The organism is Hanstruepera ponticola (assembly GCF_012931685.1).
Classification (GTDB): Bacteria; Bacteroidota; Bacteroidia; order Flavobacteriales; family Flavobacteriaceae; genus Hanstruepera; species Hanstruepera ponticola.
The window spans coordinates 173,015-217,180 of the sequence record NZ_JABANC010000005.1 but is presented as its reverse complement, the minus strand read 5'-3'; the positions used below and the strand labels follow the sequence as shown (position 1 = coordinate 217,180).

Below are 44,166 nucleotides of genomic sequence, written 5' to 3'. Positions count from 1 at the left end.
TCAATTACGAAATAGCAGGTGCTTGTGGCGATGATATAGATCAAACAGTTACAGTTTTAACGGCAGCAGATCCGAGCTTCACAATGACAGCGACTTGTGATGGCGGAACAGCAACCATAACAGGTGATGCAGGCGGTACATTTGCCTTTAATCCTGCTCCAGGAGATGGAGCTTCGATAGATCCAACGTCAGGAACAGTAACTGGCGGAACTCCAGGAACAACTTATACGGTTGAATATTCTATAGGTGGAGCATGCCCAGCAAGTGAAACACAACCAGTTACAGTACTGACAGCAGCCGATGCGAGTTTTACAATGACAGCGACTTGTGATGGCGGCACAGCAACCATAACAGGTGATGCAGGTGGAACATTTACTTTTAATCCAGTTCCAACAGATGGTGCTTCGATAAATCCAACATCTGGAACAGTAACAGGCGGAACTCCAGGAACAACTTACACGATTCAGTATGAAATAAGCGGTACCTGTGGTGATTTAACTACACAACCAGTAACGGTATTACCAGAGGATGATGCGAGTTTTACGATGACAGCGACTTGTGATGGCGGTACAGCAACCATAACAGGTGATGCAGGCGGAACATTTACTTTTAACCCAGTTCCAACAGATGGTGCCTCGATAGATCCAACGACTGGAACTATAACAGGTGGAACAGCAGGAGCAACCTATACGGTACAATATGATACAGCAGGTACATGTCCAGATTCAAGTACACAACCAGTAACGGTATTACCCGAAGACGATGCGAGTTTTACGATGACAGCGACTTGTGATGGAGGTACTGCGACTATAACAGGTGATGCAGGCGGAACATTTACTTTTAACCCAGTTCCAACAGATGGTGCTTCCATAGATCCAACAACTGGAACTATAACAGGTGGAACAACAGGAGCAACCTATACGGTACAATATGATACAGCAGGTACATGTCCAGATTCAAGTACACAACCAGTTACAGTCCTGACAGCAGCCGATGCGAGTTTTACGATGACAGCGACTTGTGATGGAGGTACTGCGACTATAACAGGTGATGCAGGCGGAACATTTACTTTTAATCCAGTTCCAACAGATAGTGCCTCGATAGATCCAACATCTGGAACAGTAATAGGTGGTACTCAAGGAACAACTTACACGATTCAATATGAAATAAGCGGTACCTGTGGTGATTTAACTACACAACCAGTAACGGTATTACCAGAGGATGATGCGAGTTTTACGATGACAGCGACTTGTGATGGCGGTACAGCAACCATAACAGGTGATGCAGGCGGAACATTTACTTTTAATCCAGTTCCAGGAGATGGAGCTTCCATAGATCCAACATCAGGAACTATAACAGGTGGAACAGCAGGAGCAACCTATACGGTACAATATGATACAGCAGGCACATGTCCAGATTCAAGCACGCAACCAGTAACGGTATTACCAGAGGATGATGCGAGTTTTATGATGACAGCTACTTGTGATGGAGGTACTGCGACTATAACAGGTGATGCAGGTGGAACATTTACTTTTAATCCCGTTCCAACAGATAGTGCCTCGATAGATTCAACATCTGGAACAGTAACAGGCGGAACTCCAGGGGCAACATATACAATAGAGTATACAACTAATGGAACTTGTTCAAATTCAAGTACTCAATCAATTACCGTACTCACAACGGCTGATGCGAGTTTTACGATGACAGCGACTTGTGATGGAGGTACTGCGACTATAACAGGTGATGCAGGTGGAACATTTACTTTTAACCCAGTTCCAACAGATGGAGCTTCCATAGACCCAACATCTGGAACAGTAACAGGTGGTGTAGCAGGAACAACTTACACTGTAGAGTATGCAATCACTGGAACATGTAGTGGCAGTTCTACACAAGATGTAACCGTTTTACCAACGCCTTCAATTGTTGATCCTTCGCCATTAGTAGTTTGCGATGATGATGTATCAGATGGCATGACAGAAATGGATTTAACTGTTAAAAATGATGAAATAACGTCAAGTAATTCAGATTATGTAGTTACTTACCACAATAACTTGATTGATGCTCAAAATGGATCTCCTGAAGTATCACCTTCAGATACGGCTTACATAGGAACAGATGGTGAAACTTTAGTTGTTAGAGTTGAAGATGTTAATACAGGTTGCTATGGTACTACCACATTAGTCCTAAACGTAACCAATGGACCAACGGTGAATCCATTAACACCACTTACGTATTGCGACCCTGATAATGATAATTTGGGTGATTTTGATTTATCCACCACTAGAGATGAAATTCTAGCAAGTGATGCGACGTTAGATGTGTCGTTCCATCTAACACTTCAGAATGCTCAAGATGATGTTAATCCACAAGGAGACAACTTGTCGAATGTCGCTGGTCAAATAATTTATGTTCGTGTTGATTATGGTACGAATGATGACTGTCCTACAATTGTAGAATTACAGCTCATAGTTGAGCCGACGCCTGAAATGCCAACGTCAATTGATCCTTATGTTATTTGCGATGATGATTTTGATGGTATGGCTTCTTTTAATTTAAATACCATGGATGCTGAAATTTATGGAACACAGAATCCATCAGATTTTATATTGACTTACCATGAAACGCAAGCTGATGCAGAAGCTACTCCAGGTGTGAACCCTATAATTGAACCACAATTATCAAATTATATTTCTGGCGATACCACTATTTTTGTGAGGTTAGAGGGACTTAATGGCTGTATTAAAGTTGGTCAATTTGATTTGATTGTAAATCCTTTGCCGGTTATTCCATCTGAGGCTCAAGATAGTATCTATGAGATTTGTGATGATTCAAATAATAATGATGGATTTGCTATTTTTGATTTAACAGTTCAAAATGATAATTACACTGGAGGCGATGTAACTTTAAATGTTGATTATTTCGAAACCATGGCAGATATTCCAAATAACCCAATTTCAAATTATACGTCTTATCAAAATACATCAATAGGAGGATTACCACATAATCCGCAAACAATTTTTGTTACTCTTACCGAAACTACCAGTGGAGGTAATTGTTCTTCGATGACCACTTTGACATTAGTAGTTAATACACTGCCAACACCTAATGATGTTTTACCAAATATGATTACTTGTGATGATAATAATCCAGGTGATTTGCAAGAAGAATTTGATTTAACTCAAAATGAAGGGTTGATGCTGAATGATTTTGATGAAACTGTTACTTACCATGAATCTATGGCCGATGCAGAGTCTGGTGAAAACGCGATTTCAAATACAACAGCCTATACCAATTCAACAACGCCTCAAACAATTTATGTTCGTGTAACTAATACAGGTGATCCTTCAGACCCTAATGATGATGGTACAGGTTGTTATACTATTGTAACTTTTGATTTAATTGTTAATCCTGTTCCAATGTTTACGCCAGATGAGCTTTATACAATATGTGTAAATACTAATGGCACTGAGGTTGTTGGCTCACCAACCATTGATACTGGTTTGAGCACTAGTGATTATACTTTTGAATGGCAAGACCCAAATGGTACAGTGGTTAGTATTGACTCTAGTTACACGGCTACTCAAGCAGGAATCCATACGGTGACTATTACGGATATTGATACCATGTGTTTTAATGTAATTCCTGTTACTGTAGAGGAAAGTTCTCCTCCAATTGTTGATGCAGTTGTGACTACGGAAGCATTTGCTGACAATAATGTCATTCAGGTAACCGCTACTGGAAATGGTGCTGCTCAATACGAATTTAGTATTGATAATGGTCCATGGGTAAGCAATGATCCTAATACGAATACTTATACCTTTACAAATGTTACTCCTGGTGAACATTTTATACAAGTAAGAGATATTTATGGTTGCGGTATTGCTAGTGATATTGTCCTAGTAATGGATTATCCACTATTTTTTACACCTAATAACGATGGTGACAATGATACATGGCAAATTTCAGGTATTAGTGGACAAATGGATGCTAAAATTTACATCTTTGACAGATATGGTAAGTTGTTAAAGCAATTGAGTCCATCAAGTCCGGGTTGGGATGGAACCCTTAATGGATACCCTTTACCATCAAGTGATTATTGGTTTACGGTTGATTATAGAGAGCCGTCAGATGACGCTATGAAACAATTTCAAGCACATTTCACATTAAAAAGATAACTTTTAGAGCATTCAGTTTATAAATGAAACCAAAAAAACCAGAACATGATTGTTCTGGTTTTTTTCTTAAAATATCTTTTAATACAATTTACATATTAAAGCTTAATGTAAAAGTTAAATTTGAATTTCTAGCATCAATATTAGCGGCATCAGTTAAACCAACATTGTATAGCTGGGTGTTATTTGATTGATTGGCTTGGTCAAAAGTAACGTCTAGTTTTATTACATTACCAAAATTATATCCAAGACCAATTGAGTAACCTGTTAAATCGCCTACTGTAGTTCCATCCTTATAAGGGCTTTCTTCAAAACGATAGCCACCTCTTATACTAAACTGATTTATTTTTGCTTCACCACCTATTCTAAATGTAGAAGCACTTGTTAGGTTGTTATTTATAATATCATTCTGTTCTCTGAAATATAAGTCAGAAGTTGGTTTGAATTTTGTGTTGCTATAATCTTTCAACGAATAGTCAAAACTGATAAGACCGTATTTTCCAATAACATAAGCCAGACTACCAGATATTCTTCCAGGAGTTTGTAATCTATAAGTTGGATAGATGTTTATCACTCTCGGGTTAATAGTTATTGAAGCGTTATCGCCATTATCATCAACAATGGTTCTTAAATATTGAGAGGTCTCTTCATTGATATTAAACCAAGTTGGTGAATTGAAAGCAAATCCTGCTCGCAATTGCTCGGTTATTTTTACAATAGTCCCGAGTTGAAAGGAAAAACCTGAACCAGTTGTAAATAAATTGTTTTCAAATTGAACTTGACTTACTGTTGATCCTTGATTGTTATTTCTTTCAAAAAGAAAAGTGGATTTTTCAAAGTTGATAAAATGAGAATTTAAATTTAGCCCCATATACACATGGTCTCCAAATTGTGTTGCAGCGTTTACAGTGAACTTGCCATTGTAACCCGTTGATGCATAACTATATTCTTGGTAATAATCACCACTACCAATGTTTGATGTATATTGTGTGTTGTCATCAGTATTATCTACGGGTTCTAAAATAAAAGATTCATATCCTAAAAAACCTTGTTGATTTCCATAACCATATAAGCTACCTATTTCTGAATAAGCTTCCGAATAAGTTTCGCCAGGTAAAGCTGAAATTTCATCTAGTCTCAAACCGTTAGCATAACGCAAAAAATATTGATCAATTGAATTATTTGGGTTGGTGCCAATAGCATACCAATTATTGTCATAATCTTGGATTTTGTCATAGGCGACACTAATTGCAAATTTTTTCCAAGAGGAATTAGTGTTTCGATTGTTGAAAATAAAAGCAGCTCCAGTTTGATTTAAGTCAATGTTTGAGTTTTTTGAACTGTTTAGACCGTTATAGAATTGTGTTTCATTCTTGGTTTGCATGTTTGAAAGTGACAAGGAAATATGACTGGTGTTAAAAACTGCTGACCCTGCAGGATTAATATTAACGGCACTCATATCACCTCCTAAAGCTCCAAAGGCACCACTTAAGCCTCTAAATCTTGCTGTACCTTGAATCTCGTCACTTGAATACCTTAAGGCATCAGTAATGTCTTGAGCATTAGCTACAGCCATAGATAACAAGCATATAGCTAGCAAATATTCTTTTTTCATAAACATTTTTTTTAATTAAAAACCTCCTCTTCCGCCTCGGCCACCAGAGCTTCTGCCTCCTCCGCCTGAACTTCCTCTAGAAGGGGAAGAATAGCTTCTTGAAGGTGAGGAATAACTTCTAGATGGAGAGGAATTATTATTTCTTGTTGTTGGTCTTGTAGTTCTTACCCTTGGTGTACTGTTGTTAGAACGTGTTCTTGTTCTAGTCGATTTTGTTGTGGTTCGAGTTCTTGGTTTACCTACTGAATTGCCTGTAGCATCTGCATTAGGTCTTGTAGTGGAACGAACCCTTGGTTTACCAGTTGAATTGTAATCACCTCGTGGTCTTCCAGAGTTATAGCTAGTTGTATTACTGCGTCTTCCCACATTATATCGTCCATAATAAGAGTTGTTATTATTTGCATATCTACCAGCTCTTCCTAAATAAGCACTTCCGCGTCTGCCATTGGTATATGATATGTTATTTCTATAGTAAGGATTGTAGTAACCACCACCATAATAGGGTGGGCAATAGGCCCAACCGTATCCAGGGTATCCCCAACCCCAACCAGCATTCCAGCCCCAGCCATAGCCAGGATATCCCCAGCCCCAGCCAATACTCCAACCCCAACCAGCATTCCAGCCCCAGCCATAGCCAGGATATCCCCAGCCCCAACCAGCGTTCCAACCCCAGCCAGTATCGTAGACATTAACCGTTACATTGCTATTTTCTTGACCCCAACCAGCATATTGATTATAATCCACTTGAGTTGAGTCGTTTTCTGTAACGTATTCGTTTCCATATTCATCAACATCAGTAAAAACCTCCTCTTCAGTTATGTAATCATAATCATCAGATTTTTCACTAAAATAATTTTTATAGTATGAGCTACTTGAATTTGAATTGGATGCAACTGCATAATCTTGAGTTTGTTCAACAGAGGTGTCAGTAGTTCCGTAGATGCCGTCATTATCGGGAACGTTTTGATAGGTACCACAAGATGTCAATATAAGGAGAATCCCTAATAACATTAATGGCATTTTTTGAGAAAAGTAGTTTTTATAATACATAACCAGCGAATTTTATTGTTGAACATACCAAAAATAGTTAGTTTTGCTGAACTATTTTTATATTTAACATAGTCACAATATTTATGCCAAAACCCTGTATATGAGCAAAAAACTTACAAGTAGAGCGGATGATTACTCAAAATGGTACAACGAATTGGTCGTTAAAGCTGATTTAGCGGAAAATTCTGCAGTTAGAGGATGTATGGTTATCAAGCCATACGGCTTTGCAATTTGGGAAAAGATTCAAGCCGAATTAGATAGAATGTTTAAGGAAACTGGTCATCAAAATGCCTATTTCCCACTTTTTGTTCCTAAAAGTTTATTTGAAGCAGAAGAAAAGAATGCTGAAGGTTTTGCGAAAGAATGTGCTATTGTTACGCATTATAGACTCCAAAATGATCCAGATAGAGCAGGTAAATTGAGGGTTGATCCAGAAGCTAAACTAGAAGAGGAGTTAATTGTTAGACCTACTAGTGAAGCTATTATATGGAACACTTACAAGGGGTGGATTCAATCTTATAGAGATTTGCCAATATTGGTAAATCAATGGGCAAATGTAGTTAGATGGGAAATGCGTACGAGATTGTTTTTGAGAACAGCCGAATTTTTATGGCAAGAAGGACATACAGCACATGAAACTAAATCTGAAGCTATTAAAGAAGCTGAACTTATGAATAATGTTTATGCTACTTTTGTTGAGAATTTTATGGCTATTCCAGTTATAAAGGGTTTGAAAACAGAAAGTGAACGATTTGCCGGAGCGGTTGAAACTTATTGTATTGAAGCTTTAATGCAGGATGGTAAAGCACTTCAGGCTGGTACATCACATTTTTTAGGTCAGAATTTTGCTAAAGCTTTTGATGTTAAATTTGCTAATAAGGAAGGTACGCAAGAATACGTTTGGGCAACATCATGGGGTGTTTCAACCAGATTAATGGGAGCACTAATAATGACTCATAGTGACGACCACGGTTTAGTGCTTCCTCCAAATTTAGCTCCAAACCAAGTTGTTATTGTACCTATTTATAAGTCCGAAGAGCAACTTGAGGCCATTACAAGTTTGGTAAACGTAATAGTTGAAGAATTACGATCAAAGGGTATAAGCGTTAAATATGATGATAGAGACACGTTGCGTCCTGGTGCTAAATTTGCTCAACATGAATTACAAGGTGTACCATTGAGAATAGCAATAGGCCCAAAAGACCTTGAAAATGGTACTGTAGAACTGGCAAGGAGAGATACTTTAACTAAAGAAGTCATAGCAATTGATGGGTTGACTTCTAAAGTAATAGGCTTAATGAGTGAAATTCAAAATACGCTTTATAAAAAAGCACTTAATTTTAGAGATGAGCACATAACTGAAGTTGATGATTTTGATACTTTTAAAGAAGTTTTGGGAACTAAAGGTGGTTTTATTTCAGCGCATTGGGATGGTACTGAAGCTACGGAAACTAAAATAAAAGAATTGACTAAAGCTACAATTCGTTGTATTCCAATGGATAATAAGCTAGAATCTGGAACCTGTGTTTATTCAGGAAATCCTTCAAAACAGCGAGTTTTGTTTGCAAAAGCGTATTAATTTAAATTTTTTTAAAAAAAGATTATATAGTTATTGCAACATTTAAAAATAGTTGTATTTTTGCATCCGCAATGGAAACATTGAGAGTTATTTGAAAAGTATTGCAAGTTTAGATTTTTAAATTTATATTTGCGCACTCAAAACCAAATGGCCCGTTCGTCTATCGGCTAGGACGCCAGGTTTTCATCCTGGTAAGAGGGGTTCGATTCCCCTACGGGCTACAATTTTTAATAAGAAAAGAAACAAATGGCAAATCATAAGTCAGCTTTAAAGAGAATTAGAAGTAACGAAGCAAAGCGCTTAAGAAACAGATATAAGCACAAAACTACTCGTAATGCAATTAAAAAATTGCGTGAAACTACGAATAAGAAAGAAGCTGAAGAATTATTAGTTTCTGTATCTTCTATGATTGATAAATTAGCGAAGAAAAATATCATTCATGATAATAAAGCTGCTAACCTTAAATCTGGTTTAGCAAAGCATGTAGCTGCACTTTAATAAGTAAAGCCAATAACATTATATAATTAAGCTTCTCAATTGAGAGGCTTTTTTGTTTATAATGTTGTTACTATTTTTTAGTCATAAAAAAAGCCTTGACATTTGTCAAGGCTCTTAATTTTTATAATAATATGATTGGATTTTTTACCCATTCATAGAAATTAAAAACTCTTCATTATTTCTAGTTTGTTTGAAGCGATCATTTATAAATTCCATGGCTTCAACAGGATTCATATCTGCTAAATATTTACGCATAACCCACATACGTTGAATCGTGTTTTCATCTAATAATAGATCATCACGACGTGTACTTGAGGATGTTAAATCAATAGCTGGGAATATTCTACGATTAGAAATCTTACGATCCAATTGTAATTCCATATTACCAGTTCCTTTAAATTCCTCGAAAATCACTTCATCCATTTTAGAGCCTGTTTCTGTTAAAGCAGTAGCAATAATGGTTAACGAACCTCCATTTTCAATGTTACGAGCTGCTCCAAAGAATCGTTTAGGTTTGTGTAAAGCATTAGCATCAACACCACCAGATAATATTTTTCCTGAAGCTGGTTGAACTGTATTATAAGCTCTCGCTAAACGGGTTATAGAATCTAGTAGAATAACGACATCGTGGCCACATTCAACAAGTCGTTTTGCTTTTTCTAAAACAATATTAGCAATTTTAACGTGCTCATGTGCCTCCTTATCAAAAGTTGAAGCAATAACTTCACCACGAACATTTCGCTGCATATCGGTTACTTCTTCAGGACGTTCATCAATTAATAGAATCATTTGATAAACTTCTGGATGATTTGCGGCAATAGCATTTGCTACATCTTTTAGTAGCATAGTTTTACCAGTTTTAGGTTGTGAAACAATCATACCACGTTGTCCTTTTCCTATAGGTGAGAACAAATCCATGATTCTAGTTGAAATAGTACTTTGTCTTTCGGCAAGGTTAAACTTTTCTTTTGGGAATAATGGAGTTAAGTGTTCAAATGAAACACGGTCTCTAACAACTTCTGGTTTTTGACCATTTATTTTACTCACTTTAATTAAAGGGAAATATTTCTCGCCTTCTTTAGGAGGTCTTACTTGTCCTAATACAGTATCACCTGTTTTTAATCCAAACAAACGGATTTGTGATTGCGATACATAAATATCATCAGGAGACGATAAGTAATTGTAGTCTGAAGATCTTAAAAATCCATAGCCATCTTGCATGATGTCTAATACACCTTCACTTTGAATAATAGCATCAAACTCAAAATCAGGTTCACGATAGCGATTTCGAGTGTCCTTATTTCCGTTGTTGCCTTGTGAATTATTCTTGTTTTTATTATTATCTCTTTTGGAGCGTGTTTGGTTATTATCTTTCTTTCTATCGTCTTTTCTGTCGTCTTTAGGATTGTTTTTTACAGATTCTTTTTTTGGAGCCACATGTTGTTTTGAATGTGGTTTATTTGAATCTTGATTTGATTTTTCCTTTGCTTCAGGATTATTTTCAGGTTTTGAATTAGTATCCTGATTTTCCTTTTGAACACGTTGTCTAGGACGTTTTTGAACAGGCTTTTTATTCGAATTGTCACTTGAATTATCAGAAGATTTTTCGGAAGCTACAACCTCTTTTACAGCTTTAGGATTAGCTGCTTGATGATCTAGAATTTGATATACTAAATCTAATTTTTTTAAAGAACGGTATTTTGAAACGTTCAGTTTTTTAGCAATTTCCTGTAATTCAGGAAGCTTCATGTCTTTTAATTGTGCTATTTCAAACATTGATGTTTAATTGAATGTTTTGATTAATTATTTTAAGTTGAATTATTCCGAAGAAAAATTGATCTTATTTTGAAGAATTAACAACTTGCAACTGTGAACTTTGCAAATCATTACTGCAATTATACAACTTTATTTTTATTTTTTTCGGCTTATTTTAAAAAAGAAACTATTATTTTTGTGCTCGATAAATCAAAAAATTAATGCTTCAAAGGATTCAAACACTATATTTATTAATGGCTGCTGCAGTTTCAGCAGGATTAATTTATGTGTTTGAATTATGGACCAACCCAGAAGGTGAAAAAGTGTTTGCTGATGATATTAATTATGTATTTGCCTTATTTTTGGTTTCAGCATTTTTTTCGATTTTGTCAATATCAAGATTTAAAAATAGGAAGTCGCAGTTTATGTTGGGACGACTTAACATCATATTAAACTTTATTTTACTAGGATTATTTGTGTATCAATCTCTAAATTTATCTGGAGAAACAGTAGTTTCTGAGAAAGGTATTGGGATTTTTCTTCCTATCGTTTCTATCGTGTTTTTGGCATTAGCCAATAAAGCCATTAAGAAGGATGAAGATCTCGTAAAATCTGTAGATCGATTACGGTAAACCTATCATCTTAGTATATTAGTGCGTAAGCCCAAGGTGAAGATCTTGGGCTTTTTTATTTTTTAAACTCAATAACCTCTAAATTTTCAATTTTTCCATTTTCAAGGGTGAAACGCAGCATGGTTCGTGCCTTATGAAAGCCATGTTTGCCAATAGCTCCCGGATTCATATGCAGTAGGTTTAGTTTTTTGTCAGGCATGACTTTTAAAATATGGGAGTGACCTGAAATAAATAATTGCGGTGGATTTTCTTTAATACTTTCACGAATGCGTACATTGTATCTATTTGGATATCCACCAATATGGGTTATCCAGACATCAACGCCTTCACAAACAAAGCGGTTGTCTAAAGGAAACTCCAATCGTACCTTTTCATCATCAATATTTCCATAAACAGCTCTTAAAGGTTTTAATGACTTAATACTATCGGTTACTTTTAAATCACCTATATCACCTGCATGCCAGACTTCATCAGCTTGTTTTACATGTTTTAGAATGGTGTCATCCATGTAGCTATGTGTGTCAGACATTAAAAGGATTTTTTTCATAGTTATTTTCAATGAATTTGGAAACCTAATTTTTATTAACGTTTTATTGAAATTTAAAGTAGGATAAAGTTTTATCTTTGTCGTTTACAAAAATAGACTTTCTTGCGGTATTTTTTAGAACTTTCATATAACGGTAAAGCTTATCATGGTTGGCAAAACCAGCCTAACGCAATTTCAGTGCAGGAAGTTATTGAAAACATTATTAGTAAATTGCTTAATACAGAAATAAAGATTGTTGGAGCAGGTAGAACCGATGCTGGTGTTCATGCTAAACAAATGTTTGCGCATTTTGATTTAGATGAAAAAATAGAAAGAGAAGATTTAAAGTATAAGCTGAATGCGTTTTTGCCAAAGGATATTGCTGTTCATGCTATTTTTGAAGTAAAGCCTGACGCTCATGCACGATTTAATGCTACAAGCCGATCATATTTATATCGTTTATCGCTGGAGAAAGATGCTTTTAACTTTGATTCAGCTTATTATTTGAAAAAGCATTTAAATATTAATCTAATGAATCAAGCGGCAAAAGAGCTATTGGGTCATAAAGATTTTCAATGCTTTTCAAAAACCCATACTGATGTAAAAACGTATTATTGCGATATTCAAAATGCAAATTGGCAACAAATTGGTAATGAGTTACATTTTACTATTACAGCCGATCGGTTTTTACGAAATATGGTTCGTGCTATAGTTGGCACATTGATTAACGTAGGTTTAGAAAAAATAACTGTTGAAGATTTACAAGCTATAATAGCCTCAAAAAATAGAAGTGAAGCAGGTTATTCTGTGCCTGCGCATGGTTTGTATCTTACTAAAATTGAATATCCAGAAGCGATAACTAATGACAGATAAACAACAAAATAAAATTCTTGATACCAAACTGTTTAATAAGTTATTACAGTTCATAAAGCCATACAAATTAGTATTTGTGGCTGTATTATTCGCTGTAATTTTATTGGCAATTTTGAGTGCAGCAAGACCTTATATTCTTCAACTGGCTATTGACAATAACATAGCCACCAAAACTTTTGAAGGGTTTTTGACATATATAATGTTAATGGGTGGTATGCTTTTGGCTGAAGTCATCTGTCAACTACTATTTATTTATTATGCTGGATGGTTGGGGCAAACTGTAGTTAAGGATATACGTATTAAGCTATTCAATCACATGTTAGGCTTTAAAATGAAATATTATAACAACTCATCCGTTGGAGTCTTAATTACTCGAGCTGTGACCGATATGGAACGTATAGCTGATATCTTTGGCCAAGGCTTGTTTATGATATTTCGTGATTTGCTTACCATGTTGGTGGTTTCTGGCGTTATGATTTATATGAATTGGGAGTTGAGTATTATTGTATTTCTTATGCTGCCTTTGGTTCTATATGCAACGAGATTATTTCAAAAGTATATGAAGAAAGCTTTTGAAGAAGTTAGGACTGAAGTATCTAATCTTAATTCTTTTGTTCAAGAGCGCGTAACTGGCATGAAGATTTTACAATTGTTTACAAGAGAACAAACTGAATACAAAAAGTTTAAAGAAATAAATGAAAGACATAAACAAGGTTGGTTAAAAACGGTTTGGTATAACTCCATATTTTTTCCAATTGCTGAATTATCATCTTCAATAACAATTGGTCTTATTGCGTGGTATGGAGGACTTAATACGGTTATAGGTCAAACAGCATCATTAGGAGATTTAACGGCTTTCATCATGATGATTCCAATGTTGTTCAGACCATTACGCCAAATTGCCGATAAATTTAACACGTTACAAATGGGTATGGTTGCTGCCACTAGAGTATTTAAAGTACTTGAAACTACATCACAAATTGATGATACTGGAAAAAAGGTTGCAACAAATTTTAAAGGGAATATTATATTTAATAATGTACATTTTAGTTATGTTTTAGATGAAGAAGTTCTTAAAGGGGTTTCTTTACAGGTTAAAGCTGGAGAAACTATAGCCATAGTAGGTGCAACAGGTGCTGGAAAATCTACGATAATTAATTTGTTGAACCGTTTTTATGATATCAATGAAGGGGCTATTTTAATTGATAATACTAATATAAAAGACATGACTTTGGCTTCCCTTCGAAGTCAAATTGCTGTAGTTCTTCAAGATGTCTTTTTATTTGCAGATACTATTTTAAATAATATTACTCTTAATGATTCTAGCATAACAGAAAAAGAAGTTATTCAAGCAGCTAAAGATATTGGAATACATAATTTTATTATGAGTTTACCTAATGGGTATCACTACAATGTAAAAGAACGTGGTGTTATGCTTTCTTCAGGTCAACGTCAATTAATATCATTTTTGAGAGCTTATGTGACCAACCCAAGTATATTGGTATTAGATGAAGCCACATCTTCTGTTGATTCTTATTCAGAACAGCTTATTCAAAATGCTACAGATAAGATTACAAAAGGAAGAACGTCAATCATTATTGCACATAGATTAGCAACCGTAAAAAAAGCCGACAAGATTGTGGTTATGGATGCTGGAATGATTGTAGAAGAAGGTACACATGAAGAATTACTTCAAAAACAAAACGGGTACTATAAGAATTTATACGAAGTACAGTTTGTTAAAGAAGAAGTTGCTTAATTTTTAACTTCTTGACCTGCTTTTTGTGCTTCAATAATGGATTGCATGAAGTCTGAATCTTTAAACATAATTGCTAATACGGCAACTGTAACCATTATTAATATAAAGCCCACTACAATAATACCGAAAAACAATAGAGTTCTTAAGATTAGGCCTTTTATACTCAGCTTATAAAGTCTTTTTAAACAGTACATTGAATATAAAACTTGTATTGGACTTAAAATCATAGATGAGTGTGCTAGTGATAGTCCAAAAAATGCTGATGTAATTGAAATAAATGTACCAACAAATGTGAGTTGGGATAGTACATACATAAAAATAACCAAATGCTCTGTATAGTTGTATTTCTTTAAAGTATAAAAAACAAAATAAGAAACCAGAGCATACATAGGTACATTCACCATCATAAGTAGTGATTGATACTCCCGAATAAAACTCATCATTTCATTGCTATCTGGACCTGCATTACTTGTAGCCATTGCTGAAAGATCCATAGTTTCGGGAAAAAACTTATCAAGTATCAATAATTGTAAACCAGAAACGGTTAGTGCTATTGCGAAATAACTAATAACATTTACATACTTCTTTCTAACACCATTGATATAGCCGTCAATGACATCATCAGGTTTTGTGAATAGGCTGACGAATGTTTGTAAAAATCTATTGTCATAATTTAAAAACTGTTCACTAAAATGCTGAAACAAGTTCTTTAATGTCAATCGGTTTCGTATAATTTTACCACCACATGATTTGCAGAAATCATCGGTTGGCTCCAATTTGGTTTGGCAATTTTTACATAGCATTTAAGCTAAATCTTTTTTAATGATGTTAATCAAATCTTCAGTGTCCTTAAACATAATAAACTCGCCATCTTTAAAGTAAGATATCTGTCCAGTTTCTTCGCTAACTACTAAAGCCAATGCATCGGTTTTTTCAGTTATTCCAACCGCTGCTCGGTGTCTTAACCCAAAACGTTGAGGCAGTGTTTTTTCGTTATTTACTGGTAGTATGACGCGTGTGGCTTTTACAATATTATTTTCAATAATTATGGCGCCATCATGCAATGGGCTATTCTTAAAAAAGATACTTTCAATTATGGGTTGAGTTACCTTTATATTCATTTCATCACCAGTGGTGGTTAAAAAATCAAGGTTGTTATTGTGTTCAAATACAATGAGTGCGCCAGTTCTAGAAGAACCCATTTTATTGCAGGCATTTACAATGGCGGTAATATCAGTTTCAGTCTCAACTTCAGTTTTAAGAAATTTTAGCTGTTTGAAGAATTTTCCACGCTTACTAAAATTTGTAGAACCTACCATCAATAAAAATTTTCGAATTTCTTGCTGGAAAACAACAATCAGAGCAATTAATCCCACGCTCATAAAACCTCCTAGGATTTTGCTTAACATTTTCATTTGAAGCGTTTCAGTAATGAGGTAAATGAAATAGATTATAACAATACCAATAAAAATATTTATAGCTACAGTACCTTTAACAAGTTTGTAAACATAATATAATAGGAGAGCCACTAAAATGACATCAATAACGTCTACAACGGTGAATTTTAATAGGTCATCAAAAATTTCCAAAGGCTAGGTGTTTTGGTAAATTTAACAAAATAAGCTTAATAAATAAATTCGTTAGTGTCAACAAGAATTTTGGAGTTATCCAATTCTTCTAATTTAGATTTTATTGTAATATACTGCTGGAACGTCATTGACTTTTTAAAGGAAAGTGTAACAGATATAGTTTCATGTGGATAAATTGATGCCAAATCTTTTTCAAGAGTTTTAAAATTAGTCTTAAAAAATATATCAACATCGTTATTTTTTTTAATAGTTATTTTATCTAGGGCTTCAATAATAATTTCTATTTCAGCATTTGGTTTTTCATCCAGATAGTAATGAACATCTGTAAATTCTATAAAACCTAGATTGTTTTGACTTAAGTCGTGGCAAGTGAAATAATTTTTTGCAGCCTCATTTTTATGACTTGAATTACGCTTTTTCTCTTGTATAAATTTGATTTTAGGAACAGCTTGGTTTAAGGTCAAACGTTTGTCCACATTCACTAACCAATTTGTAGTGCTGATTAAGTTTTTACGGTTGAGTTCTATACTGTCAGGCTTGGTTTCATCATAAAACAGATATGCAGCAGATACATCAATGACTTCAGTAATTGTAGCCTGTTTTATTTCTGGTAACTCAATTGTTTTTTCAGAACTACAAGACATGAAAACAACCAAAAGAAAAAAAAGTAAAATTCGCATATTAATTTTGTAAGTGATTTAAAAGTTCAACACATTCTACAGCTTCTTTTACATCATGTACACGTAGAATTTGGGCATTTTTTTGAAGTGCTATGGTGTTTAGAACACTGGTGCCATTGAGAGCTTCGTTGGGTGTTGAGTTCAATGTTTTGTATATCATTGATTTTCGTGATAAACCAACAAGCAAAGGTCTCTCTAGGCTATAAAATAATTCCAAATGATTTAGTAGGTTGAAATTTTGCTCTCTGGTTTTTGCAAATCCAAACCCTGGATCAATAATTATATCAATTATACCATGTTTTCTGGCTTCGGCTAAACGTTCTGAAAAGTAAAATAAAATATCTTCAATGAGATTATCATATTGTGTTTCTGATGTCATAGTTTGTGGTGTTCCTTTCATGTGCATCATGATGTAAGGAACGTGAAGTTTGGCAATTAAGGACATCATCTTACCATCTAATTTACCAGCACTTATATCGTTTATTATTGCTGCGCCTGCTTCAATACATAACTTAGCTACTTGACTTCTAAAGGTATCAATAGACAGTAAAGCCTCTGGGAATTCCCTAATTATTAATTCAACGATTGGTAAAAGTCGGTTTTGTTCCTCATCAATTGAAATGTCAACAGCACCTGGTCTTGAGCTGTACGCACCAACATCAATGAATGTAGCTCCGTTTTTTAACATCATATAAACTTGAGATAGAATTTCGCTACTGTTTTTGTATTTACCACCGTCATAAAAGGAATCTGGTGTAAGATTTAAAATACCCATAACTTTTGGGATGGATAGGTCAATAAGTTTGCCTTTGCAATTTATGGTCATTGATACCGTATTTGTGGTTGTTGGTTTAACTATTGAAAACTTTAAACCTGAAACTTTGAACTTTAAATTTATTTATGCGAAATTTACGCAAAATTCATATTAATTCATGCAAGATACCTCAAAACAATACGATGCCGTAATTGAAACCTGTAGAAGTTTGTTTATCAAAAAAATGTCGGATTATGGTAGTGCTTGGCGTATTTTACGCTTACCATCACTTACAGATCAAATTTTTATAAAAGCACAACGCATTAGAAGTTTGCAGCAAAACGAGGTTAGAAAAGTTGATGAAGATGAGGTAAGTGAGTTTATTGGTATTATTAATTATTGTATCATGGCACTTATTCAATTAGAAAAAGGTGTTGTTGAACAACCGGACTTATCTACCGATGAAGCCACGCAACTTTATGATGACAAAATTACCCTTACCAAACAGTTGATGTTAGATAAAAATCATGACTATGGCGAAGCATGGCGAGATATGCGTGTTAGTTCTCTAACCGATTTAATTTTACAAAAATTATTACGTGTAAAACAAATCGAGGATAATAAAGGGAAGACATTAGTTAGTGAAGGCATTGATGCTAATTATCAGGATATGATAAATTATGCTGTTTTTGCAATGATTCATCTTAATAATGAATAGATTGAAAAATTAAAAATAAGAGTAGTTATTCCTGCGAAGGTGGGAACCCAAATAAAAAAGTTAATTAAAAATAGATTCCTGCCTTCGCAGGAATGACAGAATATTATGAAATTTATAGTACAAATCTGTAGAATTTTAGTAGGTGTTTTATTTATTATTTCAGGACTTATAAAGCTGAACGATCCTTTAGGGTTTTCATATAAATTGCAAGAGTATTTCAGTGCTGAAGTATTGAATATCCCTTTTTTAGAACCTTATGCACTCATCATATCTGTTTTTGTAGTAGTATTTGAAGTTGTTCTTGGTGTTTTTCTACTTATTGGTTATAAACCTAAATTTACTATTTGGAGTTTACTAGGTATGATAGTCTTTTTTACATTTCTAACGTTTTATTCAGCATATTTTGATAAAGTAAAAGACTGTGGCTGTTTTGGAGATGCACTTAAGCTCACACCTTGGGAGAGCTTTACTAAAGATATTGTTCTGCTCGCACTTATTTTAATAATATTTTTTGGTATAAAATATATTAAGCCAATCTTTAGCTCACTTGGAGCAACAGTTGTTGCGCTTTTGAGTTTTATTGGCAGTTTATGGTTTGGTTATCATGTTTTAATGCATTTACCTGCAAAAGATTTCAGGGCTTATAAGGTTGGTGCTAACATTCAGGAAGGGATGATTATTCCTGAAGATGCACCCAAACCTGTTATTGAATATTATTGGAAGTTTAATGTAGATGGTGAAGAAAAGGTCATAACTACTAATGGTTCATACCCTACAGTTGATGGCGAATACGTTGGTGTTGATACAAAAGTTATTGATGAAGGTTATGATCCACCTGTAAAGGATTTTTCAATAGAAACAGATACTGAAGATTTAACTGATAAGTTTTTAAATGAAGAAAAACTTATTATGATAATTATGTATAATCTAGCAACTGCAGAACCTGATGGTGTTGCTAAATTAAAAACATTTTCAGAAAAGGCTATGAAAGAAGGTTATACCGTAATTGGTTTGACAGCTTCAGGAACTGACGAGAAATTGCAGTTCAAATCTACTTACAATTTGAATTTTGATTTTTACTTATGTGATGAAAAAGCATTAAAAACGGTTGTTAGGGCTAGTCCAGGAATTGTAAAATTACACAAAGGGACAGTCAAGCAAAAAGTACATTGGAATGATATAGATGATATAGAATTATAAATATTTGATAAGCTATTTTCTAAATAAACTATTTTATGCTTTACTCACATTACTTGGAGTAATCACAGTTATTTTTCTGTTATTTAATGTCTTGCCTGGTGATCCTGCTAAAATGATGTTGGGTCAAAATCAATCTGCTGAACAGGTTGAAGCTGTGCGTAAAAAGTATGGCTTTGATAAGCCAAAACTGACGCAGTACTTTTATTATTTAAATGATTTATCACCATTATCATTTCATAACACAAATCCTGAATCTTATACGCATTTAACGAATGATAAATATACTTTTTCAAAACTATTTACTGTTGGTAAAACCACTACAGCTATAAAGTATCCGTATTTAAGAGAGTCATTTACAAAACAAGGTAAAAAAGTTTCTGAAGTCATTGGCGAAACGCTTCCTAATACGTTTGTTTTGGCAGTTTCAGCCATTGTTATTGCAATCATTTTAGGATTAGTTTTTGGTGTTATTTCAGCCATTTATAAAGACACGTGGTTGGATAAATTTATTCAAATTATTAGTACAGTTGGTATGAGTGTTCCGTCCTTTTTTAGTGCTATTTTGTTTGCATGGTTATTTGGTTTTGTATTACATAAATACACCAATCTTGAAATGACAGGAAGCCTGTATGAACTTGATGACTTTGGTGAATCTGTGCACATAAAATGGAAAAATTTAATACTTCCTGCCATTGTTTTAGGAATTAGACCCTTGGCGGTAGTTATTCAACTTATGCGCAACTCCTTATTGGAAGTCATGAGTCAAGATTATATTCGCACAGCAAGGGCAAAAGGATTGAACGAATATCAAATTATTAAAAACCATGCTGTTAAAAACGCTATGAATCCTGTTGTGACGGCAATATCCGGTTGGTTTGCTTCCATGCTTGCAGGAGCCGTTTTTGTTGAATATATCTTTGGGTGGAATGGCTTGGGTAAGGAAATTGTGAATGCGCTTAATATGATGGATTTACCTGTAATTATGGGTTCAGTTTTAGTAATAGCTATCATTTTTATAATTATCAATATTTTTGTTGATGTTATTTACACATGGCTCGATCCAAAAGTGAAATTGGATTAGAATATAAATTATGGTTATGATAAAAAAATTAGCTTGTATAGCTATCACATTTTTGATATTAAGTTGTCAAGCTCAAGAAACACCTACAGGTTTTACAGAAGAAGCTCTCAATGACACTTTTGTTAATTTGAATGGTGAAAGTATCGCATTCAAAGAGATGTTGTCATCTTATGAAGGACAAATGGTTTTTGTTGATGTTTGGGCATCTTGGTGTCGTGATTGTATTGAAGGATTACCTCAATTAAAAACAATTCAAAAGGAACATCAAGATGTGGTATTTCTTTTCTTATCTTTAGATAAGGACATCAAAAGATGGAAAAAGGGTATTAAAAAACATCAGATAATTGGGGAACACTATTTCATGCAGTCTGGATGGAAAGGTGATTTTGGTGAATTTTTAGATTTGGATTGGATTCCGAGATATATGGTGATTGACAAAGAGGGAAAAATAAAATTATTTAAATCGGTAAAATTAACTGATGATAATATTAAAAAAGCATTACAATGAGAAAAAAGATAGTAGCTGGTAACTGGAAAATGAATAATGGATTAATTCAAACAGAAACCTTAATATCAGAATTAAAGCAACAAACTAAAACATCAGATGCCGAAGTGATGATTGCACCTGCATTTACGAACTTATGGCACGCTTTTGAGGCTACAAGACAATATCCAATAGAAGTAGTTGCTCAAAACATGCACTATGCTGAAAATGGTGCATATACTGGCGAAATAAACGCTGGAATGTTAAAAAGTATTGGCATTCAAACAGTTATTTTAGGACATAGTGAGCGTCGTGCTTATTATAATGAAACAGATGAAGCTTTAGCAAAGAAAGTTGATACAGCATTAAACCATGATATGTCCGTAATTTTTTGCTTTGGCGAAGAGTTGGCCGATAGAAAGGCTGGAAATCACGAAGTGATTGTACAAGAACAAATAGAAAAAGCCTTATTTCATTTAGATGCTTCAGCATTTGAGAATATTGTTTTGGCGTATGAACCCGTTTGGGCAATTGGTACGGGTGAAACAGCTAGTCCTCAACAAGCACAAGATATGCATGCTTTTATTAGAAAAGTATTGGCCAACAAATATGGACAGGACACAGCAAATTCAGTATCCATATTATATGGTGGTAGTGTAAAACCAAATAACGCTAAAGAGATTTTTTCGAAACCAGATGTTGATGGTGGTCTCATTGGTGGAGCGTCATTAAACGCCGAAGATTTTTTTGCGATAGTTAATGCATTTTAGTTGATTTAAGATATGTCTAATACCATATATATTGGTTACGATTTTAAAGTTACGCCATTACAGCCTGGCGTTGAGATTTTAATTGCCGAATTAGGTTATACCGGTTTTGAAAGTTTTGTGGAAACTGAAATGGGTGTTACCGCATACATTCAAAAAGGTGAATGGCATGAGTCTATTTTAGATAATATTCAAATATTGAATTCCAATGAGTTTAAAATTTCTTACGAGTTTAAAGAGATTGAACAAGTTAATTGGAATGCTGAGTGGGAGCGCAGTTTCAAACCAATAGTAGTTAATGATTTGGTGACTGTTCGTGCACCTTTTCATGAAAAAACTAAAACAAAATATGATATTATCATTGAACCAAAAATGAGTTTTGGAACAGGACATCATGAAACTACCCATATGATGATTGAACATATTTTGAAAACAGATTTCAATAATAAGTCTGTTTTAGATATGGGTTGTGGCACAGGTGTTTTGGCTATTTTGGCCGAAATGAAAGGTGCTGCAAACGTTGATGCAATAGATATTGATAATTGGTGCTATATAAATAGCTTGGAAAATGTAGAGCGAAATAACTGTGAGCTTGTTCACGTATATGAAGGAGATGCTAGTTTGCTGAATGACAAACACTATGATGTGATTATTGCCAACATCAACCGTAATATTTTGCTTAATGATTTAAGCGCCTATGTTAATTGTTTGAATGATAATGCTATTATGTTTTTAAGCGGATTTTATAAAGATGATATTTCAATAATTGAAGAAACATGTAATAAATTAGGCTTATCTCACGTTGAAACTATTGAAAAAAACCATTGGGTTGCCTTAAAATTCATAAATTAGTTGAAAAATTGCCATGAGTACGCATGAAAAAACTTTGGAAGACGTCTCTTTGAAGGAAGACGTTTTAAAACAGAATGAAATTGTTTTGTATAATGATGATGTTAATACCTTTGATCATGTTATTGAAACATTAATCTATGCCTGTGACCACACACCTGAACAAGCCGAGCAGTGCTCAATTATTGTGCATTACAAAGGAAAATGCACCGTGAAAACGGGAATTTATAAAGATTTAAAGCCACGCTGCTCCATGTTATTAGAAGCAGGCTTGAGTGCAGAGATTGTTTAGTAATATTCGCTTTATATTTCTTGTAATATATTTTCAATTATCAATTTTTACACTATATTTGCACCCACAAAAAAGGCCACGTGGCGCAACTGAATAGCGCACTTGATTACGGCTCAAGAGGTTGCAGGTTTGAATCCTGCCGTGGTCACTAGAAAAAAGACTTTCAAAATCTTGAAAGTCTTTTTTTATTTATCAATCTAAAGCATTTTTGGTAACATATAATTTCCACCCAAAAATAGCCATCTGTAATTTAGTGGCTTTGCTTAAATCCAAACGTTGTTTAGTATAACTTGGTAATACGACCTTGTTTACTTTTGCTAAAAATTTAAAGAATTGTTTTTTCATATTACGGATTGTAATGCAAATATATAAGCATTTTAATTCTGGACTGAATGTTAAAAATAATGATTTATTAAACTGTAAAACAAATTATTGGCAAGCAGATGATTACATTTGTTAAAATTCTCCTATAATGAAACATACTTTTTATGCTGCTATGATGCTTTTTATTGTGCAGCAATCAATCGCTCAAATTGTTATTAATGAACTAGATTGTGATACACCAGGAATAGATGACAAAGAGTTTGTTGAACTAAAATCAGATACACCAAACCTTTCATTAGATGGCTATGTAGTGGTGTTTTTTAATGGTTCTGATTCGGGTGCAGATTCAAGTTACATGACTATTGATTTAGATGGTTATCAAACGGACCCTAATGGTTTGTTGTTGATTGGAAGTGATGCTGTTGAGCCATTTCCACAACTATTAATTAGCGCGAATGTGATTCAAAATGGGGCAGATGCTGTAGCAGTATATCTTGGTAGTGATTTTGATTTTCCAGAAGGTACTTTGGCAACGCAAACTAACCTTATTGATGCCTTGGTATATGACACTTCCGATGCTGATGACACAGAATTGATGGCGTTATTGGGTGTATCTGAACAAATTAATGAAGGCTCGGGAAACAATACCAATTCCATTCAGCGAAATAATGACGGTACTTACACTGTTGCTGCACCAACACCAAGAGCTTTAAATGATGGTAGTGGAGAGGCTTTTAATGCTATTACTATATCAACTTCTCAAACGCAATACAATGAAGATGAAATAATTACTTTGATATTTACAGCACAGGAAAATGTTACAGCAGATTTAGAATTTAGTTTTTCATTAGATAATTCTGGATTTAATTCTTCAGATTATGCAGGGCCAACAACTTTAACCATTCCTGAAGGAGATATTATAGTTTCAATTCCACTTGCTTTAATTGATGATGATTTAGACGAAGGAGACGAAGAACCACTTGTGAGATTTACAGATTTGCAGTGGCCGTATATTCCTAATAATAATTTTTTAAAGTTACGTGTTGTTGATAACGATTTTACGATGGCCGATTTTGGGACACCTATAAATCCTACCTATGGTGTGGTGTCCTCTACACAACCAAATGGCTATTATGATAGTTTGGATGGATTGGCTGATGACAATTTAAAACAAGCATTACAAGATATCATAGCAGATCCAGCAACTGTAAGAGCTCAAACCTATAATGACTGTATTGATATTTTAAAAGAAGCCGATCAAAATCCAGAAAACAGTAATCAAGTTTGGTTGGTATATTTAGAAGAAGGTCGTGCTAAATTAGATTTTCAAACAACATCTGTAAACACAGGAAAATGGAATAGAGAGCATACGTTTCCGCGTTCAAGAGCTGGATATTTTAGTATTGAAGAAGATGAAATTGCTGATGGTATTGATGTGTATTGGGAAACCAAAGCCGATTCATTGAGACATGGAAATTCTGATGCACACGCCTTACGAGCTGTTGATGGGCCCGAAAACAGTAGTCGTGGTAATCAGTTTTATGGTGAGTATAATGGCCCAACCGGAACACTCGGTGGATTTAAAGGTGATGTAGCAAGAAGCGTATTCTATTTGGCTGTACGTTATAATGGTTTAGAAATTGTTAACGGATTTCCTGATGGTATAGTTGGCCAGTTTGGAGATTTAGCTACGTTATTAGATTGGCATAGAAACGATCCGCCTGACGATTTTGAAATGAATAGAAATAATGTTGTTTATAACTGGCAATTTAATAGAAACCCTTTTATTGATCAGCCTGAATTGGTTGAGTATATTTGGGGAAATATGATAGGTGAAACTTGGGATCAACCTTTAAGTGTTGATGAAAGCCAGTTGAGAGAGATAGTAATTTATCCGAATCCAGCAACTGATAGGATTTATATTAAAGGATTGGAACAACAAGCTGAAATATCGGTCATATCATTGGATGGTAAAATATTACAATCTGAAAAAGTTGAGCCAAATACTTCAAATATTAATTTGAATCTGCAGAGTGGTTTATATCTTTTTAAAGTTCAATTTGAGGATAGGTCAATAGTTAGAAAGCTAATAATAAAATAATAAAAAAAACAAATCCCAAGATTACTTGGGATTTGTTTTTTATGCTATTATCTATTATGATTATTCTTTCGTAGAAATTATTATAGCACCATCTTTTGCTTTGTTTCCATATTTTTTAGTAGCGCTTTCGCCTTTTAGTACGTTCACACTTTTAATTGTTTCAGAGTCTAATGCTTCCATTTCTTTTTGGGTAATTTCCTTTCCGTTGAGCAGAATGTAAGGTTTTTCTTCTTCATCAGTTGAAATAAAGAATGAATTTCCTTTTTTCTTACTCTTGAATTCGTATTTAGCCTTTGCATTGTCGTCATTTACCCATGTCAAATGATTAGAACTAATAACACCGTCTTTAGATTTTAAAACATAAACATTTTTGTCACTTTTTAGTTCGATTATCTCATCTTCGCCATCTTCATTAGTTATAGTCACTACACGTTTGCCGTTATTGGTGTTACTGTTTTTTATAACATATGAATTAGTACCTCTTACAATGACTTCTTCATTTTCATGGTTCTTGTGGTCACCATTATGAAACTCATATTCAACTTCATGGTCGCAATCGTTTTTGCAATCATGATCATGATTTTCGGTAGAAATTACATATGCGTTATTACGACTTCTAAACCTTGCTCTTTTATCGCCTTTATCCTTAATGTTATAGGCATAAACATGAGACTTATGCATATTGCCACTACCTATTGATATGTTTTTACCATCCTTATCAAATGAAATTTGTATAGGGTTAATTGGTCCATCATCATTTAGATTAAAATTTGCTTTTGAATGCTCTGAACTTACTTCAATTTTTATTGCAATTATTTCACCATTGCTATTGCGTTTTACACCTCGTATTTTAGTTTTTAAACCTTCCTTTTCTAATTGTGCTTTTGCTAAATTTAAATCAGCTTCACTAAAGTCTTTGGTGATTAGTATATCGCCACGTTTTGAAAGAGTAACCTTTTCAGTGTTATTAAAAGTAGTCTTGCCATTAAAAATAATGGCACCTTCTTTTCCAGCTTTGCCAAATCGTTTTTCGCCTTCCTTTTTGCTTAGTTGTTCAATGCTACCGTTTGTAGATAATTTTTTACTAGGAAGATCTTCTTTTTTATATTGTTTGTTGCCGATTACATATAACGGATTCTCACCAATAACATCTTCTTTTTTAGATGATTTTTTTGGCTCTAATTTTGCAATAGTTTTTTCATTACCAAACCTTATTTGTTGTTTACTCACATTAGTTTGAAAGTCGTCTTGTAAAACATGCATTGCAATGTCATCTGATTTTGGAGAGTATGCTAGTTTAAAAGATGGAATACCGATGTTTTTTTCGGAAACTGTCATGCGCTTCGTGTAATCTGTTCCATCTTTATATTTAGTGTTTAAAGTGATGGATTGAATTAAGTTATCAGAATTACGGACTATTTCAGCGAACTGTACCTGTACAGGTTTATTCTTAAAGTAATTTTTAATAATCTCTAATTCGCTATTGCTACTAGTAGGGGTTATAATAAATTCTTTTTCTAAAATTGTGTTGGATTCAGTGTTTTTTGGAATATAAATTTCTTTAGTGTTAAAGCTCATTAAAAAGAGCGCTAACGCTGGAATTATTAAGGCATACTTCCAGGCTTTCTGTTTTTTTGATTTTGATTTGTGTAACATAATTATTCGTTTTTTGATTAATGAATTATAAAAATTATTAGTAAGAGCTAATTGCTGATGAGGCACACTAGCTTTTAAAAGTAGTTTTTGATAACTTTCTTTACAGTCTGAAATTGTTTGAGCTTTTTGATCGGCAATGAATTCTAAATTTTGTTGCAATTCTTTTTTATACAACCACACTAGTGGGTTGAACCAGAATATGGTACAACAAACGTGTGCCAATAAAATATCAATAGTGTGAAATTCTTTTGCGTGAACCTTTTCGTGATTGATAATGAGATTTAACTCTTGCTTTTTAAATTGTTTTGGATTGTAAACTATCCAATTGAAAAATGAAAAGGGGGCAATTTTATCAAATATCTCTATTAATGAAAAGCGTCCCATCTTGATTTTAGGGTTATTATTTATTAAACGTCGCAAAGACAGCAGTTCAATAATAAGTTTACATGAAAAGAAAATTAAACCAACAATATAAACGGAGCTCATTAGCTTTGCCCAATCAAAAGGTTCAGGAGCACTAGTTGTGGCCTCGTCAAAGTAAACAGATGAACTATTAACTATTGGAGTGTATTCAATATATACAGGGATAACTAGTGTTGGCAATAAAGCAGCGGTTACTAATCCAATGAATAAGTACCATCGATTGGAACCAAAGAACGTTTCTCTTTGTAGGAACAAACGGTAGCTTAAATAAAATAGGGCAATTATGGCTGATGATTTTAGTAAGTAATCCATGTCTTATTTATTTTTTTCAATCAATGCAATAATTTCCTTAAGGTCATCAACGCTTATTTTTTCTTCTTTTGCAAAAAATGAAACCACATTTTTATATGAATTGTTGAAGTAGTTTTCAATGGCTGTATTCATATATTTTTCCTTGTAAGATTCTTTGCTTATAATGGGATAGTATTGATGTGTTTTGCCGTAGGCGTTATAACTCACATAGCCTTTTTCTTCTAGATTCCTTATAATAGTGGAAAGCGTATTATAGTGTGGCTTGTCAGTTTCTATTTCTGCCAAAACATCCTTTACAAAAGCTTTCTCTAGCTTCCATAAAATATGCATGATTTCTTCTTCTTTATTTGTTAGTTTTTGCATTGAAAAGTAATTTTTATTTCCACAAAAGCGGAAGTCTAGTTATTTCTAATATCAAACATATAACTATTTTTATAGTTATACAACTATATATATAGTTTTTTAACGAAATTTTTAGTTTTAATTATAAAATAAATGGAAATAGTATCTTCGCAAAAAATAGTTTTATGAGTATAATTTGGGTTTTGCTCGGTTTGATTCTGCTTGTTGTTGGTGGTGAGTTTTTAGTGCGATCATCAGTAGCTTTATCTTTTAAGTTTAGTATTTCAAAGTTAGTAATTGGTATGACCGTTGTGTCATTTGCGACTTCTGTTCCAGAACTTTTGGTAAGCTTACAAGCTGCCCTAGATGGGTCTCCTGATATTTCTTTAGGCAATGTAATAGGTTCCAATATTGCCAACATAGGTTTAGTGCTTGGTATTACCGCATTTATTTCGCCTTTAGCTATCAGTAGAGATTTCTTTAAGTTTAATTGGCCCATGATGATGCTTTTGTCAGTAGCATTATACTTTATTTTAGATAGTGGTTTGGTTATCAGTTTTGGAGAGGGTGTTGCTTTAGTATTGTCTCTTGTGATTTTCTTATACGTTATAATTCGTAAATCTGAAAAGGAGGAGGTTGAAATACCTGAAGAAATTGATGATGCATTACAGACAACATCTAACTTTAAAATAATTGTCTGGTTGATTATTGGTGGTTTAGCATTGTATTTTGGGAGTGAGTGGTTGGTAGATGGCGCTAAAGAAATGGCGGTTGCGTTAGGTGTTAGTGAACGTGTTATTTCTGTTACAATGGTTGCCATTGGTACCAGTGTTCCAGAATTGGCTGCTTCAGTTATTGCAGCGCTCAAAAAGGAAAAGGCCATTTCGCTGGGTAATTTGATAGGTTCTAACATTTTTAATATTGCTTCTGTTCTGGGTTTAACCGCAATTATTCATCCCATCGAGGTGAAAAATGAAAATATACTTAGTCAAGATATTTTTTGGATGTTAGGTTTCGCAGCTATTTTATTACCCTTGGCATTTCTGCCAAAACGATTTTCATTAGGTCGTTGGAAGGGTATGTTAATCTTATCGGCTTATATAATATTTGTTTATTTAGCATTTTTTGGTGAAAACTAGGGGTCTGTTGGTTTAAATTAATCATTTATTAAATTTGAACCCTAAAAAAAATAGGGTATATTGTGTAGTTGTTATTAAATTTAATTACTTTTGCCCTTTAATTAATAATAATTACAATCCTTATTTTATGTCAACCTTAAGATTTCATGCTATCAAAGAATCGCTTACTAGAAAACCGATTCACATTGAGGAAAAAGAACGTCGTTCGGCCATTTTTGGCTTAAATGTGTTTAACGAGGACACCATGCGTCAATTTTTAACCAAAGAAGCTTTTCTAAGTGTCATGGATGCTATTCAAAATGGTTCTAAAATTGATCGAGTGGTTGCTGACCATATTTCGACAGGAATGAAAGAATGGGCTATTTCCAAAGGAGCTACGCACTATACACACTGGTTTCAACCACTAACTGGCGCTACAGCTGAAAAGCATGATGCGTTCTTTGAACCGATTGGAAATGGGCGTGCTATAGAAAAATTTGGAGGTGGACAATTAGTACAACAAGAGCCTGATGCATCTAGTTTTCCAAATGGAGGAATTAGAAATACCTTTGAGGCACGTGGATATACAGCTTGGGATCCTACGTCGCCAGCTTTTATATATGGTACAACCTTGTGTATTCCAACTGTGTTTGTGGCTTATACAGGTGAGGCTTTAGATTACAAAACGCCACTATTAAGAGCGTTACAGGCGGTTGATGGTGCTGCTGTTGACGTGTGTAAGTATTTTGACAAAAACGTTAAGAAAGTAAATGCTTCTTTGGGTTGGGAGCAAGAGTATTTTTTAATTGATAGTTCTCTGGTAGCATCAAGACCAGATATAGTTTTAACAGGTCGTACGCTTTTAGGTCATTCTCCTGCCAAAGGACAACAATTAGATGATCATTATTTTGGAACCATCCCAAATAGAGCCATGCAGTATATGCGTGATCTTGAAACTGAATGCATGCTTTTGGGAATTCCAGTAAAAACAAGACACAATGAAGTAGCTCCGAACCAATTTGAGTTAGCTCCAGTTTATGATGAAGCTAATTTAGCAGTTGACCATAATTCACTATTAATGGATGTTATGGATAAGGTAGCAGAAAGACATGATTTTAAAGTATTATTTCATGAGAAGCCTTTTGCAGGAGTAAACGGTTCGGGTAAACATAATAACTGGAGTTTAAGTACAGATACTGGAGTTAATTTATTAGGTCCAGGAAAGACGCCAATGAGTAATTTACAATTCTTAACTTTTTTCATTAATACCATAAAAGCGGTTAATGATAATGAAGAATTGTTACGTGCTGCAATTGCTTCAGCGAGTAATGACCATCGTTTAGGCGCAAATGAAGCACCACCAGCAATTATATCAGTTTTTATTGGTGAGCAATTAACAAATGTACTTAATGAATTGCAGAATGTAACTAACGGCAAACTTTCACCAGAAGAAAAAACTGATTTGAAGTTAAATGTAGTTGGTAAAATTCCTGAAATTTTATTGGATAATACAGATAGAAATAGAACATCTCCTTTTGCCTTTACAGGAAATAAATTTGAATTTAGAGCTGTTGGTTCTAAAGCAAATTGTGCCAATGCGATGACTGTTTTAAACACTATTATGGCGAAACAATTAATAGAGTTTAAATCTGAAGTAGATGCGCTTATTGATAAAAAAGATTTAAAGAAAGATGAAGCTGTTTTTAATGTGTTAAGAGAGTATATCAAGAAATCTAAAAACATTCTTTTTGAAGGAAATGGTTATGGCGAAGAATGGGAAAAGGAAGCTAAAAAACGTGGATTAAGTAATAACAAAACCACGCCAGAAGCACTCAAGGCAAAAGTTTCTGATAAAACGTTAAAAATGTTTGAAGAACTTGGTGTCATGAATAGGGTGGAAGCTGAAGCGCGTTATGAAATTGAAATGGAAGAATATGTGTTGCGAATCCAAATTGAAGGACGTGTTTTAGGTGATATTGCGAGAAACCATGTCGTTCCAACAGCTGTTCGTTACCAAAATATTCTTATCAAAAATGTAAAAGGTCTTAAGGAGATTTATGGAGCTAGTTTTAAGAAGTTTGCCAAGGAACAACTTGTGCTAATAGAAGAGATTTCTGAACATATTGCGTCAATAAACTCTAATGTGACAAAAATGACTAATGAGCGTAAAAAGGCTAATAACATGACTGATATTGATAAAAAAGCAGATGCTTACTGTTTTAAGGTAAAGCCGCTTTTTGATGAAATTAGATATCATTGTGATAAATTAGAGTTGTTGGTTGATGATGAACTTTGGCCATTAACGAAGTATAGAGAGTTGCTTTTTACTAAGTAATTAAAGTTATTCTTATTTAGAGCCCTGTTTATCAGGGCTTTTTTTTTATAAAGTTGTCAGATGCAATTCGTCTGATAATTTAAGTATATCAACGAATAATCATGTTACTCAATATTATCACGTCAAATAATTAGTATTTTTGTTATGCTATTAATCATTATTTAAATTAACATGAAAAGGCTCATTATAAGTGTGCTTATGCTTATGGCAGCAACCTTCATCTTTTCTCAAGCCAATGAATCTCGTGATGATGATACTTCATCACAAGAAGTTGTAAAAAACGAAATGAATGATTCTGCTATTGGGTAAAAGCAAACTTTAAAAACGTAATTTAATTTTCCCTTTATATTAATCACGGTAGTTTACCGTGATTTTTTATTCCTAATTTACTCATTTGATTTTTAAGTATATAAATGGTTTTGCTATATTGCAAGTGCTATTCTTAATCTATTGATTAATAAATATATGAAAAGTTTGTCTTGCAAATATTTTCTGAAAAAATTCATGTTGCTTTATACGTGTCTTTTTTTTGGAGCTGTTAGCTATGCTCAAGAAAATGAAACTAATAAAATTATAGAGATTCCAAAAACTGATTTTTATGATTACAGAGGAACGAATACAATTGATATTGGTATTGGAACTTCGGTAATTAATGGTGATTATATGGATCCGCTGTTTGAAATTTACACGCATTTTGGTTACAAACGCTATATTATTCCATATGTAAATGTTAACATTGGGTATCATAAATTTAATTTAGCCTACAAAGATTTGTTTAATGAAGGTTTTATGTCTTTTGATTTAAATCTAGAAGTGTTGCCTTTTCCGCATGAGCGAGTTTCACCATTTGCATATGCTGGTGGAGGAATCAATGCTGCTAATTATTTTACCCAAGTAGATACTAAAGTACAGGGAGGTCTTGGTGTCGAGTACATTGCATATGAAGGCGTTGGTCTTAAATTGTACGCTGATTACAATATGGTTTTTAGTGACGAAGTGGATGGAAAAGTGTTTGGAAATGCTGATGATGTTTATTGGCGAATTGCCTTTGGTATTAATTTTTATTTTGGAGGAAAAAAGAAGAAAGCCAAAATACTTAAAAATATTCCTACGGTCATTAAATCGAACCCAATTCCCGACAATAAATAGATTACAATTCTTATTTTTGCAGTTCAACTAAACTTCCATGAGCCAAGAAATAAGTAAGCGATATGCACAAAGAGGTGTTTCGGCATCTAAAGAAGATGTGCACAACGCTATTAAAAACATTGACAAAGGACTTTTTCCTAAAGCGTTTTGTAAAATTGTTCCTGATTATTTAACAAATGATGACGACTATTGTTTAATTATGCATGCAGATGGTGCAGGTACAAAATCATCATTGGCTTATATGTATTGGAAAGAAACGGGTGATCTGTCGGTTTGGAAAGGTATAGCTCAAGATGCTTTAATTATGAATATTGATGATCTGCTATGTGTGGGTGCAACTGATAATATCATGCTATCATCAACTATAGGTAGAAATAAAAACCTCATACCAGGTGAAGTCATTTCAGCAATAATAAATGGTACAGAAGAGCTCATTAACGATCTTAATAAGTTTGGAGTGACAATTCATTCAACTGGCGGAGAAACGGCTGATGTTGGTGATCTGGTAAGAACTATCATAGTTGACTCAACGGTTACAGCAAGAATGAAAAGAGCTGATATTATTGATAATGTAAATATAAAAGAAGGTGATGTTATAGTTGGGTTGGAATCATTTGGTCAGGCAACTTACGAAAAGGAGTATAATGGTGGTATGGGTAGTAATGGATTGACTTCTGCAAGACATGATGTGTTTCATAAATATTTAGCAGAAAAATATCCAGAAAGTTTTGATGCTTCAGTTCCTAGTGATTTGGTATACTCTGGAAGTATGAAACTAACAGATGAAGTTGAAAACTCACCAATTGATGCTGGAAGGTTGGTTCTCTCGCCAACTAGAACCTATGCGCCAATTATTAAGTCAGTATTACAAAAATATAAAAGTGACCAGGTTCACGGAATGATTCATTGTAGTGGTGGTGCTCAAACAAAAATCCTTCATTTTGTTGATAATTTACATATCATAAAAGATAATTTATTCTCTATTCCACCACTTTTTAAATTAATTCAGGAGCAATCCAAAACCGATTGGAAAGAAATGTATCAAGTATTTAATTGTGGTCACCGCATGGAATTATATGTTTCACCAAAAATTGCAGATGATATTGTTAGCATCTCAAAATCATTTAATGTCAATGCACGAGTTATTGGTCGCGTTGAGAAATCTGCAAAAAAGAAACTGACAATAAAAAGTGAATTTGGTGAGTTTACTTATTAGTTTTTAAATTTCCAAAATTGATTATTAGTATGAATAGATTGTTAGCTCTATCTGTTTTTTTATTTACCAAATTTATTATTGCGCAACCAAGTTTGCTGTTCTTTAAGCAAGAACCTCAAATAAATGAACCTATTTGGACACAGAAAAATAAGGCAGGTGTTGATATTAACGAAGTGGCTTTTGTTAACTGGAATTCTGGTGGAACCAATTCAATTTCAGCTTTATTTACGTTAAGTAGTATAGTGAAATACGAGTATCGCCATTTTATTTGGGATAACAGTTTTTTGGCTCGTTATGGTATAAATGGTCAGCAAGATCAAGAATTACGAAAAACAGATGACCTTTTTGAAATTAGATCAAATTTAGGCTTTAGAAGAAATAAGACCTCTAATTGGTATTATTCGGCTCGATTTAGTTTTAAGTCGCAATTTTCCAATGGCTATAATTATCCAAATACATCAAGCCCTATTTCGAGATTTATGGCTCCTGGGTATCTGTTTTTAGGTGGTGGAGTTGAATATGGTAAAAATATTGAGAAATTGTCAACCTATTTTTCGCCTTTAACATTAAAGAATACATTTGTTTTAGATGAGGAGTTGTCAAATGCAGGTTCTTTTGGGGTTACACCAGCAGAATTTGATAGTGATGGTAATTTAATTAAAGATGGAGAGCGTGTAAGGACTGAATTGGGAATTCTTTTTACCAGTGCTTATGAGGCAATGTTATTTGAAAATATTTCCATTAAAAATTTTGTGAGTTTTTATACGGATTATATCAATGATTTTGGAAATATAGACGTTGATTGGGAAGTGGTATTTGATTTTAAGGTAAATAGCTATGTAAAAGCTACGTTAGGGTCGCATTTAAGATATGATAACGATGTAAAGCTTTTAGTTGAAGTCGAAGATCCAATGGAAGATGAACCTGAATTTATGGAAGAAGGTGCTAGTATTCAATGGAAGCAAATGCTCGGTGTTGGTGTGGTTGTTGATTTTTAAAAAATTTAAAAATTTGTTAACTTTTTTTTGTTGATAAATTTTAATAGACTAAAAATCAAGCTTTTGTATTAAAAATCTGTAAACTTTATGATTATTATCATGTTTTAAGTTTAATTTTTTTGCTTTATTTACAACTTGTAAAAAGCTATTAAAAAATAAAACTTAAACCCTCACATGCCAACACAAATTAAACCTAAAGTTACAGAAAAAACGTTTACTCAAGAAGAGGCTTTAAAAGCGTCTATTGACTATTTTAATGGAGATGATTTAGCGGCTCAAGTTTGGATAAATAAATATGCTCTAAAGGATTCGCATGGCAATTTATATGAGTTAACACCAAACGATATGCATCGTCGTATTTCAAAAGAAATTGCTCGAATTGAATCACGTTATCCCAATCCATTATCAGAAGATGAGGTATTTAATCTCATAAGGAATTTTAAATACATCGTGCCACAAGGGAGTCCTATGGCAGGAATAGGTAATCCATATCAAACAGCATCACTTTCAAACTGTTTTGTTATTGGTAATGATGGTAATTCTGATTCTTATGGAGGCATTATGAAAATTGACCAAGAGCAAGTACAGCTTATGAAGCGTCGTGGTGGAGTTGGGCATGACTTATCGCATATCAGGCCAAAAGGTTCTCCAGTAAAAAATTCAGCTTTAACATCTACTGGCATTGTACCGTTTATGGAGCGTTATTCTAACTCAACGCGCGAAGTCGCACAAGATGGTCGTCGTGGTGCATTAATGTTATCGGTTTCAATTAATCATCCTGATTCAGAAGATTTTATAGATGCCAAATTGGAACAAGGAAAAGTAACTGGAGCAAACGTTTCAGTTAGAATTGATGATGCTTTTATGCGTGCTGTGAAAGAGAATACTAACTACACGCAGAAGTATCCAATTTTCAGCAATTCACCTAAATTTTCTAAAACTATAGATGCCAATGGTATTTGGAAGAAAATTGTACATAATGCATGGAAATCTGCTGAACCCGGAATCTTGTTTTGGGATACTATTATTAATGAATCGGTTCCAGATTGTTATGCCGATTTAGGCTATAAAACGGTGTCAACAAATCCGTGTGGTGAAATTCCGCTTTGTCCATATGACTCGTGCCGCTTACTAGCAATCAATTTATTTTCTTATGTAGAAAAACCTTTCACAAAAGAGGCTACTTTCAATTTTGAATTGTTTAAGCAGCATGTGGTTTATGCGCAACGCATAATGGATGATATCATTGATTTAGAATTGGAGAAAATAGACGGAATTTTAGAAAAAATTGATGCTGATCCAGAGCAGAATGATATTAAAGCTACCGAGCTAAACTTATGGTTAAATATTAAAAAGAAAGCTGAAGAAGGTCGTCGTACGGGAATTGGTATAACTGCCGAAGGCGATATGTTGGCTGCCTTAGGAATACAATATGGTAGTCAGGCAGGTAACGATTTTTCAGTTGAAGTTCATAAAACATTAGGAATTGAAGCATATAGAGCTTCTGTTCAAACTGCTAAAGAACGTGGTGCCTTTTCCATTTTCGATTCGGATAGAGAAAAAAACAATCCATTTATTCAACGTCTGAAAGCTGAAGATGAAAAGTTATATTATAACATGCTCGAATATGGTCGTCGTAACATAGCCTTATTGACCATTGCACCCACAGGGACAACAAGCTTAATGACGCAAACATCTTCAGGTATTGAGCCAGTATTTTTACCAGTTTATAAACGCAGACGAAAAGTTAATCCTAATGACAAGAATGTTAGGGTAGATTTCGTAGATGAAGTAGGTGATTCATGGGAAGAATATGTGGTTTTTCACCATAAATTCAAGCAATGGATGGAAGTCAATGACATAGATACTTCAAAAAACTATTCTCAAGATGAACTAGATGTTATCGTTAAACAATCGCCTTATTACAAAGCGACTTCAAATGATGTGGATTGGTTGAGTAAAGTGACCATGCAGGGAGCTGTTCAGAAATGGGTAGATCATTCAATAAGTGTGACTATCAATTTGCCAAACGATGTTAGTGAGGAATTGGTTGGAGAATTATACTTAAAGGCTTGGGAAGTAGGTTGTAAAGGTGTTACGGTTTATCGCGATGGTTCCCGTTCAGGTGTGTTAATCTCAAATGATGAGAAAAAAGAAGATGAACAAACCGATACCTTAACTAATTTCCCTGTAAAAAGACCAGAGATTTTAGAAGCTGATGTTGTGCGTTTTCAGAATAAAAAGGAAAAATGGATTGCTTTTATAGGATTGATTGATGGGAAACCTTATGAAATATTTACTGGTTTAGCAGATGATGAAGACGGCATTTTAATTCCGCGTTGGGTAGAAAATGGCCTCATCATTAAAAATCGAAATACCGATGGAACGTCGCGTTATGATTTTCAGTACCAAAATAAACGAGGTTATAAAACGACTATTGAAGGCTTGTCACATAAATTTAATCCAGAATTCTGGAATTATGCTAAATTAATATCAAGTACTATGCGTCATGGAATGCCTATTGATAATATTGTGGAATTAATCAATAGCCTTCAGTTGGATAGTGAGTCTATAAACACTTGGAAAAATGGTGTAGGTAGAGCACTAAAACGTTACGTAGCTGATGGAACGAAAGCAAAGGGACAAACGTGTACTAATTGTCAATCTGAAAATTTAATCTATCAAGAAGGTTGCTTAACCTGTAAGGACTGTGGTTCTTCTAAATGTGGTTAGGATCATTAAAATCTGTAATATAAAAGGAAGCTATTTGGCTTCCTTTTTTTAATTGCTAATATTTTGTGTAAGGTATTTGTAATCTTTTAATTCACTTAAATCATTTATAAGCTTACTGCAGCCATTTGTTATTAGGTAAATAGTATCAGAAACATCAATAACTTCGGTATATCTATGGTCAGTAAGAAGTATGATTTTATCTCGCTTTTCTTGATTAATGAGTGTTTTTATAGTTTCAATATATAATGGAGCAACACCATTAAAAGGTTCATCAAGTAAGACAATTTCACCTGCTTTTTTAAGGATTAAATAGATTTCAATCACCCGACGTTCACCACCTGACAATCTATTAAAACGCTTGTTATTAAAAATCTTGAACTGTGGAAATTCATCAGTAAAATCAGACCAATCAACTTTAAACAATTTAAAAACGGTTCTTATTTTGGTTTGGTCAGGAATAAAATGATGTTGAGGTAAAAAAGAAACTTTTCTAGTAAGATATAAGGATTTTAAAACGGGTTCTTTGTTTAGTCGTATGAGCTTATATTTTGGCTTTAAAGAACCAAATATGATATGGAGTAAACAACTTTTTCCACTACCGTTACTGCCTAAAATAGCTGTGACTTTTCCGGTTTCAGCTTTTAAATAAATACCGTTTAAAATACGTTTATCGGAAAAATTTAATTCAACATTGTCTATTTCTAGAATCATATAAACTCTTTAACTAATAACAAAAAGCAAGATGTTATAAAGATATCAATTAAAAAAATAGAACTAAATAATTTAAAAGATGATATACCTAGATTGTTATAAAAAATTAATTTTCTTTTAGAGCGTGTTTCGTTTATTATATACCACAATAAAATCGTTAGAAGAAATTTTGAAATCAATATAGGAGGCATGTTTGGGCTAACAATTAACAGAAAAATGTTAATCCCAATAGACCATAAAAAGTATGGTTTATAAAACAGCAGTATAGCCCCAAAGCGTTGCATGATAAAATAAAAACGTAAATCCAGAAGTATTATTTTTATATCTACCAAGAATAAATTTTTTGATTTGAACAAAAAACTTTCAATTCATAAATTATCGTATTTTTGCGACACAATTTAAATTGGTAAATGTTAGAAAAACTTCAAATTATAAAGCAACGTTTTGATGAGGTAAGCGATTTAATTATCCAGCCTGATATTATTTCAGACCAAAAACGTTATGTGGAATTAAATAAAGAGTATAAGGATTTACGCGTTCTTATGGACAAGCGTGAAGCTTATATTGAATTGACTAATAATTTAAAAGAAGCTGAAGAAATTATTGCAGATGGTAGCGACGACGAAATGGTTGAAATGGCCAAAATGCAATATGATGAAGCTAAAGAAGGAATTCCTAAATTAGAAGATGAAATCCGTTTTCTATTGATACCAAAAGATCCAGAGGATTCTAAAAATGCCGTGGTAGAATTGCGTGCTGGTACAGGTGGAGATGAAGCCAGTATTTTTGCTGGTGATTTGTTCAGAATGTACTCAAAATACTGTGAAAGCAAAGGATGGAAAGTTGATACTGTTGATTTTAGTGAAGGTACTAATGGCGGATTTAAAGAAATACAGTTTGAAGTTTCAGGAGATGACGTTTATGGAACCTTGAAATTTGAAGCAGGTGTGCATCGTGTACAACGTGTCCCACAAACCGAAACACAAGGGCGTGTACACACTAGTGCTGCAACCTGTATGGTGTTTCCAGAGGCTGAAGAATTTGATGTAGAAATTGATCCTAAAGATGTCCGTATAGATTACTTCTGTTCTTCTGGTCCAGGCGGTCAGTCGGTAAACACAACCTACTCGGCTGTACGTTTAACGCATGAACCTACAGGCTTAGTGGCGCAATGTCAAGACCAGAAATCACAGCATAAAAACAAGGAAAAAGCTTTTAAGGTTTTACGATCGCGTTTATACGATTTAGAATTAGCTAAAAAGCAAGAAGAAGACGCGGCCAAGCGTGGGACTATGGTTACAAGTGGCGATAGAAGTGCTAAAATTAGAACCTATAACTATCCACAAGGTCGTGTAACAGACCATCGTATTGGATTAACACTTTATGATCTTCAGAATATTATTAATGGTGATATTCAAAAAATAATTGATGAATTAATGCTAGCTGAAAACACTGAAAAGTTAAAAGCTAGTGACGAACATATTTAATATTAAGCCTCAACTTGAGGCTTTTTTTATAACATGACTACACAACAACTAACCGAACAAATTAAAAAAAAGAAATCCTTTTTATGTATTGGATTGGATGTCGATTTATTTAAAATTCCAGAACATCTTTTAAACGAAGAGGATCCTATTTTTGCTTTTAATAAAGCCATTATCGATGCTACCCATCATTTATGTGTGGCATACAAACCCAACACAGCTTTTTATGAAGCGTATGGCATAAAAGGTTGGCAGGCATTAGAAAAAACAATAAATTATTTGAACGATAAACATCCGGAAATTTTTACAATTGCTGATGCTAAAAGAGGAGACATAGGAAACACCAGTAGTATGTATGCAAAAGCGTTTTATGAAGATTTAGCCTTTGATAGTGTTACAGTTGCACCATATATGGGTAAAGATTCTGTTGAACCGTTTTTAACATTTAAAAATAAACATACCATTATGTTAGCCTTAACATCTAATCAAGGCGCTTTTGATTTTCAGACGCAAACTGTTAATGGTGTAGAATTGTATAAACAAGTTTTAGAAACTTCAAAAACGTGGAAAAACGCTGAAAACTTAATGTATGTTGTTGGTGCTACAAAGGCAGAATATTTGGCAGATATTAGAAGAATAATCCCAGAAAGTTTTTTGTTAGTTCCTGGTGTAGGAGCCCAAGGTGGAAATTTGCAGGACGTTTGTAAGTACGGAATGACGAATAATATTGGTTTATTGATTAATTCTTCCAGAGGAATAATTTATGCTTCTAATCAAGAGGATTTTGCGAAAGCTGCTGCCTTAAAAGCTTCAGAATTACAACAACAAATGAAAGATATTTTAGAAGTAAACTAAAAAGCTTTTGTCATTCAGAGAATTGAAAAAAGGAAGAATCTCAAAAATGAAATTCACTGATCAATTAAATAGAACGATTCAAATCCATGAACCACCAACACGAATCATATCGTTGGTGCCAAGTTTAACAGAACTTGTTTGCGATCTAGGTTTAAAATCATCTTTAGTAGGTGTAACTAAATTCTGTGTTCATCCAAAAAATATTAGAAATACAGCTGCAGTTGTTGGTGGTACTAAGCACGTTCATTTTGATAAGATTCATAAGTTGAATCCCGAAATCATTTTATGTAATAAGGAAGAAAACACTCAAGAAATAATACAGGAGCTGGAGCAAATGGCTCCTGTTCATATAAGTGACATTAACACTATTGAAGATTGTTTAGAAATAATTTCAATGTATGGTGAAATTTTTCAAGTTAATCAAAAGGCTGAAAGTATATGTTGTAATATTCGAAAAGAACAATCTCAATTTGAATCATTTGTAAGCAATCAGCCTAAACATTCAGTTGTTTATTTTATTTGGAAAGACCCTTGGATGGCAGTTGGAAAAAATACTTTTATAGATTATATGCTGAATCTGAATGGTTTTACGAATCATTTTGAAAACCAATCACGCTATCCTGAAATTGATTTGAATATAATATATCCTGAAGTTGATTTAGTGTTACTTTCAAGCGAACCGTATCCCTTTCAAAAAGAGCATTTCAAATTCTTACAACCGCAATTTCCCAATGCTAAAATCCGATTAGTTGATGGCGAAATGTTTTCCTGGTATGGAAGCCGCTTAATAAAAGCTTTTAAATATTTTAAAACACTACATCGCGATATTTTGATTTAATGAAAGCCTGCTTGATCTTAAAAGCTTTATAGTATAATATATCACTTAACCCAGCATCAGTCATGCTCATATTATATGCCTGCTCAATGAGTAGTTGGTATTGCTTTTTCAGTTTAAGTAGGTTGTCTGAAATAGGACTTGATTTACCTATTTTACAAAATTGTGGACTCATATAGTATGTTTTATAAGATATACGAATCGTGCTTTAATAGCAGATGTGAACTAAAGTTAAAGTTTTGATAATTTCTAAAGTGAAGGAGTTATGTTGTCTCTATGTAAATAATTCAAACGATTTAATTCGTCAAGTAATTGAATTGCTTGGTATTCCGAAATATCACTTTGAGCCGAATCAGTTTGTCTTAAATTATAGGCTTTTTCAATAAGCTGCTTATAGCGTTTTTGAAGTCTTTTACGATGCTTTTTTATTTCGGTTAGATTTTTCATGTAGCCCCATAGAGAATATTAAATATATTTAAAATATTGTAATTCAGCAAACTAAAATTCAAAAAAGTTTATAAAAAAACCGACCTTGAAGAAAGATCGATTTTTTTTAACTAACTAACTCTTACTTGACCAAATTATGTGGAAGTAAATTCTTTATGCGAATACTTCAAAGATGAGACTTTTTTACACAACTAATGTTATGTTAATATTAGCGTATTATTAAGATTCATTTAATAAATTTATTAACTCAACATAAAATATTATGAAAGCAACTCTACTATTTTTACTTTTTACTTTTTCTACAATGCTTAATGCTCAAACGAATTCATGTGCGTGTTGTACCGAAAAACATGCTGATTTTGATTTTTGGGTAGGTGAGTGGCAAGTTACTAATCCTGATGGCTCTAAAGCAGGAACCAATACTATTACCAAAAGTCAGAATAATTGTTTACTACAAGAAAACTGGAAGAGTGCTAATGGTAAAGTTACAGGAACGAGTAATAATTTCTACAATTATAAAACCAAACAATGGGAACAAATTTGGGTTGATAATATGGGAGGTTCATTGCATTTAAAAGGTGAACGAAAAGGTAATCAAATGATTATGCAAACCGATGATGAAAAAAACAAAAATGGTGAAACTTTTTACCATCGTGTAACGTGGACTCTCAATGATGACGGTTCTGTTCATCAATACTGGGAAACCATTACTAATGGTAAAGATGTAACCGTTGCCTTTGATGGATTGTATGTTAAGAAGTGATTTTGCTAACTAACCACTAACCACTTAATCCTGTAAAGCAAAAACTTTGCGTAATAAATCAGTAGTTCTAGATGATAGTTTGGTTCTAATTTCTTTTTCCTCAACAGCAATCATTTTGTAAACACCTTCAAGTGCTTCTTGTGTTACATAATCTGTCAAATCCGGATTCACGTTGTTAGTAAACGGAATAGCATTGTATCTATTAATTAAATTAGCCCAAATATCATCAGCTCCAACTTTTGCAAATGAATTATTAATTACTGGATGAAATTTATTATAAAGACTTGTCTGTGTTCTACTTTCTAGGTAGGTTGTAGCGGCTTTATCATCACCAAGGAGAATGTTTTTTGCATCATTAAATGTAATTCCTTTAACGGCATCTACAAAAATAGGTGTTGCTTCTCCAACGGCATCTTCAGCGGCTCTGTTTAAAACCTTAAGACCCTCATCTGCTAAATTACCTAAACCAATATCTCTTAATGCTTTATCAACTTTTTGGAGTTCTTCAGGCAGAAGTATTTTGACTAATTCATTTTTATAATACCCATCAGTTTGAGTCAATTTGCTCACTTGTTTGTCTATACCTTGGTCAAGCGCTTCTCGCAATCCAGAAGCTATTTCTAGGTTACTCACACCAGTAGTGTTTTCAGGCAATTCATTAATAACTTGCTGTAATTCTGAACATGATGTTATTGAAACAATACAAATTAGGGCCATTAGTTTTTTATACATGGGATAGTATTTTTTATATTAAACAAAGATAAATGTATTCTTATGAAACCGGTTCAATTATTGTGCCTAAACTTCATTCTTAAGTGAGTCTGTTATAAGAAAAATTGAAATTTCATTCAAATCTTGAATCTATATTTGTTTTTTGAAACATTGAATAATTAGATTTTGTTTTCCAAATGTAGGCAGTCTTTTTGAGCCTTGGATTGTTAGATAATTATTAAAAACAACACAATATTTTTGAATATTTCGTAATTTTGCCGCACTAAAAAATCATATCGATAATTCATGAAACAAGTCGCACCATATAAACCAAAGCATAAAGTTAGAATCGTAACAGCAGCATCCTTATTTGATGGTCACGATGCCTCAATTAATATTATGCGTCGTATCATTCAAGCAACTGGTGTTGAGGTTATTCATTTAGGTCATGATAGAAGTGTAGAAGAAGTTGTTAATACAGCTATTCAAGAAGATGCTAATGCTATTTGTTTAACATCATATCAAGGTGGACATAATGAGTATTTTAAATACATGTATGACCTTTTAAAAGAAAAAGGTGCTGGTCATATAAAAATCTTCGGTGGTGGAGGTGGTGTTATTTTACCTTCAGAAATCAAAGAACTTATGGATTACGGAATTGACCGTATCTATTCGCCTGATGATGGCCGTGAAATGGGATTACAGGGTATGATTAATGATTTGGTTGAGCAATCTGATTTTGCTATTGGTGACTCACTTAATGGTGAAGTAAACAATTTA

At 33.6% G+C, this 44,166-nt stretch carries 41 protein-coding genes and 2 tRNA genes (1 of these 43 running past the window's edge); 28 read left to right on the top strand and 15 right to left on the bottom strand.

From position 1 onward, the window contains the following. On the top strand, positions 1-4,175 hold a 4,175-nt coding region (locus HGK31_RS12590; RefSeq protein WP_191860426.1), incomplete at its 5' end, for a T9SS type B sorting domain-containing protein. 88 nt (positions 4,176-4,263) lie between these two features. On the opposite strand, the gene HGK31_RS12585 is transcribed toward HGK31_RS12590, so the two are convergent. Further along, positions 4,264-5,787, bottom strand: a complete 1,524-nt coding sequence (locus HGK31_RS12585; protein WP_191860424.1) for an OmpP1/FadL family transporter — start codon at positions 5,785-5,787, stop codon at positions 4,264-4,266. A 15-nt stretch (positions 5,788-5,802) separates the two neighbouring features. After that, a complete protein-coding gene (locus HGK31_RS14735; RefSeq protein ID WP_191860422.1) occupies positions 5,803-6,837 on the bottom strand; it encodes a hypothetical protein in 1,035 nt (344 codons plus the stop codon). Positions 6,838-6,937: 100 nt separating this feature from the next. On the opposite strand from HGK31_RS14735, the gene proS reads away from it, so the two are divergent. The 3 genes from proS to rpsT all read left to right on the top strand — a co-directional run bounded on the left by proS (position 6,938) and on the right by rpsT (position 8,914). Further along, positions 6,938-8,416 carry a proline--tRNA ligase gene (gene proS, locus HGK31_RS12575; RefSeq protein ID WP_191860420.1) on the top strand — a complete coding sequence of 493 codons (1,479 nt, stop codon included), beginning with the start codon at positions 6,938-6,940 and terminating at the stop codon, positions 8,414-8,416. 149 nt (positions 8,417-8,565) lie between these two features. Next, positions 8,566-8,637 (top strand) — tRNA-Glu (locus HGK31_RS12570). A gap of 25 nt (positions 8,638-8,662) precedes the next feature. Next, positions 8,663-8,914, top strand: coding sequence for a 30S ribosomal protein S20 (rpsT, locus tag HGK31_RS12565; RefSeq protein WP_104736168.1), 252 nt, complete (start codon positions 8,663-8,665; stop codon positions 8,912-8,914). Positions 8,915-9,058: 144 nt separating this feature from the next. Here the strand turns inward: rpsT and rho are convergent, their stop codons facing one another. Then, positions 9,059-10,690 (bottom strand): transcription termination factor Rho, encoded by a 1,632-nt coding sequence (rho, locus tag HGK31_RS12560; RefSeq protein ID WP_191860418.1) that lies wholly within the window; start codon positions 10,688-10,690, stop codon positions 9,059-9,061. A gap of 200 nt (positions 10,691-10,890) precedes the next feature. Here rho and HGK31_RS12555 point away from each other — a divergent pair, with 200 nt between their 5' ends. Further along, positions 10,891-11,301: a DUF4293 domain-containing protein gene (locus HGK31_RS12555; RefSeq protein WP_104736170.1), complete on the top strand. Its 411-nt coding sequence runs from the start codon at positions 10,891-10,893 to the stop codon at positions 11,299-11,301. 55 nt (positions 11,302-11,356) lie between these two features. On the opposite strand, the gene HGK31_RS12550 is transcribed toward HGK31_RS12555, so the two are convergent. Next, on the bottom strand, positions 11,357-11,848 hold the full coding sequence (locus HGK31_RS12550) for a metallophosphoesterase family protein (protein WP_191860416.1): 492 nt from the start codon (positions 11,846-11,848) through the stop codon (positions 11,357-11,359). A 102-nt stretch (positions 11,849-11,950) separates the two neighbouring features. Here HGK31_RS12550 and truA point away from each other — a divergent pair, with 102 nt between their 5' ends. Together truA and HGK31_RS12540 are read left to right on the top strand one after the other, a co-directional pair. Beyond that, positions 11,951-12,700 (top strand): tRNA pseudouridine(38-40) synthase TruA, encoded by a 750-nt coding sequence (gene truA, locus HGK31_RS12545; RefSeq protein ID WP_191860413.1) that lies wholly within the window; start codon positions 11,951-11,953, stop codon positions 12,698-12,700. After that, positions 12,690-14,459 carry an ABC transporter ATP-binding protein gene (locus tag HGK31_RS12540; RefSeq protein WP_191860411.1) on the top strand — a complete coding sequence of 590 codons (1,770 nt, stop codon included), beginning with the start codon at positions 12,690-12,692 and terminating at the stop codon, positions 14,457-14,459. Before truA ends, HGK31_RS12540 begins: the two co-directional genes overlap by 11 nt. Here the strand turns inward: HGK31_RS12540 and HGK31_RS12535 are convergent. The 4 genes from HGK31_RS12535 to folP are packed head-to-tail and all read right to left on the bottom strand — an operon-like array spanning position 14,456 to position 17,554. Further along, complete coding sequence (locus HGK31_RS12535) at positions 14,456-15,262, bottom strand: DUF3667 domain-containing protein (protein ID WP_104736174.1); 807 nt, start codon at positions 15,260-15,262, stop codon at positions 14,456-14,458. The two genes, HGK31_RS12540 and HGK31_RS12535, sit on opposite strands and share 4 nt — an antisense overlap. Continuing rightward, the gene (locus tag HGK31_RS12530) at positions 15,263-16,048 is read right to left on the bottom strand and encodes a diadenylate cyclase (RefSeq protein ID WP_104736175.1); all 786 of its coding nucleotides are present in this window, start codon (positions 16,046-16,048) and stop codon (positions 15,263-15,265) included. 35 nt (positions 16,049-16,083) lie between these two features. Continuing rightward, positions 16,084-16,728, bottom strand: coding sequence for a hypothetical protein (locus HGK31_RS12525; protein ID WP_191860409.1), 645 nt, complete (start codon positions 16,726-16,728; stop codon positions 16,084-16,086). A 1-nt stretch (position 16,729) separates the two neighbouring features. After that, positions 16,730-17,554, bottom strand: coding sequence for a dihydropteroate synthase (folP, locus tag HGK31_RS12520; protein WP_191860407.1), 825 nt, complete (start codon positions 17,552-17,554; stop codon positions 16,730-16,732). Positions 17,555-17,660: 106 nt separating this feature from the next. Here folP and HGK31_RS12515 point away from each other — a divergent pair, with 106 nt between their 5' ends. The 8 genes from HGK31_RS12515 to HGK31_RS12480 all read left to right on the top strand — a co-directional run bounded on the left by HGK31_RS12515 (position 17,661) and on the right by HGK31_RS12480 (position 23,021). Then, positions 17,661-18,200 carry a DUF1599 domain-containing protein gene (locus tag HGK31_RS12515; protein WP_104736178.1) on the top strand — a complete coding sequence of 180 codons (540 nt, stop codon included), beginning with the start codon at positions 17,661-17,663 and terminating at the stop codon, positions 18,198-18,200. Positions 18,201-18,305: 105 nt separating this feature from the next. Further along, entirely contained in the window at positions 18,306-19,400 is a 1,095-nt protein-coding gene (locus HGK31_RS12510) for a BT_3928 family protein (protein WP_191860405.1), read from the top strand. Positions 19,401-19,404: 4 nt separating this feature from the next. Further along, a complete protein-coding gene (locus HGK31_RS12505) occupies positions 19,405-20,481 on the top strand; it encodes an ABC transporter permease (protein WP_191860403.1) in 1,077 nt (358 codons plus the stop codon). A 16-nt stretch (positions 20,482-20,497) separates the two neighbouring features. Beyond that, positions 20,498-20,989, top strand: a complete 492-nt coding sequence (locus HGK31_RS12500; RefSeq protein ID WP_191860401.1) for a TlpA family protein disulfide reductase — start codon at positions 20,498-20,500, stop codon at positions 20,987-20,989. Further along, positions 20,986-21,735 (top strand): triose-phosphate isomerase, encoded by a 750-nt coding sequence (tpiA, locus tag HGK31_RS12495; protein ID WP_191860399.1) that lies wholly within the window; start codon positions 20,986-20,988, stop codon positions 21,733-21,735. The genes HGK31_RS12500 and tpiA overlap by 4 nt, the downstream gene beginning before the upstream one ends. 12 nt (positions 21,736-21,747) lie before the next feature. Further along, positions 21,748-22,584, top strand: a complete 837-nt coding sequence (gene prmA / locus HGK31_RS12490; RefSeq protein WP_191860397.1) for a 50S ribosomal protein L11 methyltransferase — start codon at positions 21,748-21,750, stop codon at positions 22,582-22,584. A gap of 13 nt (positions 22,585-22,597) precedes the next feature. Continuing rightward, positions 22,598-22,873, top strand: coding sequence for an ATP-dependent Clp protease adaptor ClpS (locus HGK31_RS12485; protein ID WP_104736182.1), 276 nt, complete (start codon positions 22,598-22,600; stop codon positions 22,871-22,873). Positions 22,874-22,947: 74 nt separating this feature from the next. Then, a tRNA-Arg gene (locus tag HGK31_RS12480) sits at positions 22,948-23,021 on the top strand. A gap of 44 nt (positions 23,022-23,065) precedes the next feature. Here HGK31_RS12480 and HGK31_RS12475 read toward each other — a convergent pair. Next, a complete protein-coding gene (locus HGK31_RS12475; protein WP_104736184.1) occupies positions 23,066-23,218 on the bottom strand; it encodes an SsrA-binding protein in 153 nt (50 codons plus the stop codon). Positions 23,219-23,345: 127 nt separating this feature from the next. Between HGK31_RS12475 and HGK31_RS12470 the strand changes: the two genes are divergently transcribed. Further along, on the top strand, positions 23,346-25,298 hold the full coding sequence (locus HGK31_RS12470; protein WP_191860395.1) for an endonuclease: 1,953 nt from the start codon (positions 23,346-23,348) through the stop codon (positions 25,296-25,298). Positions 25,299-25,358: 60 nt separating this feature from the next. On the opposite strand, the gene HGK31_RS12465 is transcribed toward HGK31_RS12470, so the two are convergent. Together HGK31_RS12465 and HGK31_RS12460 are read right to left on the bottom strand one after the other, a co-directional pair. Beyond that, complete coding sequence (locus HGK31_RS12465; RefSeq protein ID WP_191860393.1) at positions 25,359-27,689, bottom strand: M56 family metallopeptidase; 2,331 nt, start codon at positions 27,687-27,689, stop codon at positions 25,359-25,361. Between the two features lie 3 nt (positions 27,690-27,692). After that, a complete protein-coding gene (locus HGK31_RS12460) occupies positions 27,693-28,052 on the bottom strand; it encodes a BlaI/MecI/CopY family transcriptional regulator (protein WP_191860391.1) in 360 nt (119 codons plus the stop codon). A 164-nt stretch (positions 28,053-28,216) separates the two neighbouring features. Here HGK31_RS12460 and HGK31_RS12455 point away from each other — a divergent pair, with 164 nt between their 5' ends. The 7 genes from HGK31_RS12455 (at position 28,217) to HGK31_RS12425 (ending at position 37,580) form a co-directional block, all read left to right on the top strand. Beyond that, the gene (locus HGK31_RS12455) at positions 28,217-29,170 is read left to right on the top strand and encodes a calcium/sodium antiporter (protein WP_191860389.1); all 954 of its coding nucleotides are present in this window, start codon (positions 28,217-28,219) and stop codon (positions 29,168-29,170) included. 127 nt (positions 29,171-29,297) lie between these two features. Then, a complete protein-coding gene (locus HGK31_RS12450) occupies positions 29,298-31,484 on the top strand; it encodes a glutamine synthetase III family protein (RefSeq protein ID WP_104736189.1) in 2,187 nt (728 codons plus the stop codon). A 171-nt stretch (positions 31,485-31,655) separates the two neighbouring features. Further along, positions 31,656-31,793, top strand: a complete 138-nt coding sequence (locus HGK31_RS12445; RefSeq protein ID WP_191860383.1) for a hypothetical protein — start codon at positions 31,656-31,658, stop codon at positions 31,791-31,793. 195 nt (positions 31,794-31,988) lie between these two features. Beyond that, positions 31,989-32,633 (top strand): Curli production assembly/transport component CsgG, encoded by a 645-nt coding sequence (locus tag HGK31_RS12440; protein WP_223115343.1) that lies wholly within the window; start codon positions 31,989-31,991, stop codon positions 32,631-32,633. A gap of 37 nt (positions 32,634-32,670) precedes the next feature. Then, positions 32,671-33,849 carry an AIR synthase related protein gene (locus HGK31_RS12435; protein ID WP_191860381.1) on the top strand — a complete coding sequence of 393 codons (1,179 nt, stop codon included), beginning with the start codon at positions 32,671-32,673 and terminating at the stop codon, positions 33,847-33,849. Between the two features lie 29 nt (positions 33,850-33,878). After that, the gene (locus HGK31_RS12430; RefSeq protein ID WP_191860379.1) at positions 33,879-34,847 is read left to right on the top strand and encodes a DUF3078 domain-containing protein; all 969 of its coding nucleotides are present in this window, start codon (positions 33,879-33,881) and stop codon (positions 34,845-34,847) included. Between the two features lie 174 nt (positions 34,848-35,021). Next, positions 35,022-37,580: an adenosylcobalamin-dependent ribonucleoside-diphosphate reductase gene (locus HGK31_RS12425; RefSeq protein WP_191860377.1), complete on the top strand. Its 2,559-nt coding sequence runs from the start codon at positions 35,022-35,024 to the stop codon at positions 37,578-37,580. Between the two features lie 48 nt (positions 37,581-37,628). Here HGK31_RS12425 and HGK31_RS12420 read toward each other — a convergent pair whose 3' ends face one another. After that, positions 37,629-38,291, bottom strand: a complete 663-nt coding sequence (locus tag HGK31_RS12420; protein WP_191860368.1) for an ATP-binding cassette domain-containing protein — start codon at positions 38,289-38,291, stop codon at positions 37,629-37,631. A 410-nt stretch (positions 38,292-38,701) separates the two neighbouring features. Between HGK31_RS12420 and prfA the strand changes: the two genes are divergently transcribed. The 3 genes from prfA to HGK31_RS12405 are packed head-to-tail and all read left to right on the top strand — an operon-like array spanning position 38,702 to position 41,468. Beyond that, positions 38,702-39,778 carry a peptide chain release factor 1 gene (gene prfA / locus HGK31_RS12415; protein WP_104736195.1) on the top strand — a complete coding sequence of 359 codons (1,077 nt, stop codon included), beginning with the start codon at positions 38,702-38,704 and terminating at the stop codon, positions 39,776-39,778. Positions 39,779-39,811: 33 nt separating this feature from the next. Beyond that, complete coding sequence (gene pyrF / locus HGK31_RS12410; protein ID WP_191860366.1) at positions 39,812-40,630, top strand: orotidine-5'-phosphate decarboxylase; 819 nt, start codon at positions 39,812-39,814, stop codon at positions 40,628-40,630. A 46-nt stretch (positions 40,631-40,676) separates the two neighbouring features. Further along, complete coding sequence (locus tag HGK31_RS12405) at positions 40,677-41,468, top strand: ABC transporter substrate-binding protein (protein ID WP_191860364.1); 792 nt, start codon at positions 40,677-40,679, stop codon at positions 41,466-41,468. Here the strand turns inward: HGK31_RS12405 and HGK31_RS12400 are convergent. Beyond that, positions 41,437-41,640 carry a Lacal_2735 family protein gene (locus HGK31_RS12400; RefSeq protein WP_191860362.1) on the bottom strand — a complete coding sequence of 68 codons (204 nt, stop codon included), beginning with the start codon at positions 41,638-41,640 and terminating at the stop codon, positions 41,437-41,439. The two genes, HGK31_RS12405 and HGK31_RS12400, sit on opposite strands and share 32 nt — an antisense overlap. Before the next feature lie 74 nt (positions 41,641-41,714). Next, entirely contained in the window at positions 41,715-41,912 is a 198-nt protein-coding gene (locus HGK31_RS12395; RefSeq protein WP_191860360.1) for a Lacal_2735 family protein, read from the bottom strand. A gap of 262 nt (positions 41,913-42,174) precedes the next feature. Here HGK31_RS12395 and HGK31_RS12390 point away from each other — a divergent pair, with 262 nt between their 5' ends. Next, complete coding sequence (locus tag HGK31_RS12390; RefSeq protein ID WP_191860358.1) at positions 42,175-42,675, top strand: hypothetical protein; 501 nt, start codon at positions 42,175-42,177, stop codon at positions 42,673-42,675. A 24-nt stretch (positions 42,676-42,699) separates the two neighbouring features. On the opposite strand, the gene HGK31_RS12385 is transcribed toward HGK31_RS12390, so the two are convergent. Further along, a complete protein-coding gene (locus HGK31_RS12385) occupies positions 42,700-43,407 on the bottom strand; it encodes a DUF4197 domain-containing protein (protein ID WP_191860357.1) in 708 nt (235 codons plus the stop codon). Between the two features lie 285 nt (positions 43,408-43,692). Between HGK31_RS12385 and HGK31_RS12380 the strand changes: the two genes are divergently transcribed. Continuing rightward, a protein-coding gene (locus HGK31_RS12380) for a methylmalonyl-CoA mutase family protein (RefSeq protein ID WP_191860355.1) crosses the window boundary here: on the top strand, positions 43,693-44,166 show its 5' portion. The gene runs 2,973 nt beyond the window's last position; 474 of the gene's 3,447 nt are visible here — the first part of the coding sequence; it begins with the start codon at positions 43,693-43,695; the stop codon falls past the right edge of the window.

Coding starts and splice junctions, on each gene's coding strand:
- HGK31_RS12535 (WP_104736174.1), bottom strand. CDS start 15,262: ATGCTATGTAAAAATTGCCAAACCAAATTGGAGCCAACCGATGATTTC.
- prmA (WP_191860397.1), top strand. CDS start 21,748: ATGTCTAATACCATATATATTGGTTACGATTTTAAAGTTACGCCATTA.
- HGK31_RS14735 (WP_191860422.1), bottom strand. CDS start 6,837: ATGTATTATAAAAACTACTTTTCTCAAAAAATGCCATTAATGTTATTA.
- HGK31_RS12400 (WP_191860362.1), bottom strand. CDS start 41,640: ATGAGTCCACAATTTTGTAAAATAGGTAAATCAAGTCCTATTTCAGAC.
- HGK31_RS12510 (WP_191860405.1), top strand. CDS start 18,306: ATGAAATTTATAGTACAAATCTGTAGAATTTTAGTAGGTGTTTTATTT.
- HGK31_RS12540 (WP_191860411.1), top strand. CDS start 12,690: ATGACAGATAAACAACAAAATAAAATTCTTGATACCAAACTGTTTAAT.
- HGK31_RS12390 (WP_191860358.1), top strand. CDS start 42,175: ATGAAAGCAACTCTACTATTTTTACTTTTTACTTTTTCTACAATGCTT.
- HGK31_RS12460 (WP_191860391.1), bottom strand. CDS start 28,052: ATGCAAAAACTAACAAATAAAGAAGAAGAAATCATGCATATTTTATGG.
- HGK31_RS12430 (WP_191860379.1), top strand. CDS start 33,879: ATGAATAGATTGTTAGCTCTATCTGTTTTTTTATTTACCAAATTTATT.
- HGK31_RS12440 (WP_223115343.1), top strand. CDS start 31,989: ATGTTGCTTTATACGTGTCTTTTTTTTGGAGCTGTTAGCTATGCTCAA.
- folP (WP_191860407.1), bottom strand. CDS start 17,554: ATGACCATAAATTGCAAAGGCAAACTTATTGACCTATCCATCCCAAAA.
- HGK31_RS12385 (WP_191860357.1), bottom strand. CDS start 43,407: ATGTATAAAAAACTAATGGCCCTAATTTGTATTGTTTCAATAACATCA.
- rpsT (WP_104736168.1), top strand. CDS start 8,663: ATGGCAAATCATAAGTCAGCTTTAAAGAGAATTAGAAGTAACGAAGCA.
- HGK31_RS12465 (WP_191860393.1), bottom strand. CDS start 27,689: ATGGATTACTTACTAAAATCATCAGCCATAATTGCCCTATTTTATTTA.
- HGK31_RS12525 (WP_191860409.1), bottom strand. CDS start 16,728: ATGCGAATTTTACTTTTTTTTCTTTTGGTTGTTTTCATGTCTTGTAGT.
- HGK31_RS12485 (WP_104736182.1), top strand. CDS start 22,598: ATGAGTACGCATGAAAAAACTTTGGAAGACGTCTCTTTGAAGGAAGAC.
- HGK31_RS12455 (WP_191860389.1), top strand. CDS start 28,217: ATGAGTATAATTTGGGTTTTGCTCGGTTTGATTCTGCTTGTTGTTGGT.
- HGK31_RS12445 (WP_191860383.1), top strand. CDS start 31,656: ATGAAAAGGCTCATTATAAGTGTGCTTATGCTTATGGCAGCAACCTTC.
- HGK31_RS12405 (WP_191860364.1), top strand. CDS start 40,677: ATGAAATTCACTGATCAATTAAATAGAACGATTCAAATCCATGAACCA.
- HGK31_RS12515 (WP_104736178.1), top strand. CDS start 17,661: ATGCAAGATACCTCAAAACAATACGATGCCGTAATTGAAACCTGTAGA.
- rho (WP_191860418.1), bottom strand. CDS start 10,690: ATGTTTGAAATAGCACAATTAAAAGACATGAAGCTTCCTGAATTACAG.
- proS (WP_191860420.1), top strand. CDS start 6,938: ATGAGCAAAAAACTTACAAGTAGAGCGGATGATTACTCAAAATGGTAC.
- prfA (WP_104736195.1), top strand. CDS start 38,702: ATGTTAGAAAAACTTCAAATTATAAAGCAACGTTTTGATGAGGTAAGC.
- HGK31_RS12500 (WP_191860401.1), top strand. CDS start 20,498: ATGATAAAAAAATTAGCTTGTATAGCTATCACATTTTTGATATTAAGT.
- HGK31_RS12550 (WP_191860416.1), bottom strand. CDS start 11,848: ATGAAAAAAATCCTTTTAATGTCTGACACACATAGCTACATGGATGAC.
- HGK31_RS12585 (WP_191860424.1), bottom strand. CDS start 5,787: ATGAAAAAAGAATATTTGCTAGCTATATGCTTGTTATCTATGGCTGTA.
- HGK31_RS12450 (WP_104736189.1), top strand. CDS start 29,298: ATGTCAACCTTAAGATTTCATGCTATCAAAGAATCGCTTACTAGAAAA.
- pyrF (WP_191860366.1), top strand. CDS start 39,812: ATGACTACACAACAACTAACCGAACAAATTAAAAAAAAGAAATCCTTT.
- HGK31_RS12420 (WP_191860368.1), bottom strand. CDS start 38,291: ATGATTCTAGAAATAGACAATGTTGAATTAAATTTTTCCGATAAACGT.
- HGK31_RS12425 (WP_191860377.1), top strand. CDS start 35,022: ATGCCAACACAAATTAAACCTAAAGTTACAGAAAAAACGTTTACTCAA.
- HGK31_RS12555 (WP_104736170.1), top strand. CDS start 10,891: ATGCTTCAAAGGATTCAAACACTATATTTATTAATGGCTGCTGCAGTT.
- HGK31_RS12395 (WP_191860360.1), bottom strand. CDS start 41,912: ATGAAAAATCTAACCGAAATAAAAAAGCATCGTAAAAGACTTCAAAAA.
- tpiA (WP_191860399.1), top strand. CDS start 20,986: ATGAGAAAAAAGATAGTAGCTGGTAACTGGAAAATGAATAATGGATTA.
- HGK31_RS12470 (WP_191860395.1), top strand. CDS start 23,346: ATGAAACATACTTTTTATGCTGCTATGATGCTTTTTATTGTGCAGCAA.
- HGK31_RS12435 (WP_191860381.1), top strand. CDS start 32,671: ATGAGCCAAGAAATAAGTAAGCGATATGCACAAAGAGGTGTTTCGGCA.
- HGK31_RS12475 (WP_104736184.1), bottom strand. CDS start 23,218: ATGAAAAAACAATTCTTTAAATTTTTAGCAAAAGTAAACAAGGTCGTA.